Raw genomic sequence first — 55,591 nt, forward strand, 5'->3', positions numbered from 1 at the left:
ACAGAACCGAATTTTGGCGCTGCCGAGACACAAATACGCTTTCTCTGCGCGGCGGGCTTTGGTCCGAAGCACGCTGTTTGGGCGCTCCGGGCGGTCAGTCACTATGTGGTCGGTTCCGTTCTCGAGCAGCAGGCATCTGATGCCGATGAGAGAGTTCCGGACAGGCCAGATGTGTCCGAGCAAGCACCGTCGTCCTTCCTGCACGATCTGTTTCACGAGTTGGAAACAGACGGCATGGATGCTGCGTTCAACTTCGGACTCGACAGCCTCATCGCTGGTTTCGAGCGGCTGCGTTCATCTACAACAGATTAGAGGCTTATGCCCCTTTGCCGCCCCAACTGCCACGACACCGATCGGCTTTGCACGATGCCGATGACCTCACGGCCGAGCTGGCGGTCGATGACCGGCCGCCACGGGACAAGGGAAATGAGCGGTATCTTGCCGGACAGGATACCGCCATTCACAAGGTTTCGATGATTATTGCGCCGCATCGGAGCGGGCTTGCTTCCAGTCGTCGGCTAGACGACTGGCGACTTCTCGGTGGCAGCATCACGGGATCGAAGGAGCGCCAGCCCCAACGACACCAGCACTGCCATTGCCGTGGCGTAACAAATCACGGGCCACGCTGTATCGCCGTTTAACAGCGTCACCGCCAATGTCCCGACGATACTGACTATCAGGCTTTGGATGCAGAAGTAGAACGCAACCGCTGATCCAGCGATGTCGTCGAACTGCGCAAGTGCGCCGTTGGCGGTAACGGACACCGTGAAGACAATGCCGACCGCGACAACCCACATCGGCAGGATGAAGCTGAAAAATGACGGCGATCCGAAAAGTTGGCCGATCCCCAACAGGATCGCGCCGGAAACGAGCAACGCCATCCCGCGCGCTACGCATCCCGCGATACCCCATTTGGCAACGAAGGACTTTGCGAAGCGGGTTGTCGTGACCATGACCAGCGCGACAGTCGCGAAGGCCAAGCTAAATCCGATCTCGGAATAGCCGGCTTGGCCTATGAGAACACGGGGGGCTGTCGAGAAGAAAACGAAGAATGTGCCCATGCCGGCACTAAATCCGACTGTGTAAACCCAAAAGGCCGGACTCGCGAAGATCGGCAAAACAGATCGTTGCGTTCTGGCCTGATCCAACGGTCGGGTTTCATGCCACCTGAAACTGGCGTTTAAGAGTGCGAGCGAAGCCAGTGCAGCCAGTGTGATGAAGATCGCCTGCCATCCCCAAAACTCGCCGATCAGCGCACCGGCTATAGGGCCGAGCGCAGGCACGAACGCCAGCATCGAACTGAAAAGGCCGTAGATGACGGCACCTTCGGGACGATTGGCATATACGTCGCGCACGGTCGCGAAGGTGGCCACCAGCATGGCCGATGCTCCAACTGCCTGAACCAGACGAAACGCAACAAAGGCTAATGCAGTTGAAGAACAAGCCGCTCCCAGAGACGCAGCAACGAAAGCCGTTGCGCCTACAAGCAGGATCGGCCGTCGCCCGACGCGATCGGAGAGTGGCCCAAAGATCACTTGGCCCACACCGAGCATCACCATGTAGAAGCTCAACGTGAGTTGGATTATGGATGGAGTCGTGTTCAGGACGCCCGGCATCGCCGGAACGACTGGAAGATAAATATCCATCGCCAGCGACGCGAGGATGTCGAAGGGAGCCATAAGCAGCAAGGCTGCCGGCAGCGTATAGGCCCACGCGGGGCGTGTGGTGGTCATGACGAATCAACCGCTCGATTAAGGATACCGGGCAGCGTCTGCTCGTCAGCAATCAGATGGGATTGGTCTTACAGAGCGCCGCAACAACAATTCTGATGTTGCGGCTTACTTGTCTGCTGACTTGGAATTTCCCATGCTGATGGCTCCACGATTACGAAATTGAATAGCAGCTCTTATCGAATTAGTTGTTGCGTTGCAATGCGGTATCGTTGACTCCTATAGCCCCAACCCCCGCTGCCGCCCTACCTGCCACGACACCGAACCGCCCTGCATGATACCCGCGACCTCGCGGCCGAGCTGGCGGTCGATGATCGGCCGCCACGGGACAAGGGTGAACTCGTGGCTCTTTTCCACGATGGCGAACTTGCCGCTCGTTAGCTGGACAGTCCCGGTGAACTTGCCGCTGACACTCTCACCATCCTTGGCGGCGCGGAACGGCAGCGCCTTGCCCTCGGCCATCTCCGCACCGGCGCGCGCAACTTCCCGCTCGCGCAGGGTGGCGAGAAGATTGCGCCGGTAGAAGATGCGGCCGTCCCTGTTGCGCGTGGCGTCGCGCTGTTCGATATGATGCTCGCGGCGCTGGTCCATGGCTTCGCGGACCTGTTGCCCGAAGCCGGTCGGCGCAAGGTCGGCCGTTTCGCCATGGACCAATCGCCGGTCCAGCCATGTCGCGCCGTCCGAACGTATCTGCCTTTGCAGATCAACCGGGGAAAGCACGCGAACGCTTGCCTGCCGGTCGCGGCCGGCATCGTAATCAGCCGCGCGGCTGACCAGATCATCTGGGATGCGCCATTGGTCGGCGTCGATGCGCTCGACGATGCCGGCCCGGCGCAGCGCCTCCAGCCGCCGGACATGGGCATCGATATAGCCCTCATAGTCGCCGCCGGGAACGCGGCCCTCGAATTTCGCCTGCTCCAGATGACGGCTCGGCCGATAGATGCCGTCCTCGGCGATGGCGGTGATGGTGCGGTCGGACGGTCGGGCTGCCGCCTCGGCCGGGCCGATCTGGACGACGCTGCCGATGCGGGCGTCCTCCAGCCGCTCGGGCGCGATGCCGGCAATGTGGTGTGCGCGGCCGTCGATCCCGTCCACCACGATTGTCAGGTTCTCGCCCAGCTCGTCGGACAGGTGCTTGTCCACGACGCGGCCGACGATGGGCGTCTCGGGCGCTCCGTCATGGATTTGGAAGCTCATGGGATCGCGTTCGCCGCCCTGCGGCCCAAGCGCCTTGTGCATGGTGCGGATAATGTCGCCCCGCTCGCCCAACTCGCGCAAGACCGGTTCCATGTCCTTGCTCAATTCCCAAACACCGGGCGCGTGCTCGGTCGCCAGCCCCATCTTCTCCAGCTTGGCGAGCCTGCGCAGGCGTAGCGTTCGCTCGAACTGCCGCCTCGGCGCTGCCGGCTCGTGGCGCAGGTCGACGAAACGGGCATCGGCTTCCTCGGCCATGGCGCGATCGATGCGGGCGAAACGGTCCTGGTCGATTTCGGCGGACAGCTTGCGGGTCTGCTCAATCTCGGTAACGGGGCCGAGTTCCAGACTGGCAAGCTCGCTGGCGCGCTCGCGCAGGCCGTTGGCGAGATAGTCGCCGTTGATGACTAGATCCCCGCCCGTATCATCGCGGCCGTTGACGATGACATGCACATGGGGATGGCCGGTGTTGTAGTGATTGACGGCAACCCAATCCAGCTTCGTGCCGAGGTCGCCTTCCACCTGTTTCATGAAATCGCGGGTGTAGGCCGTGAGGTCCGACAGCTCCGCGCCATCCTCGGGCGAGACGATGAATCTGAACTGATGGCGGTCATCCTGACCACGATCAAGGAAGGCGTCGCCATCGGCGCGGTCTTCATGCGCCGAATAGAGCTGGCCGCGTTCGCCGTCGCGCGAGGTTCCGTCACGCTGGACATAGCGCAGATGCGCGCGGGCACGGCCGCCCTTCCATGCGGCCCGGACGCTGCGCTGCTTGACGATCACGCGGCGGCTGCCCGGCTGGCGATGATGCCAGTTGCCGGATATGTTCCGGGCGCGCACGAAGCTCGCGCCCCGGCCGCGCTTCACGCCCTTGCCGCTGGCGGCCATGGCGCGAGACCGCCCCGGCGATGACGGGCGCGCGGATGACGGCATGGAAGGATCGCGTGAGGCTGCCGCCTGATGCTGGCGGGTGATCTTCCTGACCTGCGTGAAAAAGCTCTTGGTCTTGCCGGCCTTCGGCGTGTCGGATCGGATGCGGCCGGGCTTCGGACGGAAGCGGTTTTCGTCGTCGGCGCTCAAGGGCGCGACTCCAGCCCAAATCGCCGAAAAACGGCCGATCTGCGCCTATGGTGCCGCTCGAAACCCTGCAAAGCCAAGGCTTTGCGCAAAATCGCGGCACGCGGCCCCTCAAAACCATGGTGCCGGAACCGGCCACCTAACCAGTGTGCAGACAACAACAATTTCCAGAAGCGGCCCCATATGGTGCCGTCTTCTTTAATCTTGCCCTCCGCCTTTCCTTCCCTTTTTGCCCTTCCTGCCGGGAATGCTGCCAGGCGCACCCAAGCCTGACTGCACACCGGAAATGGACCGAACGAGCGCGTAAACGCCATGCTCATGGCTTGTCGCCATCGCTCGCAAGGGCCACGAATATGCCGCTGTCCTGCGGCTCCTGAACGGCGGGATCGCGCAGAGAAGCGGTTGCGTGGATGTCGCTCGATGGCTGATTAACCGCCGCTGAAATGCCGCCGGATTGCGCAACGAAGAGCGGGGCTTCGCGCCAATCCGGTGGCGGCGGCGGCACGATGGTCGGCACATCAGGCGCAGTCGCCCTGCCGAGAACAGGTGCGAGCGTGGCGACATAGGCGCGTGTTTCTGCGGGCAAAGTGCGACCTGTCGCCAGATGCTCGTCATAGCGACCGGGACCGGCATTGTAGGCGGCAAGCATGGCCGCGACATTGCCATAGCGGTCCCACATCTCCCGCAGATACGCCGTACCTGCGAGGATGTTGTCACGCGGATCGTAAGGATCGCGCCCGAGGCCATGGCGGCTGCGCAGGCCCGCCCAGGTATCGGGCATGACCTGCATCAGTCCCATCGCGCCCGCCGATGAAATGGCGCGCACATCGCCCGCGCTTTCCACACCCAGCACGGCCCGAATCCAGTGCTCTGGAATGCTGAAACGCCGTGACGCCTCTGCAATGAAAGCAGCATGGGGATGCGCGGTAACAGGCGCGGGTTGCGGCGTGACCTGCGCCATGGCCGGCATCGAGCCGCTGCCAGCCGACAGAAGGGCCGTGAAGAGAAGAAGGGCGCGGGATCGCATGATCTCAGTCCCGATCTTCGCGGGGCCGCGGGCGGCTCCAGTGCAGCGACCATGACGAGCCTGCATCGTCGTCGCGAAACAGATTGGCGCGGATCGGCTGCGGTAGGGCGGGATCGTCGAGCAGCACCGAGAGATATTCGCCAGCCTTTTCGCCGGTGCGTTTCCATGCAGCACCGACCTCCGGCCCGTCATGTTCAATGAAATGGACGCGATAGTCCGGCGCATTCTCCGCATCGGAATGTTCGGCGGGCACGATAACGAGATCGCGCTTCATGGTGAGCGTGACGAGCTGACCGGCGAAGCCGGATGCGTCACGCGCAAATTGACCGATCTGTGGCATGGTATGTCTCCTGTGTTTGTGGATTTGGCGTGGGTTCAATGCGTGGCCGCCCGCCATTCGTAGCGGCCATCGCCTTCCTCATCGGTCCAGAGCGGGAGTGCTCGCCCGATGACGGAACTGGCGAGAACAGGTCCGAAGTAACGGCCGTCGAGGCTGTCCCGGATGTCCCAATTCATGAGGAAGAGTTCGCCGTCGCGGATGATGCGGCAGCCCTGCCAGACCGGCAGATCGCGGCCCATGCGGTCGCGCTCCAGTGCGGCGCCCATCTCGACGTTATCGACGGTGATCGTCGCACCGCTGCGGCAGACGCGCTGTCCCGGCAAGCCGAGGACGCGTTTCAACAGCGGCACGCCCCGCCCGATATAGCCGCGCTCGACCATGAACTGCTCCAGCGGTTCGGGCGGCGCGATGACGACGAGTTCTGGAATTTCGAGCGTATCGGCGGGAGCAACCGTGTAGAAGCCGATGGGCGCGCTGGCAGTCGCGTTCCAGATCAGCCGGGTTGGCAGATCGGCAACCGCTGTGGCGACAAGCGTGCCGACGGCCAGCATGGACACGGCGAGGATATGACGGCGGCTCATGTCCAGATCCTCCGGCGGTTGAGCCACGCGGCATGGCGTTCCGGGGTGTAGGGGTTGGGTTCCTGACCGGCACTCAAGCGGTTGTGGACGTGCCGCCAATGGTCCGGCGCAACATCCGCCGGATCGATGCAAAGCGCGTCCACGGCATCAATCAGGGCCAGCACCCGCTGGACTTGTCGCCAGCCATCAATACGCAGCAGGATCTCGCAGCCAGGACGAACGAAGGGCACGGTCTGGTACGGTTCGCCGCGACCAACGGCGCGCAGGATGTCGAGCCGCGAGACGATGGTGCCGTAATCGTTGGAGGCCCAGCGGACGAAGGCAAAGATGCTTTCGGGCGCAAAACCGATCAGACTGCAGCGGCGGTCGATGATCTGCTCAAAGCTCTTGTGACCGAACCTGATCCAGCGCTCGACCTTCTTCTTCTGGAAGGTCAGTTCGACCAATGTGGTGAACGGAGCTGGTCCGCCCGGCCGCGGATGTTCATGCACTGCACACGCGGTCTTGCCGGTCATGGCTGATCTCCTTCGGTGGGTGGAAACTCGCGGACCAGCAGCTCGCGCAACATCACGGCGACCGTGACGCCGCGCCGGAAGGCAGCGACCTTGATGCGCCCGCGTAGCTCGGGCGTGATGTCGATGGTCAGGCGGGCGGTAAACGCCTCGGCAGCCATCTTTCCTGTTACCGGTGTATCGGCAGCCCTGACCCAGCTATCGGGATTGCCCGGACGCGATGCGAAGCCGGATTTGGCGGGTGGACGTGTCATCGCACAATCCTCCCGAGCCCGAGGCTATCGATCTCGGCCACCAGCGCTGTGACCTCCAGTGCAGCCCGTTCGCCGCCATCGGTCTCTGAGACCAGTCGCCCGGTTTGTGCGGCTTCAGCGAAGGCGACGCGCTGGCCGATGGTCGTGGCCAGCAAGGGTGGATCGTGGTCCGCTAGTGTTTGGGCCGTTTCGCGGGCGATGATGGTGCGCGCACCGCATCGGTTCAGCAGAAAACGGGCGGCAAGCTCGGGACGATAGATGCGTGCTTCGCTCAGAAGCGCCAGCATCTCGGCCGAGGCCCAGCCGTCGAAGGGCGATGGCTGCACCGGGATCAGCGCCAGATCGGCTGCAAGCAGCGCAGAGCGCATCAGACCAGCGACACGGGGCGGACCATCAATGACGACATGATCCGCGTCACGCGCCAGTTCCGGCGCCTCCCTGTGCAGGGTATCGCGGGTAAGTCCGATGACGGTGAACAGCCTTGGCAGCCCTTCATCGCTGCGCCGCTCCGACCAGTCGAGTGCGGAGCCTTGCGGGTCGGCATCGATCAGGATGACGCGCTTGCCTTCCGCGGCCCAGGCTCCGGCGAGATGCAGCGCCAGCGTCGTCTTGCCCACGCCGCCTTTCTGATTGAGGAGCGCGACAATCATCGCCGTCCTCCCGGTTTGCCGAGAGGAAGTTCAGGCGTGCTTGTTGACGCGGGCGATCCTTGCTTTGGGGGTGTCAGCTTGCCTTTATGGGCACCCGATCTGAGGGCCGCACCAGCCTTCGCGATGAGCTTTTCCACATCGCGCTGCCGCTCTTCAAAGTTAGATTCTGTGTTAGACTCTAAGTTAAGGGCGCGATTTTCGCTTTTGTTACCGAAGGATAGGAGGTGTTTGGGTTCCCGATAGCACGAGCCTCCGGTTCCTGATGGCACGATAGTCCGGGTTCCCGATAGCACGAGACTATCCACAGGTTTTCCACAGGCCGGGACAGGCTCGAAAGCGAGCAGCATCCGGCCGCCGGTCTCGACCTCGGCGAACAGGGTGTAGCCGGGCAGTGGCTGGCGGCGGATAATGTCGCGCAGCTCGAAGGCGAAGCGCTTGAATGGCGAGAGACTTCCCGATTTCTGGTGAAGGTGATGGAAATCGAAACGCCAGCCGTTTTTCTGCCGGCCACCATGTTTGCGCACCAGGCGATAGAGCCAGCGTTCCAGCCCACCGGTCAGATTGAAATAGGCCCGGTCGATGGTGAGGATCAGGGCGTCATCCAGAACCGCGCTGTAGAACCAGTCAGGCACGATCATCTCGATGCCGTCCGGACGGCCATTGGCATCGGTTCGTTCATGCCATTCGTTGATCCACGAGAAGCGATGGCGCCGTCCGTTGGTGCGCTGGCGGATCGACGTTGCAACTGTGGTTGATTGCAGGCGGTCCAGTGCCGCTTTCAGGCGCTGATAGTCCCGCAGGGAGGTTCCTCGCCCCGTGAACGTCAGGATCTCGTAGGGCGTTGCCGCCATCAGCCGCGACGTGCGCAGACCTGCGTCCCGTGCCTCAACAATCTGACTGGCGGCCCAGATCAGAATATCGGCGTCCCAGATCGTCGCCATCCCGTGATCGGGCACGGCTTCCACACGGATGGAGACGTTGCCCAAGGCAAAATCGATGGGGCGGACGCGGTGCGATTTGGAAAGGGAGAAGAAGGGATAGGCCATGAGGTCCTGCGCGTCTCGTGGCGCGAATTCACCGGGTAGCGCCCGAAACAGATCGAGTTGCCCGCGTTCCAAAGAGGGTCGGTGCCGAGCTGCCATAGAGGGCTGACCGCCGTGTTCAGCGCGTAATGCGCTTGGGCGAGGTGAATGCGGTCGGCGGCAGAGGTTTCGCCGGGAGAACCTGTCCGCGTGGGTCCGACGTGGAGGTAACCGATCCGCGTGCAACCCAGGCTGCGAGATCCTCGACCGAATAGACAACGCGGCCGCCGAGCTTGTGATAGGCAGGTCCCGTTCCGTAGGTTCTGTGCTTTTCCAGCGTGCGCGCGGACAGGCTGAGGAAATCGGCAGCTTCCTTGGTGCGCAGGTAGCGTGGCGGCAAGGCGGCGAGATCAGGTCGCATGGGGTGGCCTCCGTGGTTGTGCAGGATGCCGCTGACGATCAACGGCATGACATGCGCACGGTGGCGAAGGCGCGGCGGCAAGGGGGATGAGGAAGATCGAAGGGGTAGAATCCTCACCCTCGATCAGACGTCAGTGTCAGGGTTTGCGACGATGGCGCAAAAGGTCCTGATAACCGCCGTCGATCAGCGCGGCGGCAGATCGGACAAGGGCGATGACAGAGGCGCGCAAAGCCGATGTCTTCCACGGCTCAGCGCGAACGCGCGCCTCTCCGTAGATGGCGATGGCAATCTCACGATAGGTCGCGTGGTTGGCGTTTCCGTCGGCAGCTTGCATCATCAGGCGAAACCGCCGGCGCTGATACGGCGTCATCCTGGGGTCGCGGCGCGCGGGTTTCCCGGCCAGCATGTGCCAGAGCCTGAGAATGGCTTCGAGCCGATCCGGCAGATTTTCGTCAAGTGGCAGAATGATCGCCGGCTGCGAATTGGCATCGGTGTCGGCGAGGATCAGATATTGAACGCCGTCTCTGGCGTCACAGACACCATATACCCCCTCTGGTCCGCAGATGGCATCAGCAAGATCTACCGATAAGGCGGACGGAGAAGGCGGAAGAAAATCGGGCGCTGCCCCGAGCATCAGCATGTCCGGATTGGCAACAGGCGACCAGATGACCGGTTGGTCGAGCGCGGAAAAGCCGGGGTCTGCCGGGAAATCGCAACCCCCAGCGATGTTGGACGTGATCCGCAAGGGGAAGATGCCCGGCGCCTTGCGCTACAAGGTCATCGAAACAGGCCTGATAGGACGCGTTACGGCGCAGGCATTCCCAGGCGACGCCCTCAACGGGCAGCGCATCGTAGAATTCATACTGGTCCTGGTCTCGCCAGCGGGATGTATCCGGCTTCATTGCTCCGCTCCTGGTTGAAACTGCACAGGTGGAGCGTGAAAGAATTGCGGTGCCTCTACCGAGATGGAAGCCAGAACAAAGACATGGGGTGATGCTCTGAAGGCATCACTGGTGCGACGGCGGCGAGGTCAGGTCCGATCTGTCGGATGACGCAGCAGCTGACGATAGCCGCTCTGTGTCATCCAGCGCGCCCGTCCCAGATGGCTGTCATGGACCTGCCGGGCGCGTTCAGGTTCCCGAACAGGATCAATTCCGAACAGCACATTGACGGCTTCGGCCCATTCCGCCCCATCATCGGCGGCATCGAGCAGCCGCATATAGAGCTTGATATGCGCGCGGTCATATTCGGTCAGCTCGTCGCTAACAGGTGCAATATCGTCGAAGGGGGGAAGCGGAGATGTCATGTCGGGGGTCGCCACAGAGCACAGGCCGCCGCAGCGGATCGATGATTCCGCCCGCGCCCGTCAGGCGTCATGGATCTGTCGGTGTCTCTTCTCGTCTTGGCCATGTACCAGCAACACTCCTTGCCCGCGATCCGTGGACAGGAGAACAATCCCTGCTGCTTCAAGCGCCCGGCGCACCTGATCCCGCGTTGTCTCATACACCTCGAGCCGGTTCTCGGACTCAAGGCGTTTCAGGGCAGTCAGCGATATTCGGGCCTTGTCAGCGAGCGTCTCCTGCGTCCAACCCAGCAACGCGCGTGCGGCCCGCGACTGTCGAGCGGTGATCATGCATGATCACCTCCCATCGCGACCGGCGCGCATTCCAGAACTACGGCTATTTTAGTCGTCTTCGCCCGATACGCCATACGAAATCGTCGAATCTGGTCAGGGCGTTATCTGCACGGCTGAGCATGCAGCCCGACTGATTCGCCTGTATGCCGCAATTGCAGCACTTGTGCTGGCCGTAACGCCGACCAGCGCAGAATGATCCCTAAACGCTCCATGGGAAATGATAGTGATATGTTTAGAGATCATTTTCTTTGCGTTTTGCGCTGGATATGGTACCCATCCAGATCAGTGCAGCAAAAATGATCCGTAAAGGCATCACATGAAGGCGGAAGAAGAAACACTGAGGCTGATCGGCGACCATTTTCGCCGCGCGCGTCTTGCAGCGGGGTTGACGCAGGAGCAGGTGGCCGATCTTGCGGGCATTTCGCGCCCGCGCTACCGCGACATCGAGACGGGGGCGGCGGCTGCGCGCACCACGACATTGATCAACATTGCCAGGGCGCTTGGGCTGGAAATGATGCTGGTCCCGCAGGCAATGGTGCCCGCCATCGAGGCGCTTTTGCGCCCCGAGGCCGAGGATGATCATCCGGCCTTCAGCCCGCAACCGGAGAGCGACGATGACAGCCGTCCGTACCGCTGAGACCATCACCGCGCTGGACGTGTTCCTGAACAGTGCGAAGGTTGGCACGATCGTCAGGACGCCGGGTGATTTCAACGCCTTCAGCCTTGATCCGGCCTATCGCGCGACTGGAGGCCATCCGGTTCTGAGCCTATCCCTTCGCGCGGCATCAGGGGGCTTGCGCAAGGATCCGCGACCCGTCGCAGGCAGCCTGCCGCCCTTCTTTGCCAACCTGCTGCCCGAAGACCGGCTGCGCGAGGCGATGGAAAAGCACCATGCGGGTAATGTGCGGTCGGGGAATGATTTCGATCTCCTGGCCACCCTTGGTGCGGATTTGCCGGGGGCCGTTCGGGTGCTGCCCAGTGACGGTCAACCCGGCATCGGGGCGGCGCCAACCCAAGGACGGCCCAAGGCCCGCTTCTCGCTGGCAGGCGTGCAGATGAAGCTCTCGGTGATGAAGAACACCGGCAAGGGCGGCGGGCTGACCTTGCCGCTCGGGGATGACGAGGGCCAATATATTGCGAAATTCCCCTCGACCGCCTTTCCGGGCGTGTCGGAGAACGAGTTCGCGAACCTCGCGCTTGCCGAAGCCATCGGCATGAATGTGTCCGAGCGGGAACTGGTCAGCCGAGACCAGTTCGAGGGCATTCCCGAAGAGTTTGAAACACTTGCCGAGGGGCTGGTCCTGCTCGTGCGGCGTTTTGATCGCGGGGCAGACGGGCAGCGCATCCATATCGAGGATTTCGCGCAGGTTTTCGGCCTGTACCCGGCGCGCAAATATGATGGCGCCGCCTCCCACGACATCGCCTCTGTGCTGAATGTTGCGATCTCGCCGTTCGCCGCGCTGGAGTTTGTCCGGCGGCTGACCTTCTCGGTGGTCATGGGCAATGGCGACATGCACCTCAAGAACTGGTCGCTGATCTATCCGGGCGACGGCGACACGCCCGCTCTAGCACCGATCTACGACATGCTTTCGACCGTGCCCTATATTCCGGCAGATGGGCTGGCGCTGTCTCTGGGCGGCGAGCGGGCCTTCAAGGGCTTGGCCCCGGCCCGCTGGAAGACGTTTGCCAATCGGGCAAGGCTTCCCGAGCCAGCCGTGCTCAAGGCCGTTGTCGAGACGGTGAAACGCATTGATACGAAATGGTGGACACTGCCGGAGCGCGAAGTGGTCCCGCCGCCCGTGCTGGAGCGCATCGACGCCCATGTCAAAACCATCATCCCGATCCTAAGCGCCTGATCCGTGCCAGACACGACAGGGCGCGGTGGCGTGACGACTTTCCCGCGGACATGAGAAAGGCCCCGACCTTGCGGTCGGGGCCTTTGTGCCGCGCCTTAGTCGCCGCGGCGACCGTTGGGGCGGGACCAGATGAGGGAGAAGGTTTCGCCTTCTTCGTCATCGAAGAGGTTGGCGTAGATCGGAGCGTTGAAGCTCGGATCGTCCAGCTTGAGGCCCAGATAGTCGCGGCCCTCGTTGGAGCGCTTGGACCAGGCGGCGCCGATCTCGGCGCGGCCGACCAGAACCCGGTGGCTGGGGGCGTTTTCGCCGGTAGCGCGCAGGTCGGGGATGATGCGCACGCCCTTGGCCTGGACGCTGAGGGTGACGATGTCGCCGGTGAATTCGTTCGAGCCGGTCTTCTTGAAGGTGCCGATGGTTGCCATTTTAAGTCTCCGTTTTCCGTTTCCGAGCCCGCACCATTGCGGCCTCTATGGCGATCGACCGGCCGGAGACGAACGCTGGCGCACCCCCTCGGGGGCTGGACAGCACAGGAGGAACTTTCTTGTTCCGCGCGGAATGGCGGCTCTGCCGTCAGGGGAAGAAAGTTGTGACGACGCTGTTGCGCTAAAGCGGTCGAAGCGCATCGCGCTGCTCTTCGGCCAGATCAGGCCATTGAAGAGGCCGTTTGGAGTGGTCGAGACACGGGGGCTGAACGGAGATGTGGCAACCTTGAGGCTCCATCAGGATGACCTGACCGGCAACACCGGCCTTTCCTGTCACCCTGCGTCTCAGATCATGCGCATCTCTGCTTCCGGCCTGTTCCACCGGCATGCCACCACCCGCGGGTTTCCGTCAGTCTGCACGCGCTGGTGCCGACCGTCCTGCGCTCCTATGGGCCGCGTCTGTGCCCCAGGTTGATCCGGTGATTGGCCGCTGTCTGTCACCATTTTCCTGACGAAGACGGAAGACGATCAGCATCCGCTTCTGGTCGCCATCAACGGATCATTGCGGTTCAGGTTCGTGCAAAGCCGCCGTCCGCGTGGTCGGTTGCCGCCATGCCCGCAACGCGCAGGAACGCCGTCACGCCCACCGCAACCGCTCCGATCACCGAGAAGATGAGTTGCCATATCTCCGAGGGCATCATGTGCTTGACAATACCGAGCGTGGCGTAAAATCCGGCCATTCCCGCCGGAGCGACGAAGGCCAGAGCAATCAGCAGACGCGCCCACATCGGGCGGATCAGCATGAGCAGGCCCTGACCAACAGCCAGCGTCAGACCGGCGGCGAGAAGACCAACGACGATGCCGCCGAGCCAGCCAGCCCCAGTATCATAGGCCAAGGCGCCTGCATTCAGGCCAATAAAGAACGGCAAAGCGAATACGGCGAGATTGAACAGCAGCCAGCACATGGTGCCGATGGCTGCGATGGAAACGAGGATTCCGAGAACGATCATGGTGGTGTCTCCGTGCAAAAGGTTGGACGGTTGCGCCTTCCACCACCACCATGGCGCAATCACAGCATAGCAGCATTCCTCTCACCGCGCGAGAAGCGATGGCTTTCGAGGCCAGGCCTGTCCGAAAACTCGCAGTTTGAATGAGAAAGCTTATGCGTCTGGTGGACCAGTATCTGCTGCACCTCTACGATGACCATATCGTTGGGCGGAAGGATGCGGGTTAAAGCTATGGCAGAAGTCGATTGGTCAGATCGGGCATTTTATGATGACGGCGAATGGGTGACATGGTCAGACATTGACGAACAGCTTCGTCACAAGGAATGGGGAGCGAAGTATCCAAACGCCATCCGATCAATGATCCCGTATTTTGAGGACCTGATCTCACTCGCTGAGAGCTACCATCTGGAGACGGGCCTGCATTTATCGGTGTATGGCGACATCGGTGAGCTGTTCGGTGCCATCACCTACGGCATCAAGTTGAACAAGACCTACGCGCAAGGTTCGGACGGCAAGCTCGAAAATGATCATGTCGAGATCAAAACCATCACTCCTTTCAAGAGCAAAGACGTGGTGATGGTGGATACATCAAGGCATTTCAGCAAGCTGCTCGTGGTCAAAATTAATGCGGAATTCCAGGTCTCCGGGCGAATGGTCAGCCGCAAGCAATTGCCAAAGCGCTCAGGCCGTTATGTCCGAATTCGTTGGGACGACCTGGCGCTATTGCAGTAGTGCTTATGCTGAACAGGCAGCGCTCACGCGCTGCCGGTCCCGAAGCGATAAACCGGGATACCCATCTTGCGAGCCTTGTCGGCCAGATTGTCCTGAATGCCCGTGCCGGGGAAGATGATGACCCCGATCGGCATGATGCCGAGCATCTGGTCGTTGCGCTTGAACGGCGCCGCCTTGGCATGTTTAGCCCAGTCAGGTTTGAAGGCGACCTGCGCGACTTTGCGATTGCTGGCCCAGGTGGCCGCGATGCATTCCGCGCCCTTGGGCGATCCACCGTGCATCAGAACCATGTCCGGGTGCTTGGCATGGACCTGATCGAGCTTGGCCCAGATCGTCCGGTGATCAGTCGTGTCTCCGCCCGAGAAGGCGATCTTTGGCCCGGCGGGCAACAGCACCTCGTTGTCGGCCCGGCGTTTGGCGGCGATGAAGTCGCGGCTGTCGATCATGGCCGAGGTCATCTGGCGATGGTTGACCCGTGAACCGGAGCGTTGCGACCAGGGCGTTCCGGTGGTGCGCAGATAGATGTCCGCGGCAGTCTCGCGGAAGATTTCCATGCTGTCACGGCGCTCGATCAGGCTTTGTCCCGCGCCGATCAGGGTTTCCAACTGGACGGATTTAACCTCGCTGCCGTCCTGTTCGCGTTGAAGGCGTTTCTGCGTCTGCTCGTTATCGTCAAGCTTGCGCTCGATCCGTTCGACAGCGCGGTGGAAGGTGTTGACGGTGGACCAGAGGATTTCGTCGAGGTCGAAATCGAGGCTGGTGTCGGCCATGGTGGAAATCAGGGCGTCGAAGATGTCGGAGACTGCCCCCTGGATGACGTGATCTTCGGGTGTGATCCGGGGATCGGCCTCGTCTTCGGAGGGGCGGTAGCCGTAGAGTTCGAGTTCTTCGATGGCATGGCCGGTCGGGGACGTGCTGTGATCGGGTTCGAAATCGTCGTGTGCGTACATGGGATGCTTCCGTCAGTTGGACCGCGACCGTCGCGGCCTTCATGGCGAGACACGCCCACGGGCACTCCGGTCTGGCAGCACGAGCCTCTGGCGAGGGCCTTGATGGCAAAGCCCGACTGATTTGTTTCGCGCTGTAAAGGCGGGCTTGCCCGCCGACGGAAATCAGTCGGGCGCCGCCATTGCCTGACCGGAGCGTTTGTGGGCCGATCGCCCTCTCGGAAGGCCAAGGCGCGGTCCTCTTCTGATGACAGGCAGCCTGCGCGCATGACCGGATCGGAACGCCCCCGATCACGGCCCCATACCGGCTATGCTATTGAAGCCATGAAGCGGCTGACGTCCTCGGGGGCGATTTGCACCCGGATCTCTGCTCGAACGGCATCCAGCCCATGAGTTACGAGATCTTCGTTGAAGTCCCCCATCATGGGCGAGAGCGTGATGGTCTCGATTCCGACCTCGTGCGCCCGGTCCACCAGGCTATCGCGGGCGCTGTTCCCTGCCGGATCGTTATCACGGACGATATAGAGCCTGCGCAGTTGTGGCGGGAACAGAATAGCGGCGAGATGTCCGGCCGAGAGTGCGGAAACCATCGGCATGGTGGGCAGAGCCTGACGCAGTGACAGGATGGTTTCGATACCTTCCCCTGCTGCCATGACATCGTGCGCATCACCGAAACGAACCGCATGTCCGAGCAGGTCGCCCATTGCCTTCCTTGGCGGATCGACAGGTGCCTTGCCGGAACCGTCCGGGGCCAGCCAGGTGCGGTGCGCGCCGGTGATCCTGCCATCGAAGTCGGTGACGGCGGCGATCATGGCGGGCCAGGCTTGCGTCGGGGCATCGTCCTCGGGCCGCCAGTAGCAGTTGGGATGGAAACGCAGATTTGCGGTTTGGCGTAAATCCGTCATCCCGCGTCCGCGTAAATACGCTTCTGCGGTACTGCCGATCAGCGGCTGTGTCATGCGCCAGAGTCGGCGTGTGGCCTCCGATGATCCCGATGGTGCTGGCGGGCGGGACTGACGGGATGGCGGCTGCGGTTCAGGATGCGGCAGGCTGAGGAAGCGCCGGGCTTCTTCGGCAACGTCTGTGAAATCGATCAGACCGAGCGAGTCCCGGATCACGTCCAGCAGATCGCCATATTCCCCCGTGGCCGAGTCCTGCCATTTACCGGCAATGCCTTTCACGCTGTCGTGCAACCGGACGAACATGGAGCGGCCAGCCGTGTTTCGGACATCGCCAACCTGCCAGTAATTGCCCTGTTTGCGGCCATTGGAGAGATAATGGCGGCACACCGCCTCGGCCTGTCGGCCGAGACGCTGCGCCAGTTCGGAAGCGTTGAGACGCGCCATTATGCGGCCTCCCGCTCACCGATGCGCTCAACCGGGAAGCGGTCAAGCAGTTTGCCGATGATCTCCGGCCCCGTTGCATCGACGGGCACGAAGAAGCGCAGTTTCCACGAGATGATCTCACTGAAGAGGCCATAGGCTCGCAGCCGGTCACGCATCGCATCAGTAAAGCCGGTCAGTTCGATCCGGTTGGCGCCCATGACGCGGACGCGGCGCAGTTTCAGCCCTTCGGCGAGATCAAGGATCGTGCGACCTTCGATCAGCGCGGCATAGGCGGCATCCGGTGTCAGGTTGTTGGTGACGCCACTGGTCGAAGCATTGGCGGCCCAGGCCGGCGATACCCGGCGACCGATGATGCGTTCGCCCTCGTCGGTCTGGAGCCGATAGACGCGGGCGGAGTCCTTCGGCAGGCGTTTCCAGATCGGCAGAAGCAGCCCTGTCACCATATGCAGGATGCTGTCGGTGAACTCCGGCACCTGGGCCAGTTCCGCCTTCCAGGCTGTGGTGAAGGCGGCACGGTCAGCCTCGATCCAATGGGTCTCGCCCATCGCCCGCACCGGAATGTTCATCGCTTCCATCGGCCGGATCAGCCGCACGCGCCTTTCGATCTCACCATCATCCAGCATGACGCTGGTGGTCGGGACCTGAACGGCAGCGCGACCGGATCGCTCGTTGATGAGCAATCTTGCGCGGGGATCATCCAGTTCCGCCAGGGTGGCATTGAGCGTAACCGGCTGATTGCGTTTGCGCTCGGTGAGCGTCAGGAGCCGGGTTTCCGCGCCGGTGCCCGGATGGGTGTGGATGACCTGCCGGTCTGTGACGATGAAGCTTTCGGCCTTCAGCGTCTCCAGCCCCATGTCATAGGTGCCGGATGCGATTGCTCCGTCGATCCGTGCCTGCAGAAGCTGCTCGAAGGCCGAGAACAGGATGCCCTGCAATTCGATGGTCAGCGCCAGCAGGCGGTTGAGGAAGGTGGTGATCGGCGGCAGTTCGCCCTTCACACCGGTGCTGTCCATCAGCTTCAGGCCGGTGGCGGATTCAAACCGTTCGAGCGAGCAGCCCTCGACCTTGCCGCGCACGATCAGCAGATAGAGCTGGCGCAGCGCGTCGCGGGCATAGGCGGATTCCAGATTATCCTCCGGACGGAACAGCCCCTGACCGCCGGTCTGGCGCTGGCCGCGCGTGATCGCGCCCAGCGTGTCGAGACGGCGGGCGATGGTCGAGAGGAAGCGCTTCTCGGCTTTGACATCCGTAGCGATGGGGCGGAAGAGCGGCGGCTGCGCCTGATTGGTCCGGTTGGTGCGGCCCAGCCCCTGAATGGCGGCATCTGCCTTCCAGCCTGGCTCCAGCAGGTAATGCACGCGCAGCCGCTGGTTTCGCGCCGAGAGTTCGGCGTGATAGCTGCGCCCCGTGCCACCGGCATCCGAGAAGACCAGAATGCGCTTCTGATCATCCATGAAGGCCGAAGTCTCGGCAAGATTGGCAGAAGGCGCACGGTTCTCGACGGCTAGGTGGGCCGCTGCTCCAATACCCTTGCGCACGATCCGGCGTGAGCGGCCCGTGACCTCCGCCACAATATCCGTGCCGAAGCGCTGCACGATCTGGTCGAGCGCACCGGGGACAGGCGGAAGCGAACCCAGCTGCTCCAGCATCTCGTCGCGCCGCGCCACCGCTTCGCGGCATTCCACCGGCTGACCATCGCGGAAGACGGGGCGTGACGACAGGTTGCCCTCGCCATCGCTGAAAGGTTCATAGAGCTGCACCGGAAAGGAATGCTGCAAATACGAGCCGACATATTCCCTCGGAGTGACATCGACGGAAATATCATTCCATTCCTCGGTGGGGATCTCGGATAGCCGCCGTTCCATCAGCGCTTCGCCGGTCGAGACGATCTGGATGACGGCCGCATGGCCCGCTTCAAGATCGGCATCAATGGACCGGATCAGGGTCGGGGTTTTCATGGAGGTCAGCAGATGGCCAAAGAAGCGCTGCTTGGTGCTTTCAAAGGCCGAACGGGCGGCGGATTTGGCCTGCCGGTTCAGCGTCCCCTCGCTGCCGGTGATGTTGGCGGCTTCCATCGCCGCGTCCAGGTTCCCATGAATGACAGCGAAGGCGGCAGCATATGAGTCGTAGATGTGCCGCTGTTCGTCCGTGAGCTGATGCTCGATCAGTTCATATTCGACGCCATCATAGGAGAGTGAGCGGGCGGTATAGAGGCCGAGAGATCGCAGGTCGCGGGCCAGGACCTCCATGGCCGCAACGCCACCGGATTCGATCGCCTCGACGAACTCGGCGCGGGTCTGGAACGGAAAGTCCTCACCGCCCCAGAGGCCGAGGCGCTGAGCATAGGCGAGATTGTGGACGGTGGTGGCGCCAGTCGCCGAGACATAGACGACGCGGGCGTCGGGCAGCGCGTGCTGAAGCCGCAGGCCCGCACGTCCCTGCTGCGAGGCGGCGACATCACCGCGTTCACCTTTTCCGCCACCGGCATTCTGCATGGAATGGCTCTCGTCGAAGATAATGGCTCCATCGAAATCGGACCCCAACCATTCGACGATCTGCTTGACGCGGGAAACCTTCTCGCCCCGGTCATCGGAGCGCAGCGTGGCATAGGTGGTAAACAGGATGCCTTCCGATAGCGTGATCGGCTTGCCCTGCGGGAAGCGTGACAGAGGTGTGACAAGCAGCCGCTCCATGCCGAGCGCCGACCAGTCGCGTTGCGCGTCCTCGATCAGCTTGTCGGATTTGGAGATCCAGATCGCCTTGCGGCGCCCTCGCAGCCAGTTGTCGAGAATGATGGCGGCGGACTGGCGACCCTTGCCAGCGCCGGTTCCATCACCGAGCATGAAGCCCCGGCGAAAGCGGATCGATCCGGCAGCATCCTCGGGCGCGGCGCTCACATTGTCGAAATGCTCGTCCACGGTCCAGGCGCCGGCGAGATGATCGGCGTGGGCTTCACCGGCATAGATCACCGTTTCAAGCTGGGCGTCCGACAGACGCGCGCAGATGTCGGGCGGCAGCATGGGCCGGTAGGAAGGCTTGGGCGGTGCGACCGAGGCCATGGCGGCGGATTGCACCAGCTTGGTCGGATGCGGCTGTGCACCAGCGATACGCAGCGATTGCAGCGCATATTCCTCATAGATCGCGTCGGACAGGCGAGCGCCTTCCGGTGGCGTCCAGTCCACGGTCTCATAGGCGAGTTCGACGCCATCAGGATCATTGGCCGAAGCAGCGACAGATCGCGTAGCCGCCGAGCGAGCGAGATAGCCCCGCACGGTCTTCGGCGCGGTGGCCGAAGCGGAAACCACGATCTTCGGCAATGACACTGGCAAGCGCGGCGGAACCTGTTCCTCGATCCATCCGATCAGCGTGGCAACATCAGGCGCGATCCCCGGCGAAGCCGGCAAACTGGCGGGATCGTCGGCGGGCAGTTTGTCGATAACGGTCAGCCGCGTGTCGATCGTGGTGCCGTGCTTTGCATAGACCGCACCATCGACGGCAGCGCTGAACACCACGCGGCCACGGGCCTGCAAGCGGATGAAGGCGTCCCGCCATGCCGGAGCTTCGGGGCCAAAGCCAGCGCCGGTGATCGTCACCAACCGACCGCCGGGAGCAAGACGGGCCAGTGCCGCGGCAACATGGCGATAGGCCGCATCCGCGACACGCCCGCTGACATTGGCCATGACCGAGAATGGCGGGTTCATCAGCACCACGGAGGGGACAGCATCCGGAGCCAGATGATCATCGATCTGGGCGGCGTCGAAGCGGGTGACGGCAAAAGCCGGAAAGATCTGGGCAAGCAGATCGGCCCGGGTCTCGGCCAGTTCGTTGAGGATCAGCGAGCCGCCGATGGTCTGCGCCAAGATCGCCAGAAGGCCGGTGCCCGCCGATGGTTCCAGCACCCTGTCATCGGGCGTAATCGCGGCAGCCGTCAGAGCGGTAAGGCCGAGCGGGATCGGCGTCGAAAATTGCTGGAAGTTCTGGCTTTCCTCGGAACGTCGGGTCTGCGTGGGCAGCAGCCCCGCGACCTTTGCCAGCACGGAAATCCGTGCAGCCGGAGACGCGGCTTTACGGAAAAGCGCCTTTCCGTATTTGCGCAGGAAGAGGACCGTGGCGACCTCGCAGGCCTCATAGGCAAGCTTCCAGTCCCAGACGCCGGTAGCGTCAGATGCGCCGAAGGCCGTTTCCATCACACCGCGCAGGATGGCAGCATCGACGCGCTGACCGCGTTCGAGATGGGGGAGCAGATGATTGGCCGCAGCCAGAATGGCGGGCGCAGCCGCCATTGGCGTGACCGGATCGGTCACGGGGAACACCATGTTCATGTCTGGAACCTCAGGAGAGCGAAAAGGACAGGTCCGAACAGCGCTCTCTCTCGACCGCCCGGACTTAACCCCTTCCGGCCCGCCTCTGACTCTCAAAGCGCAGCTAAAAAAAAGCGCCCCGACCGGACGGTGGGGCGCTTGTCAGTGTCTTCTCGGGATCATCCGAAGCGGCGACCAGCTGCGGTGAAGGTGTATTCATTGGCGGCAATGGTTTCATCGACAGCCTCGTCCGAGGACAGATAATCATACTCGCGCTCAAGCTGGCGGTAGAGCCAGCGGGCCAGATCGCGCAGCGCCTCGATGACCGCCTCCTCGGCATCAGCGGTCATGTCCTGCCAGGTCGGGCTGTCGCGCTCGACCGTGATCGACATGCAGTATTCGTGATAATAATGGCCGCGATGGCTGGCATCGGCGCGAAGCTGATAGAAATTGCGGCGCTGGATCGCCTGAAGGGCATCGGCGATGCGGTGCAGTTCGGTGTCCTGCGGGGCGTATTCTCTGATCCGGCGCGGCCCATGTTTCTGGTAGGAGTACCAGGATTCAAAGCAGGCACCGTCACCTTGTGAACAGAAGCCGCGGAACCAGATGCAGGGTTCCTGCCGTGTGCCGCCGCCCATCAACCGGACGGCACGGGTCTTGAGCTTCAATCCGAGGATTTCCGTGATGCGCTGGAAATCCTCGTAGACGGCATCGTACCAGTCATAATCGAAGCCGCCTTCGCGATACCAGGCGCGGGCCTTGTCCTTCGCTGCATCGGACAGCTCATCGAGACGATAGACGGTGGTTTCGATGATCTCAGGCATAGGGATCGCCTCCCTCCAGCACGGTGGAAAGCCAGCCGTCGGTATAGATCCAGTCCACCGTTTCGCCGGTGGCAAGATCGAGGACATGCGCCCCGCCACCAAATCCGTCGATACGCGGTTTCGAGCAGCTGTTTGCGTACTGGAAACCCCATAATCCGCTGAGGCCAAATTCGGCAGCGCAGCGTTTGACAAACTGAACGACATGCTCGGGATCGCCGGTGACATCATCGCGCATCCAGAGTTGCGTGCTGCCATGTTCTGGCTGGATGGAAAGCAGGAAGCCATCTGAAGGCGGATCCTCAACGGCATTGTCATCCGCCAGAGCGTTGTAGAGATCAAGCGCGCGGGCGGCGTTTTCGGGGGTGCCCACGTCAAGCAGGCAGGAAAAGTGCGTGTAATAATCGGCCATGACGGTCTCCGGACATGACATGGCCCGGCGTATGGCCGAGCCGAATGGGATGGAATGGGTGAAGCTCAGGCGGCCTGCGGCAGGCGGAGCAGATCGGCCGAGGTTTCGCGCCAGAAGGGATCGACCAATCGGGCCTCCAGCGCAGCGGCGCGGTAACGCAGCCGTCTCGCATCGCCGGGGTCCGAAGCCCGGAACGCCATACCGCGCAGGCGGCTGGCCTCGGTCACGATCCTGCGTGCCTCGGCATCGGACGCGACTGGCTGTTGCCAGAGGATAATGCCGGCGCGGATTTCGCCGGCGAGGACCAGGCGCTGATCTCGGTCCTGAATGAGCATGATGCGCGGCTGAAAATACGGGAAGCTGTCCGGCCCCGTGCAAATATTACCGCGCGCCACGCGCAAGGCTGCGGTCTGTATGGCCTCGTCCAGTGATGGGCATTCCCCAAGCGGGATCACGCGGTCAAAGCTGTTCGCCGCGTCACTGGCGTCATAGCTGGCCGCGCCGAGGCATGAGATGCGCAACGGCAGCTTTTGCGACCGATAAAGCGCGGGCAGAACATCGGCAGCCAGAATCTGACCGATGGAACGGAAGGTTTCGGAACGGGCAAAGGTCATCGGCATCACTCCATGACGGGCGCCGAAAAGCCTCTCTCTCCAGCCATCAACCCGTCACGGCCGAACGGCCCGCACTCTTCCTCTCTGACCGGGCTTGTTCCCGGTTCCGCTGCCGACGATGGGGGGCCATCTTGAGGCAATGAAGGCCCGAAGCGCGGGTCTCCGCGCTCGGGCCGTCGGGGATGAGGCGTTTTCGCGCCTTACTCCCACGGGTCCAGCTCCAGCTTCACCATGTCGTCGTCGCCGTCGAACTCGGCGGCGGGGCAAGCGGCGTGGGTGCCGTCTCCGGCCTGAAACACGACAATCGAAACCATCAGCGTGGCGGCAAGGCTGGCGGCGAAGGCGGTGGCATCTGCATAGGACATGGGTTCCGGCTCCTGTCTTTGGAGGCGGGGGACCATCCCCCGCGCGACAGGCGCCCGAAGTGTCTGACCGGATCTGCAATCACCCTCGGGCGTTCGGACTTTTTCCGAATCCCCGAGGGCGGCACGCGCGCGTAAGCCGACCCCTTCGGGGTTGAATGTCAAAGAGACGGATCGGACCAAGGTTTGCGAATGGAAGCGGGGGTGGTTTTTCGCATCTGACAGGATGCCGGATACCCGTCGCAGATGCTCTGCCGCGCCAGCCTTGCCACCATGCTGGCATCAGGATCGTGTTCCGTTCAGGCCAGAGATGGCTGCCGCTTGCCCTGATGGGGACGGCGGATTGTATGGTGAAGCCGGATTGGACCCGTCCGGTGCAGACCTCCCACCTTCACGGCCCAACACCCTGCGATCGGGTCTTCAGCTCCAAAGCCCATCGGCAATCTCGCGGGCAATCATCGCGCGCGCCTTCATCATCAGATCATCGCCTGAGGTGTCGATATGACCGAAGAAACGGGCACGAGCGCCATGAGCTGTCCATTCGGCGTAGCGGCAATATTCACGGGCATCGAGCCGGAAGACGCGCATGTCTTCGGCCCAATGGGGCTTTGGCTCCACAACAACGGTCATGCCGTCGCGGCTTTCCTCCCAGGGCAGGGTGCGCTCCGATAGGGAATGTTCGCGATCCTCAAGAAAGATTTGATCGACGTCGATGATGGCGGGCATGGAAGCGCTCCAATGAAAAAGCCCGATCACAAGGACCGGGCGAGTTGCGGAAACGGAGGGTGCAAACGGGACAGCCGAAGCCACCCCGCCTGAGAACTATTCAGCAGCGACCATGTGCTGTTCTTCCTCGTCGTCAGCCGGGTCGTCCTCGCCATCGCCGGAGAGGAAATCGGGCAGATCGTCGGCTTCTGCCGCAGCGCCCGATGCCGGATCGACTTCGACACCATCATCCACCATGCGCAGCGGCTCAGGCAGCCAGCCGGATTCCGCCAGGAGGCGTTCGGCTTCCTTGGCCATGTCTCCCTTCTTGAGGTGCCCGATCAGTTCAGCGGCTCGATCTCCAGCGCCTTCACGTACAGCTTCAAGGATGCGCGGCTTGGTCACGCGGCCGAGATAATTGCCAACCGTCGGCCGCCAGCCCACGGCCACCATGTCGAGGCCGGTTGAACGCGCCAGCCGATCAGCCTGCGACAGGCGAACGTCCAGCCCGTGCTGGCTGACGCCCGTTCCGCTGTAAGGATTCGGCTTCTCATAGAGCGCGTTGACACCGAAGCTGACGCAATGGGCGAGCAGATCCATGCGCGATCCATCGTCCAGATCGGTCAGCCAATCCCAGAGGGCGGCATCGTCTGCCGGGACATGATCGCCCCAGCGTTCGTGGCGGTCAGCGATGGCCTTGGCTGACGCGCTATCGCGCAGATCCTCGGCCTGTGCGGGCAGATGAACCTCCCGGACCTGTGCTTCCAGGCATCCGCGGCTGGAACGCGGCATGAAGCAATCCATGACCAGCCGGTGCAACAGTGCCGTCATGGCGACATGCGGGTTCACCGCCACCGCATCCCGCAGCGCCAGGGTGCGATGTGCAGTCAACTCGCTGACCAGACGATCAGGCAGCGGCTTGATGGTCTCGGTCTCGTCATCCTCCTCCGGTTCGACCGGCTGACCGCCCAGCGTGATAACCGCACGCATGCGGCTCACCTCCGGTTCTGCCCGCTGGATCACCTCGCCGGTTTCCGGGTCAACGATCTCAGCCTCCGGTTCCGCAGGCGTTTCATCCTCGGCGCGAACATAGCCGCGCTCGACCAGCAATGCGCCATCGGCGTCGATGCTGATGAAGACGCCTGCCGTGCCGATCTGGACGGGGTCGAAGGTCATCGGGCGGCGCTCGAAGGTTTCCAGCGCCTGTTCGATTTCACCCAGCCGGGCGTCGATCTCGTCTGGCAGTTCATCAGCCTCGCCATATTCGGCTTCAAGCCGGTCATATTCGTCGCGCAATGCCTCGCGGGTGGCGCGTTCCTCTTCGGTCAGATCGACTGTGGTGCCGACAATCTGGCGAAGGCCATGATCGTGACCATAGGGAAAGGTGATGGCGACCTCGATCCACTTCCAGCCCTCGGCGGCGATGGCCTCGGCCTCGGCCTTGAGTTTTTCGCCCACCAACCGGTCGAGCAGCACCGGGTCTTGCAACCAGCCACCATCGTCCTGCTGGAAGAGATCGCGCAGCACGCAGCCGCCAGCCTCCTCATAGGCGGTAATGCCGACAAACACTGCCCGCTTGTCGGCGGCGCGGACCGTGGTTTCGGTCAGCAGGCGTCGGATGAGGTAAGGTTCCTTCTGCCAGCCGTCCTTGATCGCTTCCCAGACCTGCTCCTGACGGGCATGGTCAGAACTGACGCTGAAGGCCATGAGCTGTTCCAGCGTCATGCCATCCTCGGCATAGACGTCGAGCAATGTCGGTGAGACGGAAACCAGACGCAGGCGCTGTTTCACCACCTTCGCATCCACGAAGAAGGCGGCGGCGATGGCTTCCTCGGTCATGCCCTTTTCGCGCATGGTCTGGAAGGCGCGGAACTGATCGAGCGGATGCAGCGGTGCGCGCTCGATATTCTCGGCGAGCGATACCTCGTCGATCAGCACATCGGCGCTGGCCTCCGAAACAACACACGGGACCGGCGCGACCTTGGCGAGGCGCTTCTGCTTGACCAGCAGTTCCAGCGCGCTGAAGCGGCGACCGCCGGCGGGCACTTCGAACATGCCGGTTTCCTTGCCCTCGGCATCCACGACCGGGCGGACATGCAGGGACTGGATCAGGCCGCGACGGGCGATAGACTCGGCCAGTTCCTCGACCGAGATCCCGGCCTTGACGCGCCGGACGTTGGACTGGCTGAGCACCAGCTTGTTGAAGGGAATGTCGCGCGAGGACGACAGGGTGATCTTCTGAACGGCAGTGGCCATGTCAGTTGCTCCATGACGGACGCCGGTGAGCCTCTCTCTCCGGCTATCAGCCCGTCACGAAGCGAAGCGCCGCCCTCTTCCTCTGAAGAGAGCGACGCCAGCCGTAGAACCTGAAACCCGGAAATCAGGCACTCCGGCTTTCTGTATCGGCGGATGTACGGGAATAGCTCGCCCCGACGCGGTAGAGCAGGCGCTCAGCGGCGCGGATACTGCCGCTCTCACGGGCGGCCTCGGCCCAGACCGAGATCGGGAAATCCCCGGTGAACAGCAGATCGCGCTCGATGCCCATTCCGAAGGGCAGCCGGACTGACTGCATTTCGGTAAGGCTCCACGACCCCAGTTCGGGATAGCCGAGATCAGCCAGGCCGAACATGATGTCGCCGTCCTCGTCCAGTTCGGTGGCGAGCCAGACGCCCTCGCCAAGGGGGTTGAAGAACTTCACGACCGGGATGTGATCCTGATCGCGCTGGCGGCCATTTGCCAGCAGGCGGTCGCGCTGTGTGCCGGTGAGGAGGATCATGCCGCGGCCCTCCGGTCGGTTACGCTCGCATCCGGCTCCTCGATCTCCTCGACAGGCAGATGCGACAGCAGCCAGTCCGCCGCCTTGCTGGCCTGCGAGGCTGCGCGGACAATGGCGCGGGAATCCTCGCGCATGACCTCCAGCCACGACCCGATGTAATCGGCATGGCGGACGGTCGGCACGATCCCGAGCGCAGCGCAACTGAAAGCTGCGGCCTGTTCGGCAATCATCTCCTCGAAAGCGTATTTCTTCGAGCCGAACGAGCCGGTCAGATCGCGGCTGAGGCGGCTGTGATGGCCGCTGGCGTGACCCAGCTCGTGCAGGGCCGTCCGGTGCCAGTTGATAGGCTCGAAATAGGCTTGCGGAGGCGGCACCTGCACATAGTCGAGCGAGGGCATGTAGAAGGCGCGATCGCCGCCAATTCGGAAGTCGATGCCGGTGGCCCGGATCAGCGCCTCGACCTGAGGTTCGATCAGGCCCGGCGGCGGTTGCGGCGTGACTGCCGTGATGTCATCGGGCAAGCCATCGCATTGTGCGGCATTGAAGACCGTGAACCGCTTCAGGAACGGTATGGCATGCGCATCCTCGCCAGTCTCGCGGGCACGGCGTTTCTCGTCCTCGGGAGTGAAACGGTCGGCATAGACAACGGTGGTGCCACGCTCGCCCTTTCTGACATTGCCGCCAAGCGAAAGGGCTTGGCGGAAAGTCAGCCACGCCTGACCGGGGAAGCCGTGCTGGATGACAGCGCCCCAAAGGATCAGAATATTGATGCCGGAATAGCTACGGCCGGTTGAAGCATTTCTCGGCAGGCCCAGAGGGGCGGTATTGGGTGACGCGCCCCAGGGCTGGACCCAGGGCAGCCGCCCTTGCTCCAACTCGGCGATGATCTTGTTGGTGATGTCGTCGTAAAGGTTGCTGCGCGCGCCACCTTCTGCGGGGCTGCGATCGTGTCTGGCCATCGGGATGATCTCCGCGACGGGCGCCGGAAGCCTCTCTTCCAGCCCTCAACCCGTCACGGAAAACCCGTCCGCACTCTCACTCTGAAGGGGGCGTTGCGGGGATTCCCCGCAGAAGGGGTAGGCCGAGACCAAGGCTCGGCCTCAGGGGAAGGCTTTCCCCTATCCGGACTTCCTTGAAAACTGTCAGAAACTCGCATATATTTCCGACAGGAGAAAGACGATGACACGGCTGACCGAACAGATTTTGTCGCATGCGACGGGCCTGCCCGAAGGCGCTCCTGTGTCCGCCAAGAGCCTGCTGCACCTCGGAAACCGGGCCGCCGTGGATCAGGCGTTGTCGCGCCTGACGGAGCGCGGGCAACTCATCCGCGCCGGTCGTGGCGTCTATCTGCGTCCCATCGCCAGCCGGTTCGGCACGCGCACGCCTTCGGTCGAGCAGGCTGTCGAGGCTCTTGCAACCCAAAAGGGGGAGGTCATCGTCTCGAACGGCGCTGCCGCGGCGAACGCCCTTGGCTTGACGACGCAGGTGCCCGTCCGCTCGGTCTATCTGACCTCCGGGCGCAGCCGAAAGGTGCACCTCGGCAAGCAGATCGTGGAATTGCGGCATGCACCGCGCTGGCAACTGGCCCTGGCCAACCGGCCGGCGGGGGAGGCCGTGCGGGCGCTGGCCTGGCTCGGCCCGGAAAAGGCAGAGGCCGCGCTCACGACATTGAAGCGGAAGATGCCGCCCGGCGTGTTCGGCGAACTGGTCGCCGCCGCGCCGCAGCTTCCGACATGGCTCGCGCAGAGCGTCGGAAAGGCGGCGTATGGCTGATGTCTTTCTCCAGCTTTCGGCCGAGGACCGGCGCGACGCGCTGGGTGTCGCGGCCGACCGTTCGGGTCGTCCCACCCATCTTCTCGAAAAGGATGTGTGGGTGGTGTGGGCGCTGGCGACCCTCTACGCTGCGCCGCTCGGCGAACATCTAGTGTTCAAGGGCGGCACGTCGCTGTCGAAAGCTTATCACGTCATTCGCCGGTTTTCGGAGGATGTGGATCTGACCTATGACATTCGGGCGATCGCGCCCGATCTGGTCGGGGACAATGGCGAGGGCTTGCCGAAAACGCGAAGCGAGGAAAAGCGCTGGTCCAGCGAGGTCCGTCGGCGGTTGCCGGCATGGGTCGCGGAAACCGTGCAGCCCGTGATCGCGAACGCACTCGCCGCCGAAGGTCTGGCTGCGGCCATCCGCGTCGAGGATGACAAGCTCTTCATCGACTACGAGGCGACCGCGGCCGGGTCCGGCTATGTCGCGCCCAGCGTCATGCTGGAGTTCGGCGCGCGCTCGACGGGCGAACCGGCGAGCCTGCGCGATGTCTCCTGCGACGCCGCCGGCCTGATCGACGGGCTGGTATTCCCGACGGCGCGTCCGCGCGTCATGCACGCGGAGCGGACCTTCTGGGAGAAGGCGACCGCCATCCACGTCTTTTGCCTTCAGGAGCGGCTTCGCGGCGACCGCTTCGCACGACACTGGCACGATGTTGTCCGGCTGGATGAAGCCGGCTTTGCGGAAGCTGCTTTCGCCGATCGCGAGCTGGCCAACGCTGTCGCCCGGCACAAGTCGATGTTCTTCGCGGAGAAAGCCGCCGACCGCACGCCGATCGACTATGCAGCGGCTGTCAGCGGCGGCTTGCAACTCGTGCCGGTCGGCGATGGCGCGAAGGCGTTGGAGGACGACTATGCCCGCATGGTTGAGGATGGGCTGCTCTTCGATGACGCTGAGCCGTTCGAGGCGCTTATGGCGCAGTGCGCCGATATAGTCGCGCGCGCGAACGGCGCAGCCAAATAAGAAACGGGGGCGGGGGAATATGCGCGACGTCGAAGAGGTGCGAAAATCTCGGTTTGTAGGGAGTGACGATGCCGATTCATCGGAACCCGACTGGAACAAGGAGATCGAGAGCGCCCACCAGACGATTTGCGAGATCATGAACAAGAACGTCGCAGGCGCAGACCGGGCGGCTCGATGAAACTGCCAATGCTTGGACGATCCCGCATATACCGGCCCAGCCTTTGGGCGCGCATTTTCTTGTCGGAGAAGTGGAAACTGGCTCTCAGCCCATCTTCGCAGGACCGAGTTAGCCTGACATCGACAGGCGAGGATGAAATTCAGTGCCTTGATATCTCGTCGGTTTCGTCAACCAAGGCCCTGCTTTGGCACACGGTCGAGATCCGGTCGAAGGGCCGTATCGATGCTCTTTCCGGCCTGACCGCCAAGGCGTCTCAGACTTTACGCGACGATTTGCTGGCTTTCGTGAACCAGCATCTCGCGAATCTCATCGATTCCGACAAGGAACGCTTGCGCGAGGTCGATAGCAAGATTCGCGCGATGACCGACAGCAACAGGCAATATCTTGCTCATGCCGACGTCGGCCGGGCGATCGCGAGTGTCCCGGGAAATGCGTCACTGGCATTGGCGCACCCGTTGTTTGATGCCTCTCTGATCCCCGACACCCTAAGAGGCTATCTGCCAACCTCTTTTGCGATGCTCACTGACCCCGGCGTCCGCAGTCGCTACAATGAAAATTTCGTTTTTCACGAGATGCAGAAGTTCGAGGAATTCTTCGCCGACCTTGGGGGATTTTCGCTTTCCCAGGAGCAGCGCGAGGCTTGCATCCGCCTCGAAGACAACAACCTGCTCGTCGCATCCGCTGGATCGGGCAAGTCCGCGACCATGGTCGGGAAAGTTGCCTATGTCCTCGAGAAGGGACTTTACCATCCGAGCGAGATCCTCGTCCTGGCATTTAACAAGAGTGCAGCCGACGAATTAAAGGAACGGATCGCCAGGCAGCTGAACGTCGATGAAGATGCTCTGGAGAGCCGGGTGACGACGTTTCATGCACTCGGTCGGGGGATCATCGAAGAGACGGAAGGTCGCCCACCTCAACTCGCAAACTGGGTCGAGCATCCCGCCGGCGAAGCCCGTGTGATCGACAAGATCATACGCGAGTTGATGGAGGTAAATGAAGAGTTTCGCCGTCTGTGGATCGACCTCCTCTCGATTTTGCCGAAGGCCGACATCCCCGCAGAGGTCTTTGACTCGGAGGCAGACTACAATCGCTACATCGCCGATCGCAACGATAAGGGCGGCAGCACCATCGGTACGCTTGCAAACGTGTATGTGAAATCCCTTCAGGAGCAGCGGATCGCGAACTGGTTGTGGGTCCACTCTGTCGAGTTCGAATATGAAAAGCAGATCTCATTCGAAGAGGAGGACGGGAGCGAACGTTTTGTCCAGCCGGACTTTCATTACCCTCTCACCGACACGTTCCACGAGCATTTCGCGATCAACGCGGATGGCTCCTCGCCCTTTGCGAACTATGCTGAGCATACCAAGGGTAAACGCGCTGGGTACAAGCGCAAAGAGTTGGATTTCTTCGAGACAACCTCCGCACAGGCGCACGAGGGAACGTTGTTGCCACATCTCGAGGCTGAGCTGATCAAACGCAAAATTCCCCTGACTGAGAAAAGTGTCGACGAGATCCTCAAAGCGGTCGAACCAGTGGTGATCACGCATTACCAGAAGCTGATCGGCGTGTGCATCAAACACATTCGAGCGAGCCAGCTTACGCTGGAGATGCTGCTGGAACGTGCAAAGTCCCTGCATGACAAACCGCGCGCGCAGTATTTCGCGCGTGCTGTCTGGCTGATCACCGAAGCCTATTCGCGCAAGCTCGACGAGGCAAAGCGTATCGACTTCGATTCAATGATCGGCGACGCAGTGCGCCTCGTTGAGACGGGGCGCTATCAGAGCCCTTATTCGCTGATCTTGGTGGATGAATTTCAGGATATTTCGGACCCGAGGGCCAATCTGATCAAGGCGCTAAAACACCAGAAGGCTTTCACAAAAGTCTTTGCTGTCGGAGACGATTGGCAGTCGATCTACCGCTTTGCCGGGTCGGACATTACGATCTTCACCCAGTTCGAAGCGAACTTTGGTGCCTGCTGGCAAGGTCGGCTGGAACAGACGTACCGCTGTAACCAGCTTCTCGCTGACACCGCGGCACGCTTTGTCCAGCGCAATCCCGAGCAGATCACGAAGACGGTGCGATCGACGCGCGCCGCCATACCGCGATCAATCCGGATCATTCCGGTCAGCGTGGAGTGGCGCAAGCCAAGCTTCCCGAAAGCCTGCTTCCAACTACTCGATCGCCTGAACACCTTTCTTGAAGGAATTTCAGGACAGTGGCGCCGTGAGGCGGGGCAAAAGCTGAAGGTACTGGTCTTGTGGCGTTACAACTTGTTAGATCCATTTCACGGTCGCCACCCCGAATTTTCGGCGATCGAGGTCGCCGGCATGTCGTTTCATCGGTCGAAGGGCCTGGAGGCCGACTACACGATCCTGCTCGATGTCAGCGAGGGCGACTATGGCGTCCCCAGCCGGATCGAAGATGACGAGCTGCTAAATCTCGTTATCCCGCGTCCGGAGAGGTTTGCCTATGCGGAGGAGCGCCGACTTTTCTATGTCGCAATGACCCGCGCCAGCAGAGGGACGTTTATCCTCTGTAATAGACGCAAGCCTTCACGCTACATTCGCGAGCTTTGCGAGATCGCCGGCAACGAAGTCCGGTTTGAAACCATCGATGGGAGGGAACTCGATCAATGCCCCAGTTGCTTGGTGGGGGAGCTGGTTGAGCGCAAAGGGCGGAACGACACCAGCTTTTTCGGCTGCAATCAATTTCCTGAGTGCCGCCACACCCAGCAGTCAGCTCCAGCGGTGCTTCATCGTGAGCGAACGGGCGAGGGCGTTGTCGTTGAAACCGTAAAACGGGTAAAAGCCGTATAATGCTACTTGTTTGATCGTATCCGTCGCCCCGACATTTCCGGCTGTTCTTAGAATATCTCCGATGGAGCGTCCGCCAAGCTGATTACGATACGCATCGTTTTGTTCTCACTTCCGCCTTATGGGGCACCCGAGGCTCATGCTGCCGCTTTCAGTCGCTTTTTTGCGAGCATGGCGCGGACGAACTTGTCCCATTTCGCCATGCCGGCACGCTTTTCCACCATGTAGTGCCAGCGGTCATAGTGCTTGGAACTGACGTCCTGCAACGCATGGTTCTGGAGGCGGTCGCGGATCTCCTTCGAGATCCCCGCCTTGCCGGTAAGCGTCTTGAAGGTCCGGCGCAGGTCGCGGTTCGTCACATAGGGGATCACGCCGCGGTCCCTCTGGCGCCACATGAACGAGTAAAGCGTGCCGTGGCTGACAGGTTTGGACGGGTCCGTGGCAGACGGGAAGAACCAGCCGTATTCGTTGACGTTGATGGACGCGAGTAGCTCTGCGGCCAGTTCCGGCACCGGAACAGCATGGGGCTGGTCGTTCTTGGTCTTCGACCAGTCGATGATCTTTTCCTTGGCGTCCCACTGGTCGATGTGAAGGCTGGCGATCTCCTGGACGCGCTGGCCGGTCAGCATGATGATCCTGACGGCACGGGTATAGGGCGGATGAACCGGCGTGTCGGGACATTCCAGCCAACGATAAAGCTGTACGAATTCGTCCTCGTCGAGCCAGCGGGTGCCTTTGACCTTCGGTTCGGTCGGAATACCTGTCGCTGGATTGAAGGGGATGCGAAAGCGGCGAGCCGATTGTTGCCGATAGTCGTTGTCGGACTTCATGCCCCAGCCGAAAGCCGCGTGCATGTAGGAACGCACATGGTCTGCCATCGACTTGGCGCCGCGCTCATAGATCGGGCGGATCAGTTCGACGATTTCCTCGGCCTCGATCTCGCGGGCTAGGCGGTTCCGCCCAAGAGTGTCGGCGATCTTGTTAAGGCCCTTCTCCGTCTCCTTCCAGGAGGGCTTGCTGGCGGCCTTTAGTGAAGCGACGTACCCCTCGAAGAGGTCCGCTACAGTGCCGGGGCGGGTGTCGCTTGCGATCTTGATGCTGCGACCTTTCTGGATCACGTCGGCATAGTCGCGCTTGAAAACCTCGCGGGCCTGGGCGAGCGACATCGAGGGGTAAGCGCCGATCTTCTTCTTGGTACGTTTGCCGTCACGCCATTGTTGCGCCATCCAGTCGGCCGTGACGCGCTTCGGCATGGGCTTGAGAACGAGGACGAGTCGGCCGGTGCCTCGCCCGTCGCCATCGGCGAGGTTCTCTTGCTTGCGGCTGATCTCAACGCGCTTCAGCGCGTGTCGGATCGCGGTGTCGGTCAGGGCTGGCATGCGTTCCTCCTTGCCTGAAACTGGGATCGGTCGAGGAGAAACGGGGATCGTTTACTGGGAGCGGAAAGCCGTTTTCTATCCCTTCAACCACCCCCAATTTGCCAAAACCGTCCCCACTACGCAATGCTAAAAATGGAGGGATTTTCTAGTGTTTCAATGTGTTTGAGCGTGATCCTGCGGGATCTAAATGAATGAGTGGGGTGATTATGGACGAGGATTAGCGCGGTGGCGGAAAGCTCCAGCGCCCGCTTGACCACCTCGCGCGGATAGACAGGGGTGTGGTCGACCGTGCCCTTTCCCTGCACCTCGTCGGCGATCAGCGAATTGCGCTTGTCGAGGAACAGGATGCGGAACTGCTCGCGCGGCTCATGCGCCATGGCGGCGTGGCAATAATCGATGACCGACGACCAGGAGGCGAGGACAGGGCGGTCCCTGAGTTCGCTCTTCAGGCTACGGTGGCCGATGGCGGCGATCAGCTTCAGGTCGAGCGCCACGGCTTCGCCCACGCCCTTCACCTCCTGCAACAAGGCCGCCGGAGCGCCGAAAACATCGGCCAGCGTGCCGAAACGGTCAAGCAGCGCCTTGGCGATCGGCTTGGTGTCACGGCGCGGGATCAGCCGGAACAGCAGCAGTTCGAGAACCTCGTAATCGGCAAGCGCGGTATCGCCATGATCGCGAAAGCGGCTGCGCAGCCGCTCGCGGTGGCCGTGATAATGGGCTTCGGGCTCGGCGTCGGTGCGGCCGATTCCCTTGGCGATCTGGTCACGGCTCGGGGCCTGTTCGGCAAAAAACGACCATTCGTCGGCAACGGTATCGTCGGCCGGCGCGAATGATGAATTGTCCGGAGAACCGCCCGGTTCCTTGGCCATGAACCCGCCTTACGCGCGCTTGATGCCGGGCGTATCCAGGCCGGCGGGGGAGAGGGTGAAGATCTCGCAGCCGGTGGCAGTAACGCCGACCGCGTGTTCGTATTGCGCCGAAAGCGAGCGGTCGCGGGTCACCGCCGTCCAGCCGTCGGCCAGCACCTTCACATGCGGCTTGCCGAGATTGATCATCGGCTCGATGGTGAAGATCATGCCTTCGCGCAGTTCCGGGCCTTCGTTGGCGCGGCCGTAATGCAGGATGTTCGGCGCGTCGTGAAACAGGCGGCCGAGGCCGTGGCCACAGAAATCGCGCACCACCGAGCAGCGCTCGGCTTCGGCATAGGTCTGGATCGCCTCGCCGATGGCGCCGGTGCGCACCCCGGGCTTCACCACCGCAATGCCGCGCATGAGGCATTCATAGGTCACTTCCAGCAGCCGCTCGGCGGCGCGCTTGATTTCGCCAACCGGATACATCCGGCTCGAATCGCCATGCCAGCCATCGAGCACGAAGGTCACGTCGATGTTGACGACATCGCCCTCGCGCAGCGGCTTGTCGTCAGGAATGCCGTGGCAGACGACGTGGTTGATCGAGGTGCAGGATGATTTCGTATAGCCGCGATAGTTCAGCGTCGCCGGCAGCGCGCCGTGATCCAGGCCGAACTGCAGCACGAAACGGTCGATGGTATCGGTCGTGACGCCCGGCTTGACGATATCGACGAGCGCATCGAGGCAGCGCGCCGTCAACTGGCTCGCCTTGCGCATGCCCTCGAAATCCTGGCTGTCGTAAAGGCGGATCGCGCCGGTGTTCCGCAAGGGGGCCGATGCCGCATCGATATAATTCACCATGTCTTCGCTTTCGCAATTCGGGGAGTTTCGCCGCGTTTCGAATCGCGCGCCTGCCCGGTGCCTGGTTTTCGTTTTCGTTCCCAGTCATAATGCAGCCGGTGCGGCTTCGTCCATCGCCATCAGGCCGAGCGGCGCAATTTCCGTGGGGCTGACACGGCAGTTGACCGCATAGGCTTCGACGCCGCGCGCCCGCGCCCGCTGGAAAGCGGCATGATAGACCGGATCGAGATCGCCGCAGAGTCGGAAGCGTTGGCAATCCGCCCGCTGCACGAGATAAAGCATGATGGCGCGATGCCCCGCCGCGGCCATATCGGCCAATTCGTCGAGATGCTTGGTTCCGCGCTTGGTGGCGGTATCGGGAAATTCGGCGATGCCGGGCCGGCGCGAGAAATGCACGTTCTTCACCTCGACATAGGCCATGGGCAGACCGCCGCCGCCAAGCAGCAGGTCGATGCGTGAATTACGCCCGTATTTGCGCTCGCGCTCGATGGTGGGGTAGGCGGCGAGATCGCCGACGAGACCCATGCGGATCGCCTCTTCGGCGAGCTTGTTGGGCAGGCCGGTATTGACGCCGACCAGTTCCCCCTCCGTCTCGATCATCTCGAACATGTGCCGATATTTGCGGGTCGGACTGTCGTGTTCGGACAGCCAGATGCGTGACCCCGGCGTCGTCAGGCCGAGCATCGAGCCGGTGTTCGGGCAGGAGCCGGTGATCGGCTCGCCGGTATCTTCCAGCACGGCATCGAACAGGAACCGTTTGTAGCGCTGCACAAGCCGCGCCGGAACGAGAGGAGATGCAAACCGCATGCAAGCGTTTCAGGATTTGGCGAGCACGAAGGAGCCGGGCGCATCCTCGATGGCGTTCAGCGCGGCGCCGCCCGGCTTGCGCGCCGGCACCTCGCGGTCGCCATGCGAGAGGATCCATTGATGCCAGTGCGGCCACCAGGAGCCGGGGTTCTCGGTGGTGTGCTGCAACCATTCGTCATATTCGCCCCTCGGCGCCTCGCCGGTCCAGTACTGATACTTGTTCCTGTCAGGCGGATTGACGACGCCGGCAATATGGCCGGAGCCGGAGAGCACGTATTCCACCGGGCCGCCGAACAACTGGCTGCCGAGGAAGACGGAGAGGGGCGGCGCGATATGGTCTTCGCGGGTCGCCAGGTTGTAGATCGGGATCTTGATGTCCCTCAGCGACACTGTCTTGCCGCCCAATTCCATCTTGCCCTGGGCGAGCGTATTGTTGAGATAGCAGTTGCGCAGGTAGAAGGAGTGGTTGGCCGCCGCCATGCGGGTGGAATCGGAATTCCAGTAGAGCAGGTCGAAAGGCATCGGCACCTGCCCCTTGAGGTAGTTGTTGACCACATAGGGCCAGATGAGCTCGGAGGCGCGCAGCATGTTGAAGGCGGTCGCCATCCGCGATCCCTGGAGGTAGCCGTCCTTGCTCATCTGCTCCTCGAGCGCAGCAAGCTGCTCCTCGTCGACGAACACCTTGAGATCGCCGGCATGGGTGAAATCCACCTGGGTGGTGAACAGTGTCGCGGTCTTGATGCGGCGGTTCTTTTCCTTGGCGTGCAGGGCGAGCGTCGCCGCCAGCAGCGTGCCGCCGACGCAATAGCCGATGGCGTTGACGTCCTTTTCGCCGGTGGCCTTTTCGATGGTCTCCAGCGTGAAATCGATGCCCTCCCGGGCATAGGCCGTCCAGTCCTTGTCGCGATGGCGCTCGTCGGGGTTGACCCAGGAGATGACGAAGACAGTATGTCCCTGGTCGACACACCATTTGATGAAGGATTTCTGCGGGTTGAGGTCGAGGATATAGAACTTGTTGATCCAAGGCGGGCAGATCATCAGGGGGCGCTTCAGCACCTTGTCGGTCGCCGGCTCGTACTGGATGACCTGACAGACGTCGCTCTGGGCAATGACCTTGCCCGGCGTCAGCGCGATATTGACGCCGATGGCGAATTTCGTGGCATCGGTCTGGCGCAGGCGCAACTCGCCGCCGCCGGCGCGAATATCCTCGGCCAGAAGCGCCATGCCCTTGACGAGATTGGCGCCGCTGCTCGCCACCGTCTCACGATAAAGCTCGGGATTGGTGGCGACGAAGTTGGCCGGCGACAGAGCCGCCATGATCTGCTTGACGTAGAAGGTCGCCTTGTGGCGGGTGTGCGGGTCAAGGCCTTCGGCCTCCTCGACCATCTTTTCCGCCCAGTCCGATGTCGTGACATAGACCTGGCGCAGGAAGTCAAAGAAGGGATTGCGTTGCCAATCCTCGTCGGCGAAACGCTTTTCCTTCTTCACCGTCTCCTCGGCGGCCGCCTCGCCGCTCATGCGGCTGAGCGACCGGGTCCAGACATTGAAGAAACTGCCCATCAGTTGCGTCTGCGCTTCCAGGGCTCGCTTTGGATCCGACATCCAGTATTCGCTGACGCGGGACATGGTCTTGATCATGTCGGTGGCCGGATCGGCAACGGGATCGACGCGCTCGCCGCGTTCGCGCGGCGCCAGCCAGGCGGACGCGGCCTTGCCGAGGTTTTCCAGGGTGCGGGCGAAATTCATCGCCATCGCTTCCGGATCCTTGACGATGTAAGGTTGCACGCTGTCGGCGTCGAAGCTGGGGAAGAGCTTGCCGCCGCTGGCGGTTTTCTTGTCGTCCTCGCTCATATTGCCTCCACATGCACTGGTTGATTTCGTCCATCCATCCTGCATGAACTTCATCACGGTTTCCAGCGATTTGCGCGCAAGTCTCTTGCATTGAAGGAGCGGGAAATCTACTAAGCTCGCAGGCGCACGCCACAAGGGTCAAAACTCAATCAGCAGAACGCCCAGGCTGTTTGAGTTTTGACCCTTGGAGGACCAGATAGGCGGAACGACGACATGGCAACGATCGCAACGACGAAGACGACGGGTCTAACTCTCCTCGCTCTGGCCGTCTGCGCCGCCGCCATGACCGGTTGTACGGCGATCGATTTTTCCAAGCCGCTGCCGCCGCGTGCCGCCGCGCCCGTCGTCACCGTCACACGCGATCCCGAGACGCTGCCGCGCGACAGCGGCCCGCGCATCACCGGCACCTATCCGAGCTTCTCCGAGCCGCTGACCGCGGCCAACACACAGATGAGCGACCAGGACGCGGTGAAGATGGAGCACAATCTCTCCTCGCTCGCCAAGGCCCGCCGCTCGGGAAGCATTTCCGAGGCGGAATACAAGCGCCGGGTCGAGGAAATGCGCAAGCTCGCCGCCAGCCATGGACCGCAGACGCAGGCCGAGATCGCACAGTAAAGCCGGTCACGCCGAAGCGCGTGACTTTAGGACTTGCGTTTCGGCCTTTTTGGACGCAAATCGTTCGGGGTCCGGGGCTGGTTAAAATCTGTCGTGAAAGCGGCGGATTGCCGTTCGGGTCAAAGAAATACCGTATCTTCGTGTCTATCAGTCTCTGTGCCGCCGGCGTTTTGAACGGGCGGCGACTGATCTGAAACAGGATGAACTTGCGCAAGGGATGGCCCTTGCGTTTTCCATGGGGTGAAAGATGGAAGAATTCCACAAAGTCCGGCGCTTGCCGCCTTATGTCTTCGAACAGGTCAACCGTTTGAAGGCGAGCGCGCGAGCGGGCGGCGCCGATATCATCGATCTCGGCATGGGAAATCCCGATCTTCCCACTCCGAAGGCCATCGTCGACAAGCTCTGCGAAGTGGTGCAGGATCCGCGCACCCACCGTTATTCGTCCTCCAAGGGCATTCCCGGCCTGCGCCGTGCGCAAGCTGCTTATTATGCCCGCCGTTTCGGCGTGAAGCTCAATCCCGAGACCCAGGTCGTCGCGACGCTGGGCTCCAAGGAAGGCTTCGCCAACATGGCGCAGGCTATCACCGCGCCGGGCGACGTCATCCTCTGCCCGAACCCGACCTATCCGATCCATGCCTTCGGCTTCCTGATGGCCGGCGGCGTGATCCGTTCCCTGCCGGTCGAGCCGGATGACAGCTTCTTCGCGCCGCTGGAGCGCGCCGTGAAGCATTCGATCCCCAAGCCGCTGGCGCTGATCATCAACTATCCATCCAACCCGACGGCTTATGTCGCCACGCTCGATTTCTACAAGGACGTGATCGCGTTTGCGAAGAAGCACGACCTTATCGTGCTCTCCGATCTTGCCTATTCGGAAATCTATTTCGACGAGAAGAACCCGCCGCCGTCCGTTCTGGAAGTGCCGGGGGCCATGGACGTGACGGTGGAATTCACCTCCATGTCGAAGACCTTCTCCATGCCGGGCTGGCGCATGGGGTTTGCCGTCGGCAACGAGCGGCTGATCGCAGCCTTGACCCGGGTGAAATCCTATCTCGACTACGGCGCCTTCACGCCAATCCAGGTTGCGGCCACCCATGCGCTGAACGGCGACGGTTCCGACATCGCCGAAGTGCGCAACGTCTATCGCCGCCGCCGCGACGTGCTGGTCGAGACCTTCGGCAAGGCCGGCTTCGACGTGCCGCCGCCGGCCGCGACCATGTTCGCCTGGGCGAAGATCCCGGAAAAGTTCCGCCATCTCGGCAGCCTGGAATTCTCCAAGCTCTTGGTGGAAAAGGCAGACATCGCGGTTGCGCCGGGCATCGGCTTCGGCGAGCAGGGCGACGATTACGTTCGTATCGCGCTCGTCGAGAACGAACACCGCATCCGCCAGGCAGCGCGCAACCTCAAGCGCTTCCTTTCGGCGGCAGACGATACGATGCACAACGTCATTTCCTTGAACGCGCATCGTTAAAAGGCATGTCGCGCAAAAGCGTGAAGCGGTTTTGCGATAACGACATGCGATGAAAGACTCTAAGGCGGCCGGATCTCCGGCCGCTCTCCACCTCGAAAATCAGGAAAATCCTATGTCAGATGCCCTTAAAATCGGCATTGCGGGCTTGGGCACCGTTGGGTCTGCCCTTGTCCGCATCCTCCAGGAGCGCAAAGAAAAGCTGGCCGTCACCTGCGGCCGGCCGATCACGATCACGGCCGTCAGCGCCCGTGACCGCACGCGCGACCGGGGCATCGACATGACGACCACCGCCTGGTTCGACGATCCCGTCGAACTGGCGGCCAAGGCCGATATCGACGTCTTCGTCGAACTGATGGGCGGCGCCGGCGATCCGGCCGATGCCGCCGTGCGCGCCGCGCTTTCCCGCGGTCTGCATGTCGTCACCGCCAACAAGGCGTTGCTGGCCCGTCACGGCGTCGAACTGGCGAAGATGGCGGAAGAGAAGGGCGCGCTTCTGAATTTCGAAGCGGCGGTCGCCGGCGGCATTCCGGTCATCAAGGCGCTGCGCGAGTCTCTGACCGGCAATGCGGTCTCGCGCGTCTACGGCATCATGAACGGCACCTGCAACTACATCCTCACCAAGATGCAGAGGGAAGGCCTTTCCTTTGCCGAATGCCTGAAGGAAGCCCAGCGCCTCGGCTATGCCGAAGCCGACCCGGCCTTCGACATCGAGGGCAACGACACCGCCCACAAGCTCGCCATTCTGACAACGCTGGCCTTTGGTTCGCAGATCGCCCCCGACGACATCTATCTCGAAGGTATAACCAATATCTCCATCGAGGATATCCGCGCCGCCGAGGATCTCGGTTATCGCATCAAGCTGCTCGGCGTTGCCCAGCGGACCGAGACCGGCATCGAGCAGCGTGTGCATCCGACGATGGTGCCGCTCGATTCGGTCATCGCCCAGGTGGACGGCGTTACCAATGCGGTGGCGATCGAATCCGACATTCTCGGCGAACTGCTGATGGTCGGGCCCGGCGCCGGCGGCAATGCCACGGCATCGGCCGTGCTCGGCGATATCGCCGACATCGCCAAGAGCCGTCCGGGCGCGCAGGACGTGCCGGTGCTCGGTCGTCCGGCACGGGAGCTGGAGCCCTATCGCCGTGCCCGGATGCGCAGCCATGAAGGCGGCTATTTCATCCGTATGACTGTCGAGGATAAGGCTGGTGTGTTCGCCGGCATCGCGACCCACATGGCCGAAAACCGCATCTCGCTGGAATCGATTGTCCAGCGGCCGCACAAGCATGTCGATGCCGCCGAGCCGAAGACGATCATCCTCGTCACCCATGCAACGATGGAAGACGCCGTCCGTAAGGCGGTTGCAGCCATCAAGGGCGATGGTTATCTGATCGGTGAACCGCAGGTGATCCGCATCGAGCGCCCGCGCGAGGCCTGATTATAGCTTTGGGCACCGTGGATCGTCTGCGACATGCATTCGCGATAGGGAAACACGATGCCTGAACTGTCCGCCGATCCCGTCCAGCGTGCCTTTCTCGGAGTCGAACGCTCCGCGACCGGGCAGCGCTGGATATCGCGGCTGGACCAGGCCGGGCAGAACCGGGCGCTGGCGATTGCCCAGACGCATGGCCTGCCGGAGCTGACCGCGCGTGTGCTCGCCGGCCGTGGTGTCGGCCTCGATGACGCCGTCACCTTTCTCGACCCCACCTTGCGCGGCCTGATGCCCGATCCGCTGAGCTTGGCCGATTGCGACAAGGCCGCCGACCGCCTCGTGCGGGCCATCCGGAAGCAGGAAAAGATCGCCATCTTCGGCGACTACGATGTCGACGGCGCGGCGTCCTCGGCGTTGATGCACCGCTTCCTTGCCCATTTCGGCATCGATGCGCCGATCTACATTCCCGACCGCATCTTCGAGGGGTACGGCCCCAATCCCAATGCCATCAACCAGTTGATCGATCGCGGCGCGCAATTGATCGTGACGGTCGATTGCGGCTCGACCAGCAACGAGGCCTTGCAGGCCGCCGCCGATCGCGGCATCGACGTCGTCGTCATCGACCATCACCAGATGGCCCACGACATGCCGGTATGCCATGCACTGGTCAATCCCAACCGCGAGGACGACCTGTCGGGGCAAGGCCATCTCTGCGCCGCTGGCGTCGTCTTTCTCGTGCTGGTGGCGACGGCCAAGAAGCTACGCGAGGCCGGTGACAACAGAGCCCATACGCTCGACCTGCTGCGCTGGCTCGACCTGGTTGCGCTGGCGACCGTCTGCGACGTGGTGCCGCTGAAGGCGCTGAACCGCGCCTATGTCGTCAAAGGGCTGATCGCGGCGCGTCATATGGGTAATGTCGGGCTGGCGGCGCTGTTCCGCAAGGCGGGGCTGGGCGGGCCGGTCTCGCCCTATCACTTCGGTTTCCTCATCGGCCCGCGCATCAATGCCGGCGGCCGCATCGGTGATGCCGCGCTCGGCAGCCGGCTCTTGACCCTCGAAGATGCCGGCGAAGCCGAAACCATCGCCGCCAAGCTTGACGAACTCAACCGCGAACGCCAGGCCATGGAAGCGATCATGCTGGAACAGGCGGAGGCTGAAGCAGCCGCCGAATATGGCGACGGCTCCGCGGCCAGCGTCATCGTCACCGCCAGCGAAGGCTGGCATCCCGGCATCGTCGGCCTGCTGGCCTCGCGTCTCAAGGACAAGTTCCGCCGTCCGGCCTTCGCCATCGCACTCGATCCTTCCGGCAAGGGCACCGGCTCCGGCCGCTCGATCAGCGGTTTCGACATGGGCCGCATGGTGCGCGCCGCCGTCGATGAAGGCTTGCTGGTCAAGGGCGGCGGTCATGCCATGGCGGCGGGCCTGACTGTCGAACGCGACAAGCTCGGGCGGCTCCGCCACTTCTTCGATGAGCAGGCGGGCAGAACCGTGGCCTCGCTGGTGTCCAACGAAGTGTTGAAGATCGACGGCGCGCTCGGCGCATCCGGCGCGACGCTGGCGCTGATCGACCAGCTCGAATCGGCCGGGCCCTATGGCGCCGGACATCCGCAACCGGTCTTCGCCGTGCCGTTCCATCGCGTCGTCGATTCGCGACCCATCGGCGTGGCGCATGTGAAGGCGACATTGGAAGCCGGTGACGGCACCCGCCTCGACGCCATCGCCTTCCGTGCCCAGAATACCGCGCTCGGTGATCTGCTCCTGCAGTCGCGCGGCCAGCAGATCCATGTCGCCGGATGTTTGAGCGCCGATTTCTGGCAGGGAACGCGCCGCGTGCAGATCCGCATCCTCGACGCCGCCCGCGTGACATGAAAACGGGCGGTGGCAATCGCCGCTCGCAAAATCAGCATATAAAGGGGAAGGCAAGTGGCACGCCCTAGGGGAGTCGAACCCCTCTTTTCAGAATGAAAATCTGACGTCCTAACCGATAGACGAAGGGCGCGTGTCGCTTGTGAGCGCCCTTATAATCAGAGCCCGCATATCCTGCAAGCGGGAAAATCACAGGCGTCGAACTTTTTGACGCCTGTGGAAAACTGACGCGATTTCCGTATGATAAGCCTATTGCACCAGCACGGGATTGCTGCAGCGCACAGCGCTGACCCGCACATCGGCTTCCCCGACCCGCACGCCGAGCAGCAGCAGCGTATTATAGAGCAGCTCGTCGATCGGCGCGGTGACCGGCGCCAGCGCCGAAGCGAGGGCTGACTGAACATTGGCATTGGTGGCCAGCGGCAGGCCGAGAAGGTCGATCCTGAGATCGAGGTTTTTCAGGAGTGTTGTCACCAGTGAGGTCAGCGTGTTTCGCGTCGAGACCGTCTTGAGCTGATGTGCGGCGATCTCGCTTGCCGAGAAGCTCATGCGTGTCGGCTGGAGGTTGCCCGCCGTCACATGCGCCTTCGCCCAGATCTTCAGCAGCAGCGAGTCGACGATGCGGGTTTCGGTGACGCGTGGCGTCGAGGAGAAGTTCTGGAATGCATTGGGATTGACGTCGCCGAGCGCCACCTCAGCGACCGCCGGCACGACGTCGACAGCGACGGTAGCGTCAGCGCTGCCATGGCCGGTGCAACGGATATCGGCCAGCCGCGCCTCGGCAGAGGCGACCTCGATGTAAAGCGGCACATGGATCTTCAGGCCGGCAAGGATCGCCAGTCCGTTGATGGATGTATCCAGCGTCAGCCGTGTCTGCGCGGTACGCACCATCGAATTGACGCCGCCGACGCGGATGGCGGGCGTATCGACCATCGGCTCACCGATCGCAACCTTCAGCTTCACCTCCGCCAGCCCCGGAATGCCGGCGCCGAGATCGACGGCGATCTGGTTGCCGCCATTGGCGGCGACCGCAGCGGCATTGACCAGCTCCAGTACGCTGGCCGTGACCGAGAGATTGTCGTTGCTGCCGACGAGATTGTTGCCGATCGAACCGAGATGGGCCAGTCGCTCGAGGCGCAATTTGAGCGCGGTCTTGCCGAGGGATTTTCCCAACGCGTTGAGAATCGCCTGCACGTTCGGCGTGATCCCCGTTGTCGTGCCCAGCGCCGTGAGAAGCTGCCCATAGGTAATGTCGGTCTTCAGAAGCTCGTCATAGGTGAGGGCGGTCAGCTTCAGGTCGGTCGCCAGCGTATCCATCGTCTTCAGCAGGTTGACGTCGAGATCGGCCAGCGCCCGGTAATCCATGGCCTTGAGCGATATCTTCGTGCCGAGCAGCCCGCCGAGGATCGCGTTGGCCAGCCCGTCCTGCACGCTGGCCAGCCGCGAGCCGAGGCTGAAGGCGGCATATTTCTGGGCGCTGGCCGTACCCCGGACGGCGAGCGACGGCGCACTGGCGAACAGGCCGGAGAAATAGGTCTTCGCCGGCTCCTCGATGACGACACGCACGGCATCCGCCGGCGTCGCATCGGCGACGAATCGCTGGCCGACGGCGGCGGTCGGATCGGCGACATAACGGCCGCGCTCGACGACGGCGATACCGTCATACAGCGGCTGCGTGCGCGAATCGAGCGCCAGCAGGTCGCCACGCGGCGTCAGCAGCCCGTCGCTTCGGCGCACGAGGATGTTGAGATTGTTGGCGAGAAAATGCTCGGCCACGATTTCCTCGGCGTCGGACGGTCGGGCGGCGGCGACGATGGCCGCCAGATCGGCGGCATTTTGCGCCTGGCGTTTCTGCAGTGCCATGGCCCCGAAATCGACGCCAAGCCCCAGCGACAGGATGACCAGCGGCGCCGTCAGCGCCGTTGTGATGGCGATATTGCCGCCGCGCGCGGCACGATAACGACGAAACAGCGTCGACAAACCAGTCATGTCACAAACCTCCCATACGAATGGTTGCGTAGCGATGGATTTGGCTTTCGGGCATTGCGAAGGTGTACAGGCCCCAGATCGGCAGCGACGACGCGTCATAAGTGAGCGCGACCACGAATTGGCGCGGATCCTGCGGGTCGTCCGAAACCTGGACATCGAGATCCTCGGCCCGGATGAATGGATATCTGATCGTTGCGGAATTGATGAAGGCGGTCGCGAGATCGGTGCGTTCCTGCGACGAAAGCCCGGCGACGGCGGTGCGCGCCGCGTCGGCGGCAATCTGCTGCACGCTGTAGGCCGTGCTCAGATAAATGCCTGTGGCGATGAAGCTCAGGAGCAGCATGAGGAATAACGGTGCAATCAGCGCGAACTCGACTGCTGCGGCACCTCCGTTTGAAGACAGCATTTTGCGAAACATCGCGCTTCTCCATGGCGAGCATTTCGAATGCTATATGTAACCATGGATTGTACTAACGGATGGTTTAAACCTTCAGTTACATTTCGTTGCGGATACAACTTTTGCGTCGGGGAGTGAAAACAAGTCGGCAGCCGCTCAGGGCGGCAATCATTCAGCGGCTTGCGGAAAAGAAAGTGGCACGCCCTAGGGGAGTCGAACCCCTCTTTTCAGAATGAAAATCTGACGTCCTAACCGATAGACGAAGGGCGCGTGCGCTTTGGTAGGCGCGTTATAGTGAGAGCTTTCGAAACCTGCAAGCGTGAAATGCGTTCGGGAACAAAAAAATGACAAATCGACGACAACGGGCGGTAAGACGATAGGCGATGAAAAACAAGGTCTTATTGCCTGGGCGGCCGAGCTCATACCTCGTCGCGGCGGCAGCGCCAGTTCCAGTCGCGCGGACGACCGATATCGATATGCACCGAAGGCGTATGGCAATAGGTGCCAACCCCGCCACGGCTCGGTTGGGCGCGCAGGAATTTCGCCAGATCCCACTTGGAAACTCCGGCGAGCTGGATATCGGCCGCGTCGCATTTCATATGCAGCGAATGCAGCGCGCCGCCGACCCGGCGGTTGTGCGTTGGATCGCGATAACCGGAGGTCACCAGGGCTTGGGTGCCGAAATGCCGTTCGGCGCTTTTGATCAGTCCGACCAGTTCCGGCTTGAAGCAGCCGACTTGTACGTCCGGGCGCTGGATGCGCAAGCCATGGGCGGCGTTGCGCGCCATGCCGGAGAGCGAGGCCAGTTTCATCAGCCCGCCTGGCGCGTCGTCTCCATCCTCCGGCGTGTAGAGGTTCTTGCTGGCATAGAAATTCGCCGCCATGGCCAATGGAATGTCATCGGCGCCGATATAGTCGTTGCGGCGGAAGGGCAGGCCGGCGAAACGCGGATCGACCTTCTGCGCCTTTTGCGAAAGGGGGCTAGGCGCTGCGCTTGGTGCCTTCGGTGCCTGCTGTTGGATGCTGTTGACCGCCGGACTCGCCGACGGCGTCGGTGCGAAAGCGGGCACATCGGCGGCTGTCGGCTCCAGCGGTGCAATCGTTGCGGGTCTCGGCGCCGCAAAGATCGATGCACGGCTGGGATTGATACCGGTCGGCTGCAAGGCAAGGCCGCCGATATTCGGTTGGACCTGCATCGGCGTGCTTGCCATGTCCGCGGTCGGCTGGAGTTGCTCGCTTGCCGCAAGCTGCGGCTGTCGGACAGGTGCGGCAAGTGCAGCGCGCGGCTTGCCGGCGATCTGTTGCGCCTCCTCCTGCGCCAGCGGCACGATCTGCGGGTCGAGGCCGAGCTGGGCGGCATCGAGCTTGCCGTCGCCCGGCTTTTGCGGCGCCGTCACACAACCCGCCAGAAGCAGCAACAGGCCGGCCGAAGCCAGCCTGAGGCTCAATGACGTTCGATTCGCCGTCGTGAAGTGTTCGATACGCAAGCGTAAGACCCATTTCCCATGGGCCGGGGCAATCATGCCGACCGGCCACGCGGCAATGCCCGGGTTTTGCCCTGGGATCGCCATCGCTCCATGACGCGGAAATAGCAGGCGGGACTTGCGCTAAGCTGTCATCAGAAGCATTTCCAGGGAGAGCGGAGGCCGGTTTCTCAGCTGGAAATGCACCAAAACAAGGAGTTAAGCGTTCCCGCGCCTCAAAGAGGGCGGAAACGCTCCAGGCTTACCAGCTTCCGGTGTTTTCCATCGAAGCCCAGGGCTCGGCCGGCGGCAGGCTTTCGCCCTTCTGCAGGATCTCGATGGAGATCCCGTCCGGCGAGCGCACGAAAGCCATGTGCCCGTCACGCGGCGGCCGGTTGATGGTGATGCCATTGTCCATCAAATGACGGCAGAAATCGTAGATATCGTCGACTTCATAGGCGAGGTGGCCGAAATTGCGTCCACCGGTATAGTCTTCCGTATCCCAGTTGTAGGTCAGTTCCAGGCAGGGCGACAGTTTCTCGCGCGCGGTTTCCAGATCGTCGCGGGCCGCAAGGAACACCAGCGTGAACCGGCCCTTTTCATTTTCGTAACGACGAATTTCCGTCAGCCCAAAGACTGTGCTATAAAAGCGCAGTGAGGTATCCAGATCCTTGACCCTGACCATTGTGTGTAGATAGCGCATCGGCTTTTCTCCCTATGTTTGCGGGCGGATATTTGGCTCGAAAACAGCTTCAAGCAAGCCTTGTCCGTTAAAAAACGACAGAGGTAAATCGAAACTAGGACTTGCGCGAAACGGTTGCCGAGATGTTAATTTGATCGTCAAGAATCAGTTAACCGCAGCGGGTGTGTGGCGCGTAATCGAGGGGCTGGCAAAAGATGGTGGACAAGATTTCGTCGAAAGGCGTCACTTTTTTCGAGGAATTCTCGAGTGAGCCCGTCGAACTGATCGAGGTGACGGGAGTCGTCAAATGGTTTGATGTCGCAAAGGGGTTCGGGTTCATTATCCCGGACAATGGAATGCAGGATGTTCTTCTGCATGTCACCTGCCTGAGGCGCGACGGATATCAAACTATTCTCGAGGGCACGCGCATCGTCGCGCTGGTTCAGAAGCGCGATCGCGGATACCAGGCTTTCCGCATTCTTTCGATGGACCAGTCGACCGCGATCCATCCCTCGCAACTGCCGCCGGTGCGCACCCATGTGCAGGTAACACCGACGAGCGGGCTGGAGCGAGCCCTGGTCAAGTGGTTCAATCGCACCAAGGGCTTCGGCTTCCTGACGCGCGGCGAAGGCACCGAGGATATCTTCATCCACATGGAAACGCTGCGTCGCTTCGGCCTCACCGAACTGCGTCCCGGCCAGGTCGTTCTGGTGCGCTTCGGCAATGGCGACAAGGGCCTGATGGCGGCGGAAATCCATCCGGATACGCCGAGTTTTCCCGGCAGGTCGCATTGATGGCCGTGCATTGCTTTTCGCGATCTGTAAAAAGCGCCGCTGCGGCGCTTTTTCTCTTTCTGTCGGTTCTGGGGTTGGCCGAGGCTTCGGCGGACGAGATCAACTTCCCGTCGGAATTGCTGACCGTGATTTCAGCCGGCGGCACGAAGCATCAGTTCCTTGTCGAACTGGCGACCAGCGACGAACAGCGCTCCCGTGGCCTGATGTTTCGCAAGCATATGGACGCGGATGCCGGCATGCTTTTCGATTTCGGTGTGACTCGCCGCGTCAGCATGTGGATGATGAATACCGAGATCCCGCTCGATATGCTGTTCATCGGCGAGGGTGGCGCCATCCACCGCATCCACCGCGAGGCGGAGCCGATGTCTCAGGCGATTATCGACTCTCGTGGTCCCGTGAAATATGTGCTGGAGATCAACGGCGGCCGCGCCGCGGCCCTCGGCATCCGCGAAGGCGACCGGGTCATCAGTCGCCAGATCGGCAACGATCGATAGAGTGTTTTGCCGCATTGTCCCACGCCGAAGCGATCTCGCTTCGGCTGGAAATGCTCCAGGGAGTCGACAGTGAAACTGCGAGGTTCCGGGCCGCCTGTCCATAGCAGGCGGCTTTTGCATGTCGCATGGCGATCAACGCCACGTCCTGCACCACGGATCGAATCAAAAAAGGCCGGGCATGACCCGGCCTTTCGATAGGATGCGACTGCCTGTAGGCTGCGTCAGGCAGTGATCAGGCGGCGCTGAGATTGCCGGCCGAACTCTTGCCCGAGCGACGATCCTGAATGATTTCGTAGGAAACCTTCTGGCCGTCCGTCAGCGACGACATGCCCGAACGCTCGACAGCGGAGATGTGAACGAAGACGTCCTGGCCGCCGTTATCCGGCTGGATGAAGCCATAACCCTTGGTGCTGTTGAACCACTTGACGGTACCTGTGTTCATAACGATTTCCTTTCAATCGTTGAGGGGAGCCGGGCAGAGCCGGCGACAATATCGACGATGAAGGAGTTCTGACAGGCCGCATCGGCTTAGGCAAAGGTCGCTAACATAGTTCGATAGAGCACCCATATAGCGCGACAACTCCGACGAAACAATGGTGCAATCCGGCCGATTTTATGCTGCAGCCGAATTCGGCCGCGCAACCTAGTCGAACACCCAAAGGGCGTTGCTCGGCCGATAAGCGATTCCTGATTCAAAAAATGGGACGATTCGGGCGACGGTTGCGAGGCCCGGCCAAAAAAATGCGTTGAAGACGAAAAGGCGGTGGCGACCCCTGCAGGATTCGAACCTGCGACAACCTGCTTAGAAGGCAGGTGCTCTATCCAGCTGAGCTAAGGGGCCGTGGCGACCCCCCGGAAACCATGAGGGATCGAAGTTCAGGTTGCGGAAGGCGTTCCATCCGCAACCTCGGCTGTCAGTGCGTCCAGGGCTGTGTGCGGTTGAAGCGGAAATTGTCCGAATAGGAAACCGCCTTGCGCGTCGCTTCCTTGGGCTGGATCACCCGGTAGTCGATGCCGTTGCGCTGGGCATAGGCTTCGGCTTCTTCCTGAGATTCGAAGGTCAGCTTCAGTTGCTGCTTCATATCCCCCGAAGACGTATACCCCATGATCGGATCGATCTTGCGCGGCTGCTCCTGATCGAATTCCAGCACCCAGAGGTGCGTCTTGGCCTTTCCGGATTGCATCGCGGTTTTGGCAGGGCGATAGATCCTTGCGGACATCTCAGTCATGGCTCCGTTGATCGACAATGGTCTGCGGTCGAGTGACGTCGACCCGAAATGCCCGGTTTCCTTGCCATCGCAATCGAAAACTCAGGCATACGAGTCTTCAATTTCAATAGCCATCTCGGTACATCTTATCAATCCGAATTCGCCAGCACCGCGAAAAACTAGCCGACGTCGTTGACTGACACACGACAGAGAGCGCGCAGACGAAAAACAATAAATGGGAAGAGGATGATGGTCGGAGTGGAGAGATTCGAACTCCCGACCCTCTGGTCCCAAACCAGATGCGCTACCAGACTGCGCTACACTCCGTATCCTGTGGCGCGGGATACACGCTTCCGGCGCGGACCGCAACTGCAAAATCGAGGTTCGGCCCGGTTGTCCCCGTTGCATGGCGGATGCTGCCGGGTAGGCGGGTAGCCTCTCCGGCAGCAAAGATTCAATGCAGGATCTGGCTGAGGAACAGCTTGGTGCGCTCATGCTGCGGATTGTCGAAGAACTCGTGCGGCGAATTCTGCTCGACGATCTGGCCCTGGTCCATGAAGATGACGCGGTTGGCGACCTGGCGGGCAAAGCCCATTTCGTGGGTCACGCAGAGCATGGTCATGCCTTCTTCGGCGAGCGACACCATGGTGTCGAGCACTTCCTTGACCATTTCGGGGTCGAGCGCCGAGGTCGGCTCGTCGAACAGCATGATCTTCGGCTTCATGCACAGCGAGCGGGCAATGGCCACGCGCTGCTGCTGGCCGCCGGAGAGCTGGCCAGGATATTTATGGGCCTGCTCGGGGATCTTGACGCGCTTGAGGTAGTGCATCGCCACTTCCTCGGCCTCCTTCTTCGGCATCTTGCGCACCCAGATCGGCGCCAGGGTGCAGTTTTCGAGGATGGTCAGGTGCGGGAAAAGGTTGAAATGCTGGAACACCATGCCGACTTCGCGGCGCACCTCGTCGATCTTCTTGAGGTCGTTGGTCAGCTCAATGCCGTCGACGACGATCTTGCCCGACTGGTGCTCTTCGAGGCGGTTGATGCAGCGGATCATCGTCGACTTGCCGGACCCGGAGGGGCCGGCGATGACGATGCGCTCGCCTTTCATGACCTTGAGGTCGATGTCGCGCAGCACGTGGAAATCGCCGTACCACTTGTTCATCTTGGCGATTTCGACCGCGACGTCGGTGGCCGACACGGTCATTTTCTTCAGTTCGGCTTCAGCCATTGTTGAACCCCTTTATCGTTTGTGTCCGGTATCCAGATGCCGCTCCATGAAGCCGGAATATCTGGACATGCCGAAGCAGAAAAGCCAGAAGACAGTGCCGGCGAAGACAAGCCCCGTCAAGGAGGTCACCGGCGATACCCAGGTCGGATCGCTGAAACTTTTCTTCACGATGCCCAGCAGATCGTACATCGAAATGATCGACACCAGCGACGTATCCTTGAACATGCCGATGAAGGTGTTGACGATGCCGGGGATGACGAGCTTGATCGCCTGCGGCATGACGACCAGGCGCATTTTCTGCCAATAGCTGAGCCCGAGCGAGTCGGCGCCTTCATACTGGCCCTTCGGAACGGCTTGCAGGCCGCCGCGAATGACTTCCGCCATATAGGCCGACGCGAAGATCGACACCCCGACCAAGGCGCGCAGCAGCTTGTCGATCGTCCAGCCGGCCGGCAGGAACAGCGGCAGCATGACGCTGGCCATGAACAGGACGGTGATCAGCGGTACGCCGCGGATCAGTTCGATGAAGGCGACGCACAGCATCTTGATGACCGGCATCTTCGAGCGTCGCCCGAGCGCCAGCAGGATGCCGAAGGGCAGGGATACGGCGATGCCGACGAAGGAAATGATCAGCGTCACCATCAGCCCGCCCCACATGGCGGTCTCGACAAAGGGCAGTCCGAAGACACCGCCGAGCAGCAGGATGGCCGCGATGATCGGGAAGACGACGAACAGTGCCAGCGCATTCCAGCCCTTGTGTGGAACCTTGGGAATCAGCAAAGGCGCCAACAGTATGACGAACAGCGCCGCCACCAGCGATGGCCGCCAGCGTTGGTCCATGGGGTAAGTGCCGTACATGAATTGCTGGAAATAATCGCCGACATAGGCCCAGCAGGCGCCGCTCCAGCCATCCGGCTGCGTGCCGCCCTGCGCCACCGTGGCGCAGACGGAGCGGTCTGCGCCGCTCCAGGTGGCGTTGACGAACAGCCACTCGAAGATGGGCGGCAGAAGCGCGATCAGGAAAAGCAGCGCTAGAATCGTCAGCACCGAATCGAAGATCGAGCCGAACAGGTTGTGCCGCAGCCAGCCGATGACGCCGCTTTCCTGGCGGGGAGCCTGTTCCGGCTCCAGCATGTCAGTGCGGATAAAGGGTGTAACCATTGCCATGGATCAGCGCTCCACCAGGGCCATTTTGGCGTTGAACCAGTTCATGAACAGCGAGGTCAGCAGGCTCACCGTCACGTAGAACACCATCCAGATGGCGACGATCTCGATCGAATGGCCGGTCTGGTTGAGGATGGTGCCGCCGACGGCGACCAGATCGGCGTATCCGATGGCGACGGCGAGCGAGGAGTTCTTGATGAGGTTCAGATACTGGCTGGTCAGTGGCGGAATGATGATACGCAACGCCTGCGGAATGACGATCAACCGCATCGCCAGCCCCGGCCGCACGCCGAGCGCATTGGCGGCCTCCGACTGGCCCTTCGGCACGCCGCGAATGCCGGCGCGGACGATTTCGGCGATGAAGGCGGCGGTATAGAGCGACAGCGCCAAAAGCAGCGAGACGAATTCCGGGCCGATATTGCTGCCGCCGGTGAGGTTGAACTTGCCGGCGGTCGGCACGTCGAAGGTCAACGGCATGCCCTGGATGAAATAGACCACCAGCGGAAGGCCGACGATCAGCGCCAGCACAACGGGTAGCACCGGTGCGCGCTTGCCGGTCGCCATCTGCCGTGCACTGACCCAGCGCGCATGCATGATCGACAGCACGATACCGACGACAAAGGCGATGGCGACGAAATCGAAGCCCTCGCCGAAGATCGGTTTCGGAAAATAGACGCCGCGATTGTTGATGAAGATATCCAGCGGCAGGGCGATCGAGGCGCGCACCTGCGGCAGGATGTTGATGACCGTCACATACCAGAAGAAGATGACCAGCAGTGGCGGGATGTTGCGGAACAGCTCGACATAGACCGTGCATAGACGCGCGATCAGCCAGTTGGACGACAGGCGCCCGATACCGATCACGAGGCCGACGGCGGTTGCCAGCGCGATGCCGACGACGGCCACGAGGAGGGTATTGATAAAGCCGACTTCCAGCGCTCTGAGATAGGTATGGTCGCTGGAATATTCGATGAGCGACTGGCCGAGGTCGAAACCGGCGCGTCCCTGCAGAAAGCCGAATCCCGACGAGATGTTGGCGCGACGCAGATTGTCGGCCGTATTGGTCACGATGACGAAAACGATGCCCACAAGGGCAAGAACGGTCACGATCTGATAGAACAATCCGCGTATTCTCGGATCGTATAGGGGCGATACCGCCGGCGCTCGCGAATCCGCGAGCTTGTCCTGCATCATAGCCATATATTTTCCCCTGCTGCGCCCTTGGTTCGGGCCTTTTGTTTTTTGTCAGCGACGGGAGGCGGCGAACCGCCTCCCGGATAATGAGGGAATCAGCGAATCGGCGGTGCGTATTGCAGGCCGCCCTTCGTCCACAGGGCGTTGAGGCCACGGGCGATCTTCAGCTTGCTGCCTTCACCGACGTTGCGGTCGAAGGATTCACCGTAATTGCCGACCTGCTTGATGATATTGTAGGCCCAGGCACTGTCGACGCCCAGATCCTTGCCGATGGTTGAACCTTCCTCGGTGCCGAGGAAACGCTTGATGTCCGGGTTGGTGGAGGACTTCATCTCGTCGACATTGGCCTGGGTGATGCCGAATTCCTCGGCGGCGACCATGGCGTAATGGGCCCAGCTCACGATATCGAACCACTGGTCGTCGCCCTGGCGGACGGCCGGTCCGAGCGGCTCCTTGGAGATGATTTCCGGCAGGATGATGTGGTCGTCCGGCTTGGACAGCGTCAGTCGGATGGCATACAGGCCCGACTGGTCGGTGGTGTAGACGTCGCACTTGCCGGCGTCATAAGCTTGGTCCACCTCGTCCTGCTTTTCGAAGACGGTCAGCTTGTATTCCATCTTGTTGGCCTTGAAGTAGTCGGCCAGGTTGAGTTCGGTGGTGGTGCCGCTCTGCACGCAGACAGTGGCGCCCGACAATTCCAGCGCCGATTTCACGCCAAGCTCCTTGCGGGCCATGAAGCCCTGGCCGTCATAATAGTTGACGGTGCGGAAGTTGAAGCCGAGCTGCGTGTCGCGGCTGATCGTCCAGGTGGTGTTGCGCGACAGAAGATCGATTTCGCCGGACTGAAGCGCCGGGAAGCGATCCTTGGCCGAAAGCGGCGTATATTTCACCTTGGTCGCATCGCCGAAAACGGCAGCGGCGACGGCTTTGCAGTAATCGATGTCGAGGCCGGACCAGTTGCCGCTGCTGTCCTGAGAGGCAAAACCGAGCAGGCCGGCGCCGTTGACGCCGCATTGAATGAATCCCTTGGCCTTGACGTCGTCGAGTTTGCCCGCAAAAGCAGCCGGAGCGCCAACTCCAAGGACGGCTGCGCCGATCATCGCCGACAGAAGCTTCTTCTTCATTTTTCCCAACCTTTTTCTGTTGTTATTTGACTGCGCGCGGCGCTGCGCCAGAGGCGACCCCGCGCGACCTCGCCGACCTCCCGGTTGCGAGTGACGCTATCACAGTCGCAAAAGTGTGCAGGGTCAAGGGCGGCGACGTAAATTGACCTTCGAAAAGACATTTTTAACGGAACCTGCCAAGTTTGTGTCCTGCCTGCCTTTTCTTCGGGCGA

At 61.9% G+C, this 55,591-nt stretch carries 54 protein-coding genes, 4 tRNA genes and 3 pseudogenes; 14 read left to right on the plus strand and 47 right to left on the minus strand.

The window, feature by feature from the left end; all coding sequences use genetic code 11:
- Window positions 1-312 (plus strand): annotated as a pseudogene (gene tetR(G) / locus P7F60_RS18690) (tetracycline resistance transcriptional repressor TetR(G)); the annotation flags it as partial.
- On the opposite strand, the pseudogene P7F60_RS18695 reads toward tetR(G), so the two are convergent.
- The 15 genes and pseudogenes from P7F60_RS18695 to P7F60_RS18765 all read right to left on the minus strand — a co-directional run.
- A pseudogene (locus P7F60_RS18695) lies at window positions 309-425 on the minus strand (DUF3363 domain-containing protein); the annotation flags it as partial. The pseudogenes tetR(G) and P7F60_RS18695 overlap by 4 nt on opposite strands.
- A 93-nt stretch (window positions 426-518) precedes the next feature.
- A complete protein-coding gene (floR, locus tag P7F60_RS18700) occupies window positions 519-1,733 on the minus strand; it encodes a chloramphenicol/florfenicol efflux MFS transporter FloR (RefSeq protein ID WP_033945809.1) in 1,215 nt (404 codons plus the stop codon).
- Between the two features lie 216 nt (window positions 1,734-1,949).
- Window positions 1,950-3,857 carry a DUF3363 domain-containing protein gene (locus P7F60_RS30835; RefSeq protein ID WP_347276877.1) on the minus strand — a complete coding sequence of 636 codons (1,908 nt, stop codon included), beginning with the start codon at window positions 3,855-3,857 and terminating at the stop codon, window positions 1,950-1,952.
- A gap of 460 nt (window positions 3,858-4,317) precedes the next feature.
- Window positions 4,318-4,971, minus strand: a complete 654-nt coding sequence (locus tag P7F60_RS18710) for a lytic transglycosylase domain-containing protein (protein ID WP_277919491.1) — start codon at window positions 4,969-4,971, stop codon at window positions 4,318-4,320.
- A 61-nt stretch (window positions 4,972-5,032) separates the two neighbouring features.
- A complete protein-coding gene (locus P7F60_RS18715) occupies window positions 5,033-5,368 on the minus strand; it encodes a DUF736 domain-containing protein (protein WP_010336155.1) in 336 nt (111 codons plus the stop codon).
- Window positions 5,369-5,403: 35 nt separating this feature from the next.
- Window positions 5,404-5,949 carry a S26 family signal peptidase gene (locus P7F60_RS18720; protein WP_015740155.1) on the minus strand — a complete coding sequence of 182 codons (546 nt, stop codon included), beginning with the start codon at window positions 5,947-5,949 and terminating at the stop codon, window positions 5,404-5,406.
- Window positions 5,946-6,464, minus strand: coding sequence for a DUF2840 domain-containing protein (locus P7F60_RS18725; RefSeq protein WP_277919232.1), 519 nt, complete (start codon window positions 6,462-6,464; stop codon window positions 5,946-5,948). The genes P7F60_RS18720 and P7F60_RS18725 overlap by 4 nt, the downstream gene beginning before the upstream one ends.
- Window positions 6,461-6,715 (minus strand): hypothetical protein, encoded by a 255-nt coding sequence (locus tag P7F60_RS18730; RefSeq protein WP_015740153.1) that lies wholly within the window; start codon window positions 6,713-6,715, stop codon window positions 6,461-6,463. The genes P7F60_RS18725 and P7F60_RS18730 overlap by 4 nt, the downstream gene beginning before the upstream one ends.
- The gene (gene parA / locus P7F60_RS18735; RefSeq protein ID WP_066700619.1) at window positions 6,712-7,365 is read right to left on the minus strand and encodes a ParA family partition ATPase; all 654 of its coding nucleotides are present in this window, start codon (window positions 7,363-7,365) and stop codon (window positions 6,712-6,714) included. The genes P7F60_RS18730 and parA overlap by 4 nt, the downstream gene beginning before the upstream one ends.
- Window positions 7,362-8,507, minus strand: coding sequence for a replication initiator protein A (locus tag P7F60_RS18740; protein WP_277919233.1), 1,146 nt, complete (start codon window positions 8,505-8,507; stop codon window positions 7,362-7,364). Before P7F60_RS18740 ends, parA begins: the two co-directional genes overlap by 4 nt.
- Window positions 8,508-8,526: 19 nt before the next feature.
- Window positions 8,527-8,808, minus strand: coding sequence for a helix-turn-helix domain-containing protein (locus tag P7F60_RS18745; RefSeq protein WP_010336149.1), 282 nt, complete (start codon window positions 8,806-8,808; stop codon window positions 8,527-8,529).
- Between the two features lie 136 nt (window positions 8,809-8,944).
- Window positions 8,945-9,448 (minus strand): DUF2285 domain-containing protein, encoded by a 504-nt coding sequence (locus tag P7F60_RS18750; protein ID WP_024899155.1) that lies wholly within the window; start codon window positions 9,446-9,448, stop codon window positions 8,945-8,947.
- Window positions 9,378-9,710, minus strand: a complete 333-nt coding sequence (locus P7F60_RS18755; protein WP_231958351.1) for a DUF6499 domain-containing protein — start codon at window positions 9,708-9,710, stop codon at window positions 9,378-9,380. The genes P7F60_RS18750 and P7F60_RS18755 overlap by 71 nt, the downstream gene beginning before the upstream one ends.
- Before the next feature lie 128 nt (window positions 9,711-9,838).
- A complete protein-coding gene (locus P7F60_RS18760; protein ID WP_020818552.1) occupies window positions 9,839-10,114 on the minus strand; it encodes a DUF2285 domain-containing protein in 276 nt (91 codons plus the stop codon).
- Between the two features lie 60 nt (window positions 10,115-10,174).
- Window positions 10,175-10,441 (minus strand): helix-turn-helix transcriptional regulator, encoded by a 267-nt coding sequence (locus P7F60_RS18765; protein WP_020818551.1) that lies wholly within the window; start codon window positions 10,439-10,441, stop codon window positions 10,175-10,177.
- A 319-nt stretch (window positions 10,442-10,760) separates the two neighbouring features.
- On the opposite strand from P7F60_RS18765, the gene P7F60_RS18770 reads away from it, so the two are divergent.
- Window positions 10,761-11,081, plus strand: coding sequence for a helix-turn-helix domain-containing protein (locus P7F60_RS18770; protein WP_009450556.1), 321 nt, complete (start codon window positions 10,761-10,763; stop codon window positions 11,079-11,081).
- Window positions 11,059-12,300, plus strand: a complete 1,242-nt coding sequence (locus P7F60_RS18775) for a HipA domain-containing protein (protein WP_277919234.1) — start codon at window positions 11,059-11,061, stop codon at window positions 12,298-12,300. Before P7F60_RS18770 ends, P7F60_RS18775 begins: the two co-directional genes overlap by 23 nt.
- 95 nt (window positions 12,301-12,395) lie before the next feature.
- On the opposite strand, the gene P7F60_RS18780 is transcribed toward P7F60_RS18775, so the two are convergent.
- Entirely contained in the window at window positions 12,396-12,722 is a 327-nt protein-coding gene (locus P7F60_RS18780) for a DUF736 domain-containing protein (RefSeq protein WP_038146388.1), read from the minus strand.
- 569 nt (window positions 12,723-13,291) lie between these two features.
- Entirely contained in the window at window positions 13,292-13,732 is a 441-nt protein-coding gene (locus P7F60_RS18785) for a hypothetical protein (RefSeq protein WP_038146389.1), read from the minus strand.
- 228 nt (window positions 13,733-13,960) lie between these two features.
- Between P7F60_RS18785 and P7F60_RS18790 the strand changes: the two genes are divergently transcribed.
- Window positions 13,961-14,461 (plus strand): hypothetical protein, encoded by a 501-nt coding sequence (locus P7F60_RS18790; RefSeq protein ID WP_038146393.1) that lies wholly within the window; start codon window positions 13,961-13,963, stop codon window positions 14,459-14,461.
- A 23-nt stretch (window positions 14,462-14,484) separates the two neighbouring features.
- Here P7F60_RS18790 and P7F60_RS18795 read toward each other — a convergent pair whose 3' ends face one another.
- The 11 genes from P7F60_RS18795 to P7F60_RS18845 all read right to left on the minus strand — a co-directional run bounded on the left by P7F60_RS18795 (window position 14,485) and on the right by P7F60_RS18845 (window position 27,704).
- Window positions 14,485-15,411 (minus strand): DUF2493 domain-containing protein, encoded by a 927-nt coding sequence (locus P7F60_RS18795; protein ID WP_038146396.1) that lies wholly within the window; start codon window positions 15,409-15,411, stop codon window positions 14,485-14,487.
- Window positions 15,412-15,716: 305 nt separating this feature from the next.
- A complete protein-coding gene (locus P7F60_RS18800) occupies window positions 15,717-16,754 on the minus strand; it encodes a toprim domain-containing protein (RefSeq protein ID WP_277919235.1) in 1,038 nt (345 codons plus the stop codon).
- The gene (locus P7F60_RS18805; RefSeq protein ID WP_277919236.1) at window positions 16,754-21,076 is read right to left on the minus strand and encodes a strawberry notch-like NTP hydrolase domain-containing protein; all 4,323 of its coding nucleotides are present in this window, start codon (window positions 21,074-21,076) and stop codon (window positions 16,754-16,756) included. The genes P7F60_RS18800 and P7F60_RS18805 overlap by 1 nt, the downstream gene beginning before the upstream one ends.
- A gap of 158 nt (window positions 21,077-21,234) precedes the next feature.
- Window positions 21,235-21,879 (minus strand): antitoxin of toxin-antitoxin stability system, encoded by a 645-nt coding sequence (locus tag P7F60_RS18810; RefSeq protein ID WP_100237026.1) that lies wholly within the window; start codon window positions 21,877-21,879, stop codon window positions 21,235-21,237.
- Window positions 21,872-22,288, minus strand: a complete 417-nt coding sequence (locus tag P7F60_RS18815; protein ID WP_038146402.1) for a hypothetical protein — start codon at window positions 22,286-22,288, stop codon at window positions 21,872-21,874. The genes P7F60_RS18810 and P7F60_RS18815 overlap by 8 nt, the downstream gene beginning before the upstream one ends.
- A gap of 65 nt (window positions 22,289-22,353) precedes the next feature.
- On the minus strand, window positions 22,354-22,902 hold the full coding sequence (locus tag P7F60_RS18820; protein WP_197707328.1) for a hypothetical protein: 549 nt from the start codon (window positions 22,900-22,902) through the stop codon (window positions 22,354-22,356).
- A gap of 200 nt (window positions 22,903-23,102) precedes the next feature.
- Complete coding sequence (locus P7F60_RS18825) at window positions 23,103-23,267, minus strand: hypothetical protein (RefSeq protein ID WP_009450567.1); 165 nt, start codon at window positions 23,265-23,267, stop codon at window positions 23,103-23,105.
- Between the two features lie 417 nt (window positions 23,268-23,684).
- Window positions 23,685-23,990: a hypothetical protein gene (locus P7F60_RS18830; protein ID WP_038146403.1), complete on the minus strand. Its 306-nt coding sequence runs from the start codon at window positions 23,988-23,990 to the stop codon at window positions 23,685-23,687.
- A gap of 96 nt (window positions 23,991-24,086) precedes the next feature.
- A complete protein-coding gene (locus tag P7F60_RS18835; RefSeq protein WP_038146404.1) occupies window positions 24,087-26,225 on the minus strand; it encodes a ParB/RepB/Spo0J family partition protein in 2,139 nt (712 codons plus the stop codon).
- A 124-nt stretch (window positions 26,226-26,349) separates the two neighbouring features.
- A complete protein-coding gene (locus P7F60_RS18840; protein ID WP_038146406.1) occupies window positions 26,350-26,745 on the minus strand; it encodes a DUF2958 domain-containing protein in 396 nt (131 codons plus the stop codon).
- On the minus strand, window positions 26,742-27,704 hold the full coding sequence (locus tag P7F60_RS18845) for a zincin-like metallopeptidase domain-containing protein (protein WP_038146408.1): 963 nt from the start codon (window positions 27,702-27,704) through the stop codon (window positions 26,742-26,744). Before P7F60_RS18845 ends, P7F60_RS18840 begins: the two co-directional genes overlap by 4 nt.
- A gap of 220 nt (window positions 27,705-27,924) precedes the next feature.
- Between P7F60_RS18845 and P7F60_RS18850 the strand changes: the two genes are divergently transcribed.
- From P7F60_RS18850 to P7F60_RS18865, 4 genes are read left to right on the plus strand one after another with little or no spacing between them, the layout of a single operon-like run.
- Window positions 27,925-28,518 (plus strand): DUF6088 family protein, encoded by a 594-nt coding sequence (locus P7F60_RS18850; RefSeq protein WP_038146409.1) that lies wholly within the window; start codon window positions 27,925-27,927, stop codon window positions 28,516-28,518.
- On the plus strand, window positions 28,511-29,527 hold the full coding sequence (locus tag P7F60_RS18855) for a nucleotidyl transferase AbiEii/AbiGii toxin family protein (RefSeq protein WP_038146410.1): 1,017 nt from the start codon (window positions 28,511-28,513) through the stop codon (window positions 29,525-29,527). The genes P7F60_RS18850 and P7F60_RS18855 overlap by 8 nt, the downstream gene beginning before the upstream one ends.
- 19 nt (window positions 29,528-29,546) lie before the next feature.
- Window positions 29,547-29,705, plus strand: coding sequence for a hypothetical protein (locus P7F60_RS18860; protein WP_156102950.1), 159 nt, complete (start codon window positions 29,547-29,549; stop codon window positions 29,703-29,705).
- On the plus strand, window positions 29,702-32,521 hold the full coding sequence (locus P7F60_RS18865; RefSeq protein ID WP_235842196.1) for a UvrD-helicase domain-containing protein: 2,820 nt from the start codon (window positions 29,702-29,704) through the stop codon (window positions 32,519-32,521). Before P7F60_RS18860 ends, P7F60_RS18865 begins: the two co-directional genes overlap by 4 nt.
- Window positions 32,522-32,655: 134 nt before the next feature.
- Here P7F60_RS18865 and P7F60_RS18870 read toward each other — a convergent pair whose 3' ends face one another.
- From P7F60_RS18870 to phaC, 5 genes and pseudogenes are all read right to left on the minus strand, one after another.
- Entirely contained in the window at window positions 32,656-33,897 is a 1,242-nt protein-coding gene (locus tag P7F60_RS18870; protein ID WP_038146412.1) for a site-specific integrase, read from the minus strand.
- Window positions 33,898-34,091: 194 nt separating this feature from the next.
- Window positions 34,092-34,766: pseudogene (radC, locus tag P7F60_RS18875) on the minus strand (DNA repair protein RadC); the annotation flags it as partial.
- Between the two features lie 9 nt (window positions 34,767-34,775).
- The gene (gene map / locus P7F60_RS18880; protein WP_277919238.1) at window positions 34,776-35,606 is read right to left on the minus strand and encodes a type I methionyl aminopeptidase; all 831 of its coding nucleotides are present in this window, start codon (window positions 35,604-35,606) and stop codon (window positions 34,776-34,778) included.
- Between the two features lie 84 nt (window positions 35,607-35,690).
- Window positions 35,691-36,413, minus strand: coding sequence for a DNA/RNA nuclease SfsA (sfsA, locus tag P7F60_RS18885; RefSeq protein WP_277919239.1), 723 nt, complete (start codon window positions 36,411-36,413; stop codon window positions 35,691-35,693).
- A 9-nt stretch (window positions 36,414-36,422) separates the two neighbouring features.
- Window positions 36,423-38,264 carry a class I poly(R)-hydroxyalkanoic acid synthase gene (gene phaC, locus P7F60_RS18890; RefSeq protein ID WP_277919240.1) on the minus strand — a complete coding sequence of 614 codons (1,842 nt, stop codon included), beginning with the start codon at window positions 38,262-38,264 and terminating at the stop codon, window positions 36,423-36,425.
- A gap of 213 nt (window positions 38,265-38,477) precedes the next feature.
- Between phaC and P7F60_RS18895 the strand changes: the two genes are divergently transcribed.
- From P7F60_RS18895 to recJ, 4 genes are all read left to right on the plus strand, one after another.
- Window positions 38,478-38,879 (plus strand): hypothetical protein, encoded by a 402-nt coding sequence (locus tag P7F60_RS18895; RefSeq protein ID WP_277919241.1) that lies wholly within the window; start codon window positions 38,478-38,480, stop codon window positions 38,877-38,879.
- 247 nt (window positions 38,880-39,126) lie between these two features.
- Window positions 39,127-40,347, plus strand: coding sequence for an LL-diaminopimelate aminotransferase (locus P7F60_RS18900; protein WP_277919242.1), 1,221 nt, complete (start codon window positions 39,127-39,129; stop codon window positions 40,345-40,347).
- A gap of 112 nt (window positions 40,348-40,459) precedes the next feature.
- Window positions 40,460-41,782, plus strand: coding sequence for a homoserine dehydrogenase (locus P7F60_RS18905; RefSeq protein WP_277919243.1), 1,323 nt, complete (start codon window positions 40,460-40,462; stop codon window positions 41,780-41,782).
- Window positions 41,783-41,839: 57 nt separating this feature from the next.
- Entirely contained in the window at window positions 41,840-43,645 is a 1,806-nt protein-coding gene (gene recJ / locus P7F60_RS18910; RefSeq protein ID WP_277919244.1) for a single-stranded-DNA-specific exonuclease RecJ, read from the plus strand.
- Window positions 43,646-43,700: 55 nt separating this feature from the next.
- Here recJ and P7F60_RS18915 read toward each other — a convergent pair.
- From P7F60_RS18915 to gloA, 6 genes are all read right to left on the minus strand, one after another.
- Window positions 43,701-43,775: transfer RNA gene (locus tag P7F60_RS18915), tRNA-Glu, on the minus strand.
- A gap of 116 nt (window positions 43,776-43,891) precedes the next feature.
- Window positions 43,892-45,631, minus strand: a complete 1,740-nt coding sequence (locus P7F60_RS18920) for a pilus assembly protein TadG-related protein (RefSeq protein ID WP_277919245.1) — start codon at window positions 45,629-45,631, stop codon at window positions 43,892-43,894.
- Between the two features lies 1 nt (window position 45,632).
- Window positions 45,633-46,049, minus strand: coding sequence for a TadE/TadG family type IV pilus assembly protein (locus P7F60_RS18925; RefSeq protein ID WP_277919246.1), 417 nt, complete (start codon window positions 46,047-46,049; stop codon window positions 45,633-45,635).
- Between the two features lie 174 nt (window positions 46,050-46,223).
- Window positions 46,224-46,298: transfer RNA gene (locus tag P7F60_RS18930), tRNA-Glu, on the minus strand.
- A 149-nt stretch (window positions 46,299-46,447) separates the two neighbouring features.
- Window positions 46,448-47,476, minus strand: coding sequence for a D-Ala-D-Ala carboxypeptidase family metallohydrolase (locus P7F60_RS18935; RefSeq protein WP_277919247.1), 1,029 nt, complete (start codon window positions 47,474-47,476; stop codon window positions 46,448-46,450).
- A gap of 277 nt (window positions 47,477-47,753) precedes the next feature.
- Window positions 47,754-48,194 carry a lactoylglutathione lyase gene (gloA, locus tag P7F60_RS18940; protein ID WP_277919248.1) on the minus strand — a complete coding sequence of 147 codons (441 nt, stop codon included), beginning with the start codon at window positions 48,192-48,194 and terminating at the stop codon, window positions 47,754-47,756.
- Window positions 48,195-48,388: 194 nt separating this feature from the next.
- Between gloA and P7F60_RS18945 the strand changes: the two genes are divergently transcribed.
- Complete coding sequence (locus tag P7F60_RS18945; protein ID WP_277919249.1) at window positions 48,389-48,967, plus strand: cold-shock protein; 579 nt, start codon at window positions 48,389-48,391, stop codon at window positions 48,965-48,967.
- Window positions 48,967-49,461 carry a DUF192 domain-containing protein gene (locus P7F60_RS18950; RefSeq protein ID WP_277919250.1) on the plus strand — a complete coding sequence of 165 codons (495 nt, stop codon included), beginning with the start codon at window positions 48,967-48,969 and terminating at the stop codon, window positions 49,459-49,461. The genes P7F60_RS18945 and P7F60_RS18950 overlap by 1 nt, the downstream gene beginning before the upstream one ends.
- A gap of 232 nt (window positions 49,462-49,693) precedes the next feature.
- Here the strand turns inward: P7F60_RS18950 and P7F60_RS18955 are convergent, their stop codons facing one another.
- From P7F60_RS18955 to P7F60_RS18990, 8 genes are all read right to left on the minus strand, one after another.
- The gene (locus tag P7F60_RS18955) at window positions 49,694-49,903 is read right to left on the minus strand and encodes a cold-shock protein (protein WP_277919251.1); all 210 of its coding nucleotides are present in this window, start codon (window positions 49,901-49,903) and stop codon (window positions 49,694-49,696) included.
- 322 nt (window positions 49,904-50,225) lie between these two features.
- Window positions 50,226-50,302 (minus strand) — tRNA-Arg (locus P7F60_RS18960).
- Window positions 50,303-50,375: 73 nt separating this feature from the next.
- On the minus strand, window positions 50,376-50,681 hold the full coding sequence (locus P7F60_RS18965) for an ETC complex I subunit (protein ID WP_277919492.1): 306 nt from the start codon (window positions 50,679-50,681) through the stop codon (window positions 50,376-50,378).
- A 238-nt stretch (window positions 50,682-50,919) separates the two neighbouring features.
- A tRNA-Pro gene (locus tag P7F60_RS18970) sits at window positions 50,920-50,996 on the minus strand.
- 127 nt (window positions 50,997-51,123) lie between these two features.
- Window positions 51,124-51,897, minus strand: a complete 774-nt coding sequence (locus P7F60_RS18975) for an amino acid ABC transporter ATP-binding protein (RefSeq protein WP_277919252.1) — start codon at window positions 51,895-51,897, stop codon at window positions 51,124-51,126.
- 12 nt (window positions 51,898-51,909) lie between these two features.
- On the minus strand, window positions 51,910-53,031 hold the full coding sequence (locus P7F60_RS18980) for an amino acid ABC transporter permease (RefSeq protein ID WP_277919493.1): 1,122 nt from the start codon (window positions 53,029-53,031) through the stop codon (window positions 51,910-51,912).
- Between the two features lie 36 nt (window positions 53,032-53,067).
- Window positions 53,068-54,261, minus strand: coding sequence for an amino acid ABC transporter permease (locus tag P7F60_RS18985; RefSeq protein ID WP_277919253.1), 1,194 nt, complete (start codon window positions 54,259-54,261; stop codon window positions 53,068-53,070).
- Window positions 54,262-54,350: 89 nt separating this feature from the next.
- The gene (locus P7F60_RS18990) at window positions 54,351-55,379 is read right to left on the minus strand and encodes an amino acid ABC transporter substrate-binding protein (protein WP_277919254.1); all 1,029 of its coding nucleotides are present in this window, start codon (window positions 55,377-55,379) and stop codon (window positions 54,351-54,353) included.
- Window positions 55,380-55,591: the final 212 nt, after the last annotated feature.

The sequence above is a fragment of the Rhizobium sp. YJ-22 genome, assembly GCF_029601685.1.
Lineage (GTDB): Bacteria > Pseudomonadota > Alphaproteobacteria > Rhizobiales > Rhizobiaceae > Metarhizobium.

Bases quoted from the DNA above. Each gene is read 5' to 3' on its own strand.
- floR (WP_033945809.1), bottom strand. From the start codon at position 1,733: ATGACCACCACACGCCCCGCGTGGGCCTATACGCTGCCGGCAGCCTTG.
- P7F60_RS30835 (WP_347276877.1), bottom strand. From the start codon at position 3,857: ATGCCGTCATCCGCGCGCCCGTCATCGCCGGGGCGGTCTCGCGCCATG.
- P7F60_RS18710 (WP_277919491.1), bottom strand. From the start codon at position 4,971: ATGCCGGCCATGGCGCAGGTCACGCCGCAACCCGCGCCTGTTACCGCG.
- P7F60_RS18715 (WP_010336155.1), bottom strand. From the start codon at position 5,368: ATGCCACAGATCGGTCAATTTGCGCGTGACGCATCCGGCTTCGCCGGT.
- P7F60_RS18720 (WP_015740155.1), bottom strand. From the start codon at position 5,949: ATGAGCCGCCGTCATATCCTCGCCGTGTCCATGCTGGCCGTCGGCACG.
- P7F60_RS18725 (WP_277919232.1), bottom strand. From the start codon at position 6,464: ATGACCGGCAAGACCGCGTGTGCAGTGCATGAACATCCGCGGCCGGGC.
- P7F60_RS18730 (WP_015740153.1), bottom strand. From the start codon at position 6,715: ATGACACGTCCACCCGCCAAATCCGGCTTCGCATCGCGTCCGGGCAAT.
- parA (WP_066700619.1), bottom strand. From the start codon at position 7,365: ATGATTGTCGCGCTCCTCAATCAGAAAGGCGGCGTGGGCAAGACGACG.
- P7F60_RS18740 (WP_277919233.1), bottom strand. From the start codon at position 8,507: ATGGCAGCTCGGCACCGACCCTCTTTGGAACGCGGGCAACTCGATCTG.
- P7F60_RS18745 (WP_010336149.1), bottom strand. From the start codon at position 8,808: ATGCGACCTGATCTCGCCGCCTTGCCGCCACGCTACCTGCGCACCAAG.
- P7F60_RS18750 (WP_024899155.1), bottom strand. From the start codon at position 9,448: ATGCTGATGCTCGGGGCAGCGCCCGATTTTCTTCCGCCTTCTCCGTCC.
- P7F60_RS18755 (WP_231958351.1), bottom strand. From the start codon at position 9,710: ATGAAGCCGGATACATCCCGCTGGCGAGACCAGGACCAGTATGAATTC.
- P7F60_RS18760 (WP_020818552.1), bottom strand. From the start codon at position 10,114: ATGACATCTCCGCTTCCCCCCTTCGACGATATTGCACCTGTTAGCGAC.
- P7F60_RS18765 (WP_020818551.1), bottom strand. From the start codon at position 10,441: ATGATCACCGCTCGACAGTCGCGGGCCGCACGCGCGTTGCTGGGTTGG.
- P7F60_RS18770 (WP_009450556.1), top strand. From the start codon at position 10,761: ATGAAGGCGGAAGAAGAAACACTGAGGCTGATCGGCGACCATTTTCGC.
- P7F60_RS18775 (WP_277919234.1), top strand. From the start codon at position 11,059: ATGACAGCCGTCCGTACCGCTGAGACCATCACCGCGCTGGACGTGTTC.
- P7F60_RS18780 (WP_038146388.1), bottom strand. From the start codon at position 12,722: ATGGCAACCATCGGCACCTTCAAGAAGACCGGCTCGAACGAATTCACC.
- P7F60_RS18785 (WP_038146389.1), bottom strand. From the start codon at position 13,732: ATGATCGTTCTCGGAATCCTCGTTTCCATCGCAGCCATCGGCACCATG.
- P7F60_RS18790 (WP_038146393.1), top strand. From the start codon at position 13,961: ATGGCAGAAGTCGATTGGTCAGATCGGGCATTTTATGATGACGGCGAA.
- P7F60_RS18795 (WP_038146396.1), bottom strand. From the start codon at position 15,411: ATGTACGCACACGACGATTTCGAACCCGATCACAGCACGTCCCCGACC.
- P7F60_RS18800 (WP_277919235.1), bottom strand. From the start codon at position 16,754: ATGGCGCGTCTCAACGCTTCCGAACTGGCGCAGCGTCTCGGCCGACAG.
- P7F60_RS18805 (WP_277919236.1), bottom strand. From the start codon at position 21,076: ATGAACATGGTGTTCCCCGTGACCGATCCGGTCACGCCAATGGCGGCT.
- P7F60_RS18810 (WP_100237026.1), bottom strand. From the start codon at position 21,879: ATGCCTGAGATCATCGAAACCACCGTCTATCGTCTCGATGAGCTGTCC.
- P7F60_RS18815 (WP_038146402.1), bottom strand. From the start codon at position 22,288: ATGGCCGATTATTACACGCACTTTTCCTGCCTGCTTGACGTGGGCACC.
- P7F60_RS18820 (WP_197707328.1), bottom strand. From the start codon at position 22,902: ATGACCTTTGCCCGTTCCGAAACCTTCCGTTCCATCGGTCAGATTCTG.
- P7F60_RS18825 (WP_009450567.1), bottom strand. From the start codon at position 23,267: ATGTCCTATGCAGATGCCACCGCCTTCGCCGCCAGCCTTGCCGCCACG.
- P7F60_RS18830 (WP_038146403.1), bottom strand. From the start codon at position 23,990: ATGCCCGCCATCATCGACGTCGATCAAATCTTTCTTGAGGATCGCGAA.
- P7F60_RS18835 (WP_038146404.1), bottom strand. From the start codon at position 26,225: ATGGCCACTGCCGTTCAGAAGATCACCCTGTCGTCCTCGCGCGACATT.
- P7F60_RS18840 (WP_038146406.1), bottom strand. From the start codon at position 26,745: ATGATCCTCCTCACCGGCACACAGCGCGACCGCCTGCTGGCAAATGGC.
- P7F60_RS18845 (WP_038146408.1), bottom strand. From the start codon at position 27,704: ATGGCCAGACACGATCGCAGCCCCGCAGAAGGTGGCGCGCGCAGCAAC.
- P7F60_RS18850 (WP_038146409.1), top strand. From the start codon at position 27,925: ATGACACGGCTGACCGAACAGATTTTGTCGCATGCGACGGGCCTGCCC.
- P7F60_RS18855 (WP_038146410.1), top strand. From the start codon at position 28,511: ATGGCTGATGTCTTTCTCCAGCTTTCGGCCGAGGACCGGCGCGACGCG.
- P7F60_RS18860 (WP_156102950.1), top strand. From the start codon at position 29,547: ATGCGCGACGTCGAAGAGGTGCGAAAATCTCGGTTTGTAGGGAGTGAC.
- P7F60_RS18865 (WP_235842196.1), top strand. From the start codon at position 29,702: ATGAAACTGCCAATGCTTGGACGATCCCGCATATACCGGCCCAGCCTT.
- P7F60_RS18870 (WP_038146412.1), bottom strand. From the start codon at position 33,897: ATGCCAGCCCTGACCGACACCGCGATCCGACACGCGCTGAAGCGCGTT.
- map (WP_277919238.1), bottom strand. From the start codon at position 35,606: ATGGTGAATTATATCGATGCGGCATCGGCCCCCTTGCGGAACACCGGC.
- sfsA (WP_277919239.1), bottom strand. From the start codon at position 36,413: ATGCGGTTTGCATCTCCTCTCGTTCCGGCGCGGCTTGTGCAGCGCTAC.
- phaC (WP_277919240.1), bottom strand. From the start codon at position 38,264: ATGAGCGAGGACGACAAGAAAACCGCCAGCGGCGGCAAGCTCTTCCCC.
- P7F60_RS18895 (WP_277919241.1), top strand. From the start codon at position 38,478: ATGGCAACGATCGCAACGACGAAGACGACGGGTCTAACTCTCCTCGCT.
- P7F60_RS18900 (WP_277919242.1), top strand. From the start codon at position 39,127: ATGGAAGAATTCCACAAAGTCCGGCGCTTGCCGCCTTATGTCTTCGAA.
- P7F60_RS18905 (WP_277919243.1), top strand. From the start codon at position 40,460: ATGTCAGATGCCCTTAAAATCGGCATTGCGGGCTTGGGCACCGTTGGG.
- recJ (WP_277919244.1), top strand. From the start codon at position 41,840: ATGCCTGAACTGTCCGCCGATCCCGTCCAGCGTGCCTTTCTCGGAGTC.
- P7F60_RS18920 (WP_277919245.1), bottom strand. From the start codon at position 45,631: ATGACTGGTTTGTCGACGCTGTTTCGTCGTTATCGTGCCGCGCGCGGC.
- P7F60_RS18925 (WP_277919246.1), bottom strand. From the start codon at position 46,049: ATGTTTCGCAAAATGCTGTCTTCAAACGGAGGTGCCGCAGCAGTCGAG.
- gloA (WP_277919248.1), bottom strand. From the start codon at position 48,194: ATGCGCTATCTACACACAATGGTCAGGGTCAAGGATCTGGATACCTCA.
- P7F60_RS18945 (WP_277919249.1), top strand. From the start codon at position 48,389: ATGGTGGACAAGATTTCGTCGAAAGGCGTCACTTTTTTCGAGGAATTC.
- P7F60_RS18950 (WP_277919250.1), top strand. From the start codon at position 48,967: ATGGCCGTGCATTGCTTTTCGCGATCTGTAAAAAGCGCCGCTGCGGCG.
- P7F60_RS18955 (WP_277919251.1), bottom strand. From the start codon at position 49,903: ATGAACACAGGTACCGTCAAGTGGTTCAACAGCACCAAGGGTTATGGC.
- P7F60_RS18965 (WP_277919492.1), bottom strand. From the start codon at position 50,681: ATGTCCGCAAGGATCTATCGCCCTGCCAAAACCGCGATGCAATCCGGA.
- P7F60_RS18975 (WP_277919252.1), bottom strand. From the start codon at position 51,897: ATGGCTGAAGCCGAACTGAAGAAAATGACCGTGTCGGCCACCGACGTC.
- P7F60_RS18980 (WP_277919493.1), bottom strand. From the start codon at position 53,031: ATGCTGGAGCCGGAACAGGCTCCCCGCCAGGAAAGCGGCGTCATCGGC.
- P7F60_RS18985 (WP_277919253.1), bottom strand. From the start codon at position 54,261: ATGGCTATGATGCAGGACAAGCTCGCGGATTCGCGAGCGCCGGCGGTA.
- P7F60_RS18990 (WP_277919254.1), bottom strand. From the start codon at position 55,379: ATGAAGAAGAAGCTTCTGTCGGCGATGATCGGCGCAGCCGTCCTTGGA.